Source organism: Methylobacterium mesophilicum (genome assembly GCF_022179445.1).
GTDB lineage: Bacteria > Pseudomonadota > Alphaproteobacteria > Rhizobiales > Beijerinckiaceae > Methylobacterium > Methylobacterium mesophilicum.
Genome location: NZ_BPQU01000021.1, coordinates 1 through 54587 on the forward strand (window position 1 = coordinate 1; position 54587 = coordinate 54587).

Annotated in this window: 52 protein-coding genes and 1 pseudogene; 28 read left to right on the forward strand and 25 right to left on the reverse strand. The window is 70.2% G+C overall.

Translation table 11 applies throughout. From position 1 onward, the window contains the following. Positions 1–218: 218 nt before the first annotated feature. From MFF40_RS19025 to MFF40_RS19035, 3 genes are all read right to left on the reverse strand, one after another. Positions 219–1193 carry an ABC transporter substrate-binding protein gene (locus MFF40_RS19025; RefSeq protein ID WP_147856248.1) on the reverse strand — a complete coding sequence of 325 codons (975 nt, stop codon included), beginning with the start codon at positions 1191–1193 and terminating at the stop codon, positions 219–221. Between the two features lie 287 nt (positions 1194–1480). Then, positions 1481–2185, reverse strand: a complete 705-nt coding sequence (locus MFF40_RS19030) for an NUDIX hydrolase (RefSeq protein ID WP_238261788.1) — start codon at positions 2183–2185, stop codon at positions 1481–1483. Then, positions 2178–3062: a PhzF family phenazine biosynthesis protein gene (locus MFF40_RS19035; RefSeq protein WP_238261790.1), complete on the reverse strand. Its 885-nt coding sequence runs from the start codon at positions 3060–3062 to the stop codon at positions 2178–2180. Before MFF40_RS19035 ends, MFF40_RS19030 begins: the two co-directional genes overlap by 8 nt. A gap of 182 nt (positions 3063–3244) precedes the next feature. On the opposite strand from MFF40_RS19035, the gene MFF40_RS19040 reads away from it, so the two are divergent. Beyond that, the gene (locus tag MFF40_RS19040; protein ID WP_238261792.1) at positions 3245–3724 is read left to right on the forward strand and encodes an OsmC family protein; all 480 of its coding nucleotides are present in this window, start codon (positions 3245–3247) and stop codon (positions 3722–3724) included. Positions 3725–3739: 15 nt separating this feature from the next. Here MFF40_RS19040 and pdxY read toward each other — a convergent pair whose 3' ends face one another. The 3 genes and pseudogenes from pdxY to MFF40_RS19055 all read right to left on the reverse strand — a co-directional run. After that, positions 3740–4588, reverse strand: a complete 849-nt coding sequence (pdxY, locus tag MFF40_RS19045; protein WP_238261794.1) for a pyridoxal kinase PdxY — start codon at positions 4586–4588, stop codon at positions 3740–3742. A gap of 183 nt (positions 4589–4771) precedes the next feature. Further along, positions 4772–5371, reverse strand: coding sequence for a phospholipase A2 family protein (locus MFF40_RS19050; protein ID WP_238261796.1), 600 nt, complete (start codon positions 5369–5371; stop codon positions 4772–4774). Between the two features lie 196 nt (positions 5372–5567). Further along, positions 5568–5725: pseudogene (locus MFF40_RS19055) on the reverse strand (pyridoxal kinase); the annotation flags it as partial. 330 nt (positions 5726–6055) lie between these two features. Between MFF40_RS19055 and MFF40_RS19060 the strand changes: the two are divergent. Next, positions 6056–6364 (forward strand): hypothetical protein, encoded by a 309-nt coding sequence (locus MFF40_RS19060; RefSeq protein WP_238261799.1) that lies wholly within the window; start codon positions 6056–6058, stop codon positions 6362–6364. 2 nt (positions 6365–6366) lie between these two features. Next, entirely contained in the window at positions 6367–7443 is a 1077-nt protein-coding gene (locus tag MFF40_RS19065; RefSeq protein ID WP_238261801.1) for a hypothetical protein, read from the forward strand. 98 nt (positions 7444–7541) lie between these two features. On the opposite strand, the gene MFF40_RS19070 is transcribed toward MFF40_RS19065, so the two are convergent. Together MFF40_RS19070 and MFF40_RS19075 are read right to left on the reverse strand one after the other, a co-directional pair. Continuing rightward, positions 7542–7820 (reverse strand): helix-turn-helix domain-containing protein, encoded by a 279-nt coding sequence (locus MFF40_RS19070; RefSeq protein WP_238261803.1) that lies wholly within the window; start codon positions 7818–7820, stop codon positions 7542–7544. A gap of 41 nt (positions 7821–7861) precedes the next feature. Continuing rightward, the gene (locus MFF40_RS19075) at positions 7862–8206 is read right to left on the reverse strand and encodes a type II toxin-antitoxin system RelE/ParE family toxin (protein ID WP_238261805.1); all 345 of its coding nucleotides are present in this window, start codon (positions 8204–8206) and stop codon (positions 7862–7864) included. 151 nt (positions 8207–8357) lie between these two features. On the opposite strand from MFF40_RS19075, the gene MFF40_RS19080 reads away from it, so the two are divergent. From MFF40_RS19080 to MFF40_RS19105, 6 genes are all read left to right on the forward strand, one after another. Beyond that, positions 8358–8879, forward strand: coding sequence for a DedA family protein (locus tag MFF40_RS19080; protein ID WP_147855531.1), 522 nt, complete (start codon positions 8358–8360; stop codon positions 8877–8879). Between the two features lie 16 nt (positions 8880–8895). Then, entirely contained in the window at positions 8896–9672 is a 777-nt protein-coding gene (locus tag MFF40_RS19085) for a cobalamin-binding protein (protein ID WP_238261807.1), read from the forward strand. Positions 9673–9792: 120 nt separating this feature from the next. Next, on the forward strand, positions 9793–10299 hold the full coding sequence (locus MFF40_RS19090; protein ID WP_147855529.1) for an MmcB family DNA repair protein: 507 nt from the start codon (positions 9793–9795) through the stop codon (positions 10297–10299). 40 nt (positions 10300–10339) lie between these two features. Next, positions 10340–10756 carry a putative toxin-antitoxin system toxin component, PIN family gene (locus tag MFF40_RS19095; RefSeq protein ID WP_147855528.1) on the forward strand — a complete coding sequence of 139 codons (417 nt, stop codon included), beginning with the start codon at positions 10340–10342 and terminating at the stop codon, positions 10754–10756. 3 nt (positions 10757–10759) lie between these two features. Then, on the forward strand, positions 10760–11005 hold the full coding sequence (locus MFF40_RS19100) for a YlcI/YnfO family protein (RefSeq protein WP_147855527.1): 246 nt from the start codon (positions 10760–10762) through the stop codon (positions 11003–11005). A 178-nt stretch (positions 11006–11183) separates the two neighbouring features. After that, on the forward strand, positions 11184–12794 hold the full coding sequence (locus MFF40_RS19105; RefSeq protein WP_147899462.1) for a Na+/H+ antiporter: 1611 nt from the start codon (positions 11184–11186) through the stop codon (positions 12792–12794). Between the two features lie 144 nt (positions 12795–12938). On the opposite strand, the gene MFF40_RS19110 is transcribed toward MFF40_RS19105, so the two are convergent. Next, positions 12939–13214, reverse strand: a complete 276-nt coding sequence (locus tag MFF40_RS19110) for a hypothetical protein (protein WP_147855525.1) — start codon at positions 13212–13214, stop codon at positions 12939–12941. Between the two features lie 153 nt (positions 13215–13367). Further along, positions 13368–13826, reverse strand: a complete 459-nt coding sequence (locus MFF40_RS19115) for a GNAT family N-acetyltransferase (RefSeq protein WP_238261809.1) — start codon at positions 13824–13826, stop codon at positions 13368–13370. Positions 13827–13985: 159 nt separating this feature from the next. On the opposite strand from MFF40_RS19115, the gene MFF40_RS19120 reads away from it, so the two are divergent. The 3 genes from MFF40_RS19120 (at position 13986) to glyS (ending at position 17657) form a co-directional block, all read left to right on the forward strand. Beyond that, positions 13986–14897, forward strand: a complete 912-nt coding sequence (locus MFF40_RS19120) for a glycine--tRNA ligase subunit alpha (RefSeq protein ID WP_147855523.1) — start codon at positions 13986–13988, stop codon at positions 14895–14897. A gap of 68 nt (positions 14898–14965) precedes the next feature. Beyond that, on the forward strand, positions 14966–15409 hold the full coding sequence (locus MFF40_RS19125) for a nuclear transport factor 2 family protein (protein WP_147855522.1): 444 nt from the start codon (positions 14966–14968) through the stop codon (positions 15407–15409). Positions 15410–15467: 58 nt separating this feature from the next. Beyond that, entirely contained in the window at positions 15468–17657 is a 2190-nt protein-coding gene (gene glyS, locus MFF40_RS19130) for a glycine--tRNA ligase subunit beta (RefSeq protein WP_238261811.1), read from the forward strand. Between the two features lie 302 nt (positions 17658–17959). Here glyS and otnC read toward each other — a convergent pair whose 3' ends face one another. Continuing rightward, entirely contained in the window at positions 17960–18640 is a 681-nt protein-coding gene (otnC, locus tag MFF40_RS19135) for a 3-oxo-tetronate 4-phosphate decarboxylase (RefSeq protein ID WP_147857452.1), read from the reverse strand. Beyond that, positions 18637–19644, reverse strand: a complete 1008-nt coding sequence (locus MFF40_RS19140) for a LacI family DNA-binding transcriptional regulator (protein WP_238261813.1) — start codon at positions 19642–19644, stop codon at positions 18637–18639. Before MFF40_RS19140 ends, otnC begins: the two co-directional genes overlap by 4 nt. Positions 19645–19987: 343 nt before the next feature. Between MFF40_RS19140 and MFF40_RS19145 the strand changes: the two genes are divergently transcribed. The 5 genes from MFF40_RS19145 to denD all read left to right on the forward strand — a co-directional run bounded on the left by MFF40_RS19145 (position 19988) and on the right by denD (position 25512). Then, complete coding sequence (locus MFF40_RS19145) at positions 19988–21307, forward strand: MFS transporter (RefSeq protein ID WP_238261815.1); 1320 nt, start codon at positions 19988–19990, stop codon at positions 21305–21307. Positions 21308–21493: 186 nt separating this feature from the next. Beyond that, entirely contained in the window at positions 21494–22408 is a 915-nt protein-coding gene (gene ltnD / locus MFF40_RS19150) for an L-threonate dehydrogenase (RefSeq protein WP_238261817.1), read from the forward strand. A gap of 29 nt (positions 22409–22437) precedes the next feature. Continuing rightward, positions 22438–23220 (forward strand): 2-oxo-tetronate isomerase, encoded by a 783-nt coding sequence (otnI, locus tag MFF40_RS19155; RefSeq protein ID WP_238261819.1) that lies wholly within the window; start codon positions 22438–22440, stop codon positions 23218–23220. Continuing rightward, positions 23217–24503, forward strand: coding sequence for a 3-oxo-tetronate kinase (otnK, locus tag MFF40_RS19160; protein ID WP_238261822.1), 1287 nt, complete (start codon positions 23217–23219; stop codon positions 24501–24503). The genes otnI and otnK overlap by 4 nt, the downstream gene beginning before the upstream one ends. Before the next feature lie 31 nt (positions 24504–24534). After that, complete coding sequence (gene denD, locus MFF40_RS19165; protein ID WP_238261824.1) at positions 24535–25512, forward strand: D-erythronate dehydrogenase; 978 nt, start codon at positions 24535–24537, stop codon at positions 25510–25512. A gap of 3 nt (positions 25513–25515) precedes the next feature. Here the strand turns inward: denD and MFF40_RS19170 are convergent, their stop codons facing one another. Next, on the reverse strand, positions 25516–25917 hold the full coding sequence (locus MFF40_RS19170) for a type II toxin-antitoxin system VapC family toxin (RefSeq protein ID WP_238261826.1): 402 nt from the start codon (positions 25915–25917) through the stop codon (positions 25516–25518). Next, a complete protein-coding gene (locus MFF40_RS19175) occupies positions 25917–26153 on the reverse strand; it encodes a type II toxin-antitoxin system VapB family antitoxin (RefSeq protein WP_147856465.1) in 237 nt (78 codons plus the stop codon). The genes MFF40_RS19170 and MFF40_RS19175 overlap by 1 nt, the downstream gene beginning before the upstream one ends. Positions 26154–26240: 87 nt before the next feature. Between MFF40_RS19175 and recQ the strand changes: the two genes are divergently transcribed. The 7 genes from recQ to rlmN all read left to right on the forward strand — a co-directional run bounded on the left by recQ (position 26241) and on the right by rlmN (position 34771). Further along, positions 26241–28082 carry a DNA helicase RecQ gene (gene recQ / locus MFF40_RS19180; protein ID WP_147856464.1) on the forward strand — a complete coding sequence of 614 codons (1842 nt, stop codon included), beginning with the start codon at positions 26241–26243 and terminating at the stop codon, positions 28080–28082. Between the two features lie 211 nt (positions 28083–28293). After that, entirely contained in the window at positions 28294–29448 is a 1155-nt protein-coding gene (locus tag MFF40_RS19185) for a hydrolase (RefSeq protein ID WP_147897005.1), read from the forward strand. A gap of 138 nt (positions 29449–29586) precedes the next feature. Then, positions 29587–31812, forward strand: a complete 2226-nt coding sequence (gene purL / locus MFF40_RS19190) for a phosphoribosylformylglycinamidine synthase subunit PurL (RefSeq protein WP_147855271.1) — start codon at positions 29587–29589, stop codon at positions 31810–31812. 30 nt (positions 31813–31842) lie between these two features. Beyond that, positions 31843–32079 carry a BolA family protein gene (locus tag MFF40_RS19195; RefSeq protein WP_007568343.1) on the forward strand — a complete coding sequence of 79 codons (237 nt, stop codon included), beginning with the start codon at positions 31843–31845 and terminating at the stop codon, positions 32077–32079. A 22-nt stretch (positions 32080–32101) separates the two neighbouring features. Beyond that, positions 32102–32983, forward strand: a complete 882-nt coding sequence (locus tag MFF40_RS19200; protein ID WP_238261828.1) for a DUF29 family protein — start codon at positions 32102–32104, stop codon at positions 32981–32983. Between the two features lie 8 nt (positions 32984–32991). Then, on the forward strand, positions 32992–33330 hold the full coding sequence (gene grxD / locus MFF40_RS19205) for a Grx4 family monothiol glutaredoxin (protein WP_147855269.1): 339 nt from the start codon (positions 32992–32994) through the stop codon (positions 33328–33330). Between the two features lie 166 nt (positions 33331–33496). Next, complete coding sequence (rlmN, locus tag MFF40_RS19210) at positions 33497–34771, forward strand: dual-specificity RNA methyltransferase RlmN (protein ID WP_238261854.1); 1275 nt, start codon at positions 33497–33499, stop codon at positions 34769–34771. 130 nt (positions 34772–34901) lie between these two features. Here the strand turns inward: rlmN and MFF40_RS19215 are convergent, their stop codons facing one another. The 4 genes from MFF40_RS19215 to kdoO form a co-directional block, all read right to left on the reverse strand. Beyond that, a complete protein-coding gene (locus MFF40_RS19215; RefSeq protein ID WP_147896996.1) occupies positions 34902–36026 on the reverse strand; it encodes a mechanosensitive ion channel family protein in 1125 nt (374 codons plus the stop codon). A gap of 200 nt (positions 36027–36226) precedes the next feature. Further along, a complete protein-coding gene (locus tag MFF40_RS19220) occupies positions 36227–41512 on the reverse strand; it encodes an alpha-2-macroglobulin family protein (RefSeq protein WP_238261830.1) in 5286 nt (1761 codons plus the stop codon). A gap of 692 nt (positions 41513–42204) precedes the next feature. Next, on the reverse strand, positions 42205–42504 hold the full coding sequence (locus MFF40_RS19225; RefSeq protein ID WP_007568328.1) for an antibiotic biosynthesis monooxygenase family protein: 300 nt from the start codon (positions 42502–42504) through the stop codon (positions 42205–42207). 18 nt (positions 42505–42522) lie between these two features. Further along, complete coding sequence (kdoO, locus tag MFF40_RS19230) at positions 42523–43383, reverse strand: Kdo hydroxylase KdoO (RefSeq protein WP_147855906.1); 861 nt, start codon at positions 43381–43383, stop codon at positions 42523–42525. A 220-nt stretch (positions 43384–43603) separates the two neighbouring features. Here kdoO and MFF40_RS19235 point away from each other — a divergent pair, with 220 nt between their 5' ends. Then, positions 43604–44053, forward strand: coding sequence for an RNA polymerase subunit sigma-70 (locus tag MFF40_RS19235; protein ID WP_147855907.1), 450 nt, complete (start codon positions 43604–43606; stop codon positions 44051–44053). 150 nt (positions 44054–44203) lie between these two features. On the opposite strand, the gene olsB is transcribed toward MFF40_RS19235, so the two are convergent. Continuing rightward, positions 44204–45196 (reverse strand): l-ornithine N(alpha)-acyltransferase, encoded by a 993-nt coding sequence (gene olsB, locus MFF40_RS19240; RefSeq protein ID WP_147855908.1) that lies wholly within the window; start codon positions 45194–45196, stop codon positions 44204–44206. 151 nt (positions 45197–45347) lie between these two features. Beyond that, positions 45348–45830, reverse strand: coding sequence for an Hsp20 family protein (locus tag MFF40_RS19245; protein ID WP_147855909.1), 483 nt, complete (start codon positions 45828–45830; stop codon positions 45348–45350). Positions 45831–46036: 206 nt separating this feature from the next. Here MFF40_RS19245 and MFF40_RS19250 point away from each other — a divergent pair, with 206 nt between their 5' ends. Next, the gene (locus MFF40_RS19250) at positions 46037–47068 is read left to right on the forward strand and encodes an alpha/beta fold hydrolase (RefSeq protein WP_147896993.1); all 1032 of its coding nucleotides are present in this window, start codon (positions 46037–46039) and stop codon (positions 47066–47068) included. A gap of 160 nt (positions 47069–47228) precedes the next feature. On the opposite strand, the gene MFF40_RS19255 is transcribed toward MFF40_RS19250, so the two are convergent. Beyond that, positions 47229–47753: a SixA phosphatase family protein gene (locus MFF40_RS19255; protein ID WP_147896992.1), complete on the reverse strand. Its 525-nt coding sequence runs from the start codon at positions 47751–47753 to the stop codon at positions 47229–47231. Between the two features lie 173 nt (positions 47754–47926). On the opposite strand from MFF40_RS19255, the gene MFF40_RS19260 reads away from it, so the two are divergent. Continuing rightward, entirely contained in the window at positions 47927–48856 is a 930-nt protein-coding gene (locus tag MFF40_RS19260) for a class I fructose-bisphosphate aldolase (RefSeq protein ID WP_238261832.1), read from the forward strand. 3 nt (positions 48857–48859) lie between these two features. On the opposite strand, the gene MFF40_RS19265 is transcribed toward MFF40_RS19260, so the two are convergent. The 3 genes from MFF40_RS19265 to MFF40_RS19275 form a co-directional block, all read right to left on the reverse strand. Then, entirely contained in the window at positions 48860–49711 is an 852-nt protein-coding gene (locus MFF40_RS19265) for an AAA family ATPase (RefSeq protein ID WP_147854877.1), read from the reverse strand. Between the two features lie 71 nt (positions 49712–49782). Next, a complete protein-coding gene (locus tag MFF40_RS19270) occupies positions 49783–50430 on the reverse strand; it encodes a hypothetical protein (RefSeq protein WP_147896990.1) in 648 nt (215 codons plus the stop codon). Further along, complete coding sequence (locus MFF40_RS19275; RefSeq protein ID WP_147854875.1) at positions 50427–51689, reverse strand: ATPase; 1263 nt, start codon at positions 51687–51689, stop codon at positions 50427–50429. The genes MFF40_RS19270 and MFF40_RS19275 overlap by 4 nt, the downstream gene beginning before the upstream one ends. A 319-nt stretch (positions 51690–52008) precedes the next feature. Between MFF40_RS19275 and MFF40_RS19280 the strand changes: the two genes are divergently transcribed. After that, on the forward strand, positions 52009–53856 hold the full coding sequence (locus MFF40_RS19280; protein WP_147854874.1) for a cation:proton antiporter domain-containing protein: 1848 nt from the start codon (positions 52009–52011) through the stop codon (positions 53854–53856). A gap of 15 nt (positions 53857–53871) precedes the next feature. Here the strand turns inward: MFF40_RS19280 and MFF40_RS19285 are convergent, their stop codons facing one another. Beyond that, entirely contained in the window at positions 53872–54279 is a 408-nt protein-coding gene (locus tag MFF40_RS19285; RefSeq protein WP_147854873.1) for a hypothetical protein, read from the reverse strand. Positions 54280–54587: the final 308 nt, after the last annotated feature.

A 54587-nucleotide genomic window follows, 5' to 3' on the forward strand; every position in this document is an offset into this window, starting at 1 on the left:
ACCTCAGAGCCATCGTCACTCAGACCGCCTGATCCCCTTCAAGCGATCGCCCTGCCCCGACGGGCGCAGAGTCTTCCCGGAGCAGAGGGATGGCAACCCGGCTTCAAAGTCATGGAAAGCCACGGGTGACGGCATCCCGCCGACACGTCCGGACGCGCATCGCGCGTGCCACGTCGGCTCGCGTCCGACGGATCCGCCCAGGCCGAAAGCATGCCACCTCAATTCGACGCCGCAGCCGTAAAACTCCGATCGACGGCTTGGCTCACGTCGAGCCGCTTGCCCAGGATGCCGTAGCGGGTGGCGCGATCGGACGCCTCCTGGACCTCCGCGACCACGCCGTCGTCGATCCCGATCGGGCTGGTCCGCTGCGCCGCATAGGCCGCGAGCAGCACATCCTCCGGCAGGCGGGTCAGGGCGGCGGTGCTCTTGGCGTATGCGGGGAGATGGTCGAGCGACCAGAGCCGGGCCTTGTTCAGGCGGTCCAGCAGGTCCTGCACGGCCGCCCGCTTGGTGGCGATGGCGCTGTCGGAGGCGACGACGAACGTGATGGTCGGCGTCAGGCCCGCGCCGTCGGCGATCACCCGGGCCTTGTCCTTCAGGGTCGCGAAGGAGACGTAGGGCTCCCACACCGCCCAGGCATCGACCGAGCCGGCGACCAGGGCGACCTTGGCGTCCACGGGGTTGAGGGCTGCGAAGGTGGCGCCCTCCAGGGTGATCCCGGCCTTCTCCAGGGTCGCGTCGATCAGGAACTGGCCCCAGCCGCCCCGGGTGCCGGCCAGGCGCTTGCCCGTGAGGTCGGCCGCCGACCGGATCGGGGAATCCTGGCGCACCAGGATCGCCTGGCTCCGCGGGTCGGACCTGGTGCCGCCGACCGCCTTGATCGGGGCGCCGGCCGCGTAGGCCGTGAGCAGCGACAGGTCGCCGGTATAGCCGACATCGAGGGCGCCGGCATTGAGCGCCTCCAGGATCGGCGCGGCGGCGGGGAATTCCGACCAGACGATGGTGTAGGGCAGGTCTTTTCCGTAGCCGGAGATCTCCAGCAGCGAGCGGTTGCCCCCCTTCTGGTCGCCGACCCGCAGCACCACCGGCTCGGCCGCGCGGGACGGGACGGCCGCCGACAGCATCAGGGCCGCGGCGAGCCAGGCGGCCGCGCGCCGGCGAGTCATTCTTTGGGCGTCAGGGAGGATGCGCATGCGGCCCATTTCATTGCCCGGCGCAGCGTGCGCGAGGGGTTCAGCGGAGCGGCCAAGTCTATGGAAGCGCCCGCGGCGAACAAGGAAACGGTTATCTGTATTGCTGGCGGACCGAGCGATCGTGTTTCGCGCGATCGGCACCGGCGAGAAGATCGGCATCGTTGCGGCAGGGCGCCCATATCCCTAGGAGGCCGTTCAACTCACAGCCTCTCAGGATGAGGGGGTGGGTGGGAGAGACACGCGTCCTGCAACCCGCCCAGCCTTCGCTGCCGCGGGCCTCCGACAGCCTAATCCCCAAAAGCATCCGCCAGATACGCGCGCACGAAGCCCGGCATCCGGGCCGCCTCGGGGCCGCCTGCGCCCCGCGCCACGTGGATCCCGGCGAGTTCCGGCTCCGCCTCCCGGCGGCGGTGGGCCTCGATGCGGGCGCACAGGGCGTCGGCCGTCTCCGGGAACCGCACCGGGCGCAGGAAGGCGAGCTGCCCCTCCCCGGCCAGCAGCACCCAGTCGGTCGCGGCATCCGCCGGCAGCGCCAGGCCGGTCTCCTCGGCGAGTTCCCGGGCGGCGCTGCCGGCGAGGTCGACGGTCTCGCCCCGCACGTCGTCGAGGTCGGGCGTGCCGCACGGGAAGTAGAGCTGGCCGGCATTGGCCGTGTGGGCGCCCATCGCGCCGAGCAGCACCGCGCCGTCCCGGCTCCAGGGCACGATCGCCGCGAAGGCGTTGACCACGCCGGCTTCCGGGCGGCCCCGGTCCCGGTAGGCGATGAAGCTGGAATAGCGGGCGGCAAACAGCTCCACCCGGGCGATCCCGGCCTCGACCGACCAGGCGCGGGCGAGCAGCACGGTGCCGTCGAACATCCCGGGGCTGCGGGCGCGCCGCGCCCGCCAGTGTTCGGCGATCGCGGCGGCGTGGTCCCGGGCGAACGGCCAGTCATGCGCGACGAGTCGCGCCGTGACCCCGGCGAGCCGGGTGATCCGGAAGCCGTCAGACACGCAAGGTCCCGTCCGACACGATCACGGCCGAGCCGCCGATCTCCACCGAGCGCAGGGCGCCGGCCGCGATCGTGAGCTGGAGCGCGATGGCGCTCGGCCGGCCCATGGCCTCGCCCTGGCGGATCGCCACGTCGTGGGTGCCCTCGCCCAGGGTCTCGAACTGCATCAGCACCCCCGCGAAGGCGGCGGCCGCCGAGCCGGTGGCGGGATCCTCCGCGATGCCGAGATGCGGCGCGAACATCCGCACCCGCCAGCTCTGGCCCGTCCCCTCGGGGTCCGGGGCGTAGAGGTAGAGCCCGTCCTGCGCCTCCGGGGCCGGGGCGGACCGGGCGGCGTCCAGCGCCGCCACCGTGGCCACCGGCACGCAGGTGAAGGACGGCCCGACCCCGTGGCGGCTCGGGACGTGCCGGCCGGTGCCGAGATCGCCGGGCTCGAGCCCGAGGAGCGGCGCCAGCACCGCCGGGTCCGGGCCGGCGCCCAGGAATTCCGGCAGGGCCGGCAGCTTGAACCGCGCCCGGCCGCCGCTGCCGTCGGACAACGTCTCGACCACGCAGGGCACGATCCCGATCCGCTCCTCCAGGCCGAAGGCCCGGGCATCGCCCTGGGACGGGTCCTCCAGGGCGAGCAGCACGGCGCTCCCCACGGTCGGGTGGCCGGCGAACGGCAGCTCGTGCCGCGGCGTGAAGATCCGCAGCCGCGCCCGCTGCCGTGCGTCGGTGGGCGGCAGCACGAACACCGTCTCGGACAGGTTGAACTCCGCCGCGATCGCCTGCATCGCGGCCGTGTCGAGCCCCTCGGCGTCGCGCACCACGGCCAGCGGGTTGCCGGCGAGTTTTTGGTCGGTGAACACGTCGAGGGTGACGAAGCGGCGCGCCATCGGTTCGATTCCCTTCGGTTCGAGCCCGCACGGATTCCGGCTGGCGGCCGTGATCCCGGCTCGGATAAGCTTGAGCCCGCCCCGACTCGCCGGGGCGGGCAGGATCGCGAGCGTAGCCGAGCGCGGACCGAAGTCCCAGCGCATCGGGATGAGGACGCGGACCGCACCACCGGGAGGGAGCCATGCCCGACACGGAGCACGCCTACGCGGTCACGGTGACCTGGACCGGCAACAAAGGGGCCGGCACCCGGACCCATCGCGGCTACGACCGCGCCTTCGAGGCCGCGGCCCCTGGCAAGCCCACGATCGCCGGCTCGTCCGACCCGGCCTTCCGGGGCGACCCGGCCCGCTGGAACCCGGAGGATCTGCTGGTGGCCTCGCTCTGCGCCTGCCACAAGCTCTGGTACCTCGGCCTGTGCGCGCAGGCCGGGATCGTGGTGACGGCCTACGCCGACACCGCCGAGGGCCGCATGACCGAGGAGCCCGGCGGCGGCGGCCAGTTCACCGCGGTCATCCTGCGCCCCCGGGTGACCGTCACGGCGGAGTCGGACGCCGAGGCCGCCCTGGCGCTGCACCACCGGGCGCACGCGCAGTGCTTCATCGCCCGCTCGGTGAACTTTGCGGTGACGCACGAACCGACCATCGTGCGGGAGGGGGATTGAGGGGGGCGCCGCCCCTCACACCGCCTCGACCGAAAAGGTCTCGCTCGGGCTCATATACTCGTCCTGCGCGGCCACGGTGAGGATCTCCCGGGAGCCCGCCGCCGCGGTGCGCTTCAGGAGGCCGTAGACCGAGGCGGCGGCCGCGCCCAAAGCCGTGGCGGCCGAGCCGGTGCGGGCGTAGTGGACCAGGAACAGGGCCGCGATGCAGTCGCCCGCCCCGTTCACCGCGATGGCGAGCCGCGGGGTGCGGACCCGGAACACCCGGCCCTCCGCCCCGGCCAGCAGGTCGATGCGGTCGGACGGCGTGTCGGCGCAGAGCGCCGAGGTGACCAGCACCACCCGGGGGCCCCTGGCCTGGAGCGCCGCGATCGCGGCCGCCGCCTCCGGCAGGGTCCGGCTCGGCAGGCCGGTGAGCCGGTCGAGCTCGAACTGGTTGGGGGTGAGGATGTCGGCCGCCGGGACCGCGCGCTCGCGCAGGAACGCCTCGATCCCCGGCCGCACGTAGACGCCCTCCGCGACGTCGCCGATCACCGGGTCGCAGCAATAGAGCGCCTGCGGGTTCGCAGCCCGCACGGAGGCCACCGCCTCCAGGATCGCCTCCCCGATCGCGGCCGAGCCCATGTAGCCCGACAGCACCGCGTCGCAGCTCGGAAACACCCCGCGCTCGCCGATGCCCCGCACCACGTCGCGGATCATGTCCGCCTCGAAGATCGGGCCGCGCCACGCCCCGTAGCCGGTGTGGTTGGAGAACTGCACCGTGTGGACCGGCCAGACCTCGACCCCGAGCCGCTGCATCGGAAAAACCGCCGACGCGTTGCCGACATGCCCGTAGGCGACGTGGGACTGGATCGACAGGACGTTCAACGCGGGTGATTCCCGGTGCCGTGGGGAGAGCCGAAGCTGTCGGCGATCCGGGGCGCGGGCGCAAGCGATGGGAGGCAAGCCCGGGGGCGCGCGGTCCGGACGGCCGGCCCGCATCGGGTTTGGCCCCCACAGCCGGCAGGCGGGCCGGACCGCGTCCCCCCTCGGCGGGACGCCGTGACCGGATCAGGGCGCGCGGCAGCGCATGGCCACCGTCGCCTGCGTGACGCTGAGCGCCCGGCGCCGCGTCTCCAGCGAGGCGCCCGGCGCGTCCGAGACGGACGCGGCCTCCCGCTTCAGCGTCGCGTCGCAGGCGCAGGAGCTGTAGCCGGCGGCGTCGTAGCAGGCGTCGTGGCGCATGCAGGCGGCGTCGAGGGCGTCGACCGGGGGCAGGCCTGCGCCGCGCTGGCCCTTGCCGCAGTAATTGCCGTGGAACAGGTCCTGGCCGGCCGCGACCTTGCCGAGATCGCCCTTGGGCGGCGCCGGCGCCTCCGCCTGCCCGCTCGGGTTGAGGTCGTTGGCCGGACCGCCCGCCTTGGAGCCGGACGCACGCAGCGTCTTGGGGATGCCGGAGCGCTCGCCGGGCTCGTTGAGGGCCTCGCCCGCCCGCCCGTTCGGATCCGACAGGTCCGGCAGCGGCGGCGGCGGCCCCGGACGGGGCTCGTCCGCCTCCAGGGTGGTATACGCCTCACCGGCGACGGCCTGCGCCCGGAGGGGCTGCGGGACGGCCAGGAGCGGGACGGCCAGGAGCGACAGCCCGAGAAGGACGCGGCGGATGGGTCTCACGGCAGGCTCCCGCATGTGGCGCCAGCAATGCGAAACCCGCCCGTTCCGTTCCGAAGTTGTTACGCTCAGTGGTGATGGGCTGGGGCCGCTACACGGGGTCGGGGCTGAGACCCAGGAGCCGGACATCGACCTGTTGCGGTTGCCGAAGACTTTGCCTCCGACGACGGCCCGTGCCGCCGGGTGCCCCCTGCGCCGCGAAGACCGGGCTGGGCCATGCCTCGGAGCCGGTGTGGTCGGAGACCTGCACCGTGTGGACCGGCCAGGCCTCGACCCCGAGCCGCCGCATCAGGAACACCTTGGCCGCCTTGCCGATAGGCCGTCGGCGACGTGGGACTGGATCGACAGGGCGTCCAACGCGGGTGATCCCCGATTCCGGGGGAGAGCCGAAGCTGTCGGCGATCCGGGGTGCGGGCGCAAACGCGGGGGTGGGTGGTTCGAGTTGGGCGGTCTGTGCTTGCTCAAACTGTCTGCGACGGGTGGTTGGGCGATAATCCGTCTACAGAGGGCGAGCCCGTGAAGCAGCCGTCAACGCTCCAGACGTTCACCACGTCATGGTATGCGATCACCAACAGAGTAGCCAATGCAAACGGGTTTCAGCGGCTCATGCCGGGTCCAGCATTAAATTAACAGATCCATACATCACGCGGCGTGTTGCATTTGCGCCCAGGATGGCGATGATGCCTTATGACTATCAGCCTGCCTTCCCGGTACGAAGATCTGGACGTCGCTTTTCGTGGCCGACTGAAGCCAAACCAGCCTTTGCTAGCAGCTGTGAAGGCTGCCTTCGCTGCGATGGAAATCAGCGGAGGTATTAGGTTTCTGCCTGTATTTGGTAGGAGCGGAAGCGGAAAATCGTCAGCTTCTTTAGAGATCGGAACGCACCTGCCAGATCTTTATGTGGAGCAGCTTCCTCGCCAGGCAATTGAAAATCCGCAAGCTCTTGACGATGCACTCGGAGAAATGCGGCGACGAGCCAAGAAAAAAAGCTCGTAGCGGTGATTGATCAATACGAAGAGGTTGCAACTCAGCGCACTAACGTGCCGTCCGCATTTGTTGAGTCTTTGAGTCTTCTCGACCGTTCCAATCCGAAGCCAGAGCCGACGCTGTTCATTTGGTTGACAACTGATCACGAGTTTCAGAGTTCATTGGAAGCCGCTACTTCTAGAAATCGACGGATACTCGCGACGAAAGGTTTTGAAGTCGAAGGTCTTCCAAGGGAAAACTGGCCGAGCATTATCGAAGAAAATTTCCGATTTCATAATCAAGATCGATTGTTGTCAGATTACGAAATACTTGATATTGATCTAAAAAGTATCTCTGATGAAGAGACTACGCTTGGCGATACAATAGAAGTAACCGGGCAACGACTTGCCCGATATGCTACGACGTTGCATGATTTATCTACATATCAGGTGATCATGCTTTGGCCTGTAACTGATGGCCTACGAATTTCGAGAATACAGCAATTTTCTGACCCCCGATCTGGATATAAACTTAACTGGGATGCCTGGTATCGACAACTTAACAGCGACGATCAAAATCAGCTTCCATTGCGCGAATTTAACAGAGCGCGGCTATATTTCGACGTAAGGCTGGTCCCAATAGCGGCAGCGGACTTGCATCCACTATGTAGAGAAATTGAAAAGGCAGAAGTTGAGCTTGGGGGCAGCTATCTCGCTCAGCTAAAGACAACGCATCTATATTCGATTGTGTCGGGAAACTGGTCGCCTGAGAAATACGCCCCGCTACGAGAGCGCGCATCCAAGCGTGCGACCGAGGCTCGCGACTGGTATGCTGAAGTCACGTCCAAACCCACTCAGCTGGGGCGACGCATAGCTCTATGCCTTAGCCAATTGGGCCTTTCAGCTAGCTATGAGCAAACGATCAACTCCGCTCATGGGAAAGTTAGGGCTGATATCCTTGTCGATCGGTCTCCGATTGCCCCAGCCAACGTGATACTGGAGATGAAGGCGTTTAGCCCTGAAAACACGATGCCCTCCACCATTGCTGCCCAAGTCCAGACAACGCTAAAGCGACACGCCCAATTCGCAGGATTTTTACAGCGGCAGTGATCGGACTGCCAACGAGTTGACGGATCCTGTCCGCTTTCCAGTGGTGGAAAATTTGTCGCGAACGGAAACCTCAAGTCGAAATCGGACCGTACCACCCTTCAGCCTTCACCCACCAGCAGCTCCTTCACCACAAGCGGATTCCGGTCCAAGAGCGCCAGCAGCACCCGGGCCGGCCCCTCCGGGCGGCGGCGGCCCTGCTCCCAGTTGCGCAGGGTCGAGACCGCGATCCCGATGCTCTGCGCGAAGCGAGCCTGCGAGGCGCCGGTGCGCCGCCGGATGGCGGCCACGTCGAGATCGGCGACGCGTGGCGCGTGCACCACAAGGCCCGGGACCGCCTCGCCGCGGGCATGGGCGAGCGCGTCCTGCAGGCCCGCCATGACGGTTTCAAACGCTTCGTTCTTCATCGATCCCTCGCCGATCACCGATCCCGGGCCGCTTTCCGGGCCTGCTTGATGGCCTTCGTCAGGCTGTGCATGGCGTTGATCTCGGCATCCGTGAAAGTTGCGCGTGCGGTCTTGCTCAGCACACCCAAGAGATAAGCGGGACTCTCGGCGCCGAGATAGGCCACCATCACGCGGTAGCCGCCCGAACCGGCGAAACGGATCTTGCGGACCCCACCCGAGCCCTGGACCAGATCGCCATCCTGGGGCGCGGCGGCAACCTGGTTCACGATCGCCGCGCGCTCGTCGTCCGACAGGCCGATCCGCCTGGCCGTGGTCAGGAAGGCGTTCGTCTCGACGACCGTATGGAGCGGCTTCTCCATGCCGGGAAGAATAAGCCCATGGCGCAGGCCCGTCCATGGCGACGCGTCCTTCCTGCACCTCCAGCGAAGCCCAAGTTCCCAAAAAGAACCCTTGTCCCCCGCCCTCCCCCACCTCAGATGGGTCCGATCCCCCCGCCGCCCCCCGAGCCCGATGGACATCGAAGCCCTGCGGACCTCCACCCTCGCCTTCGTCGAGGCGCACAAGGTCTGGACGCCGCTGATCGCCGGGGGGCTCGCCTTCTGCGAGTCGATCGCGATCCTGTCGCTGTTCGTGCCGGCCACCGTGATCCTGATCGGCATCGGCGCCCTGGTCGGGGGGGCCGACATCCCGCTCTGGCCGGTGATCGGCGCCGCCGCCCTGGGGGCCGCCCTGGGGGATTGGCTCTCCTACGAGGCCGGGCGCTGGGTCGGGCCGGGCGCCCGCACCAAGTGGCCCCTGCGGCGCTACCCCGACCTCGTTGCCAAGGCGGAACGCTTCATCGGCCGCTGGGGCATCGCCGCGGTGGCGCTGGGGCGCTTCTTCGGGCCGGCCCGGGCCCTGGTGCCGCTGCTCGCCGGCACCCTCGGGCTGGCCCGGCTGCCGTTCCAGCTGGCCAACGTCGCCTCGGCGCTGGTCTGGGCCTTCGTGCTGCTCGCCCCCGGGGCCGGGCTGCTCGCCTGGCTCGACCGGTGATCCGGCCGGCCCGCTGATGCGCCGCTTCCCGCCGGAGCGCATCGTCTGCCTCACCGAGGAGACCGTCGAGACCCTGTACCTCCTGGGTGAGGAGGACCGGATCGTCGGCGTCTCGGGCTACGCGGTGCGCCCGCCCCGGGTCCGGCGGGAGAAGCCCCGGGTCTCGGCCTTCACCAGCGCCGACCTCCCAAAAATCCTGGCGCTGGCGCCGGACCTCGTCCTGGCGTTCTCCGACCTCCAGGCCGACATCGTCGCCGATCTCGCCCGCGCGGGTATCGCCGTCCACCTGTTCAACCAGAGGGATGTGGCGGGCTGCCTGGCCATGGTCCGCACTTTGGGGGCCCTGGTCGGGGTTCCGGAGCGGGCCGACGCGCTCGCGCGGTTCTTCGAAGAATCCCTGCATTCCGCCGCCGCACAGGCCCCGACCCGGCCCAGACTTCGCGTTTACTTCGAAGAGTGGGACGCGCCGATGATCTCCGGAATCGGCTGGATCTCCGAATTAATCGGTTTCGCCGGCGGCCAGGACGTGTTCCCCGAGCTCAGCCGACAGCCGGCCGCGAAGGACCGGATCGTCACCGCCGACCAGGTGATCGCCGCCGCCCCCGACGTGATCCTGGCCTCCTGGTGCGGCAAGAAGGTCAACGTCGACCGCATCCGCGCCCGCCCCGGCTGGGACGCGATCCCGGCGGTGCGGACCGGCCGGATCCACGAGATCAAGGCCCCGCTGATCCTCCAGCCGGGCCCCGCCGCGCTCACCGACGGGTTTGCCGCGATCCGGTCGTTCCTGGCTTAAGTCTCTGCATTCACAGGGATGTTTTGCCGATGGGCCGGGGGCGATGCCGCGCCGCAGGTGACGAATCGGCCGCGTTTCGGCAGGATGTCCCGATTCGACACAGGCGCATCCCGCAACCGCATGTCCGCTTCCCTCGGCCTCCCCGCGCTCCCGGCGGGCGCCACGATCCTGCCCCCCGACCGGCGGCAATCGCCCACCGCCCTGCGGATCCAGCGCGGCGTGCGCCGCCTGTTCTCCGAGATGGGCTGCGTCACCCTGCCGGAATTCTCCCTGGTCAACGGCCGCCGCGCCGACGTGATCGCCCTGTGCGGCGCCGGCCGGCTCACCATCGTGGAGATCAAGTCGAGCGTCGCGGATTTCCGCGCCGACAGAAAGTGGCCTGATTACAGGGACTTCTGCGACCGGTTCTTCTTCGCCATCCCCGAGGACGTGCCCGAATCCCTGATCCCGGAAGAGTGCGGCCTGATCGTCGCCGACGGCTACGGCGCCGGCATCCTGCGGGAGGCGCCGGAGCACCCGCTCAGCGGCCCCCGCCGCAAGGCCGTCACCCTCCGCTTCGCCCACAGCGCCGCCCGCATCCTCCACGCGCTGGCCGACCCGGGCGCGGTGCGGGAGGGGGCGCTGTAGGGTACTGTACGGGGCCGCTCACACCGACTCGATCCCATGCATGCGTCTGGTCCTCGACACCAACATCCTCGTGGCCGCGCTGCGAAGCCCGGCGGGCGGTTCGGCTGCGCTGCTGCGCCGGATCAGGGCAGGCGAGTTCCGGATGCTTTTGAGCGTCCCGCTGTTCCTCGAATATGAGGCCGTCGCCCTGCGGCCGGAGCATCTGCGGGCAGCCCGGATCTCCGCGGCGGATGTCGGCAATGTCCTCAACGTGCTGGCCCTGTTCGCGGAGCCCGTCGTGATCCATTATCTCTGGTGGCCGCGGCTGCGGGATCCTGCGGACGAGATGGTGCTCGAAGTGGCGGTCAACGGACGGGCCGACGCGATCGTCACGTTCAACAGGGCGGATTTCGGGGCCGCCCCGTTGGGCTTCGGGATCGCCGTCGCCAGTCCGAGCGACGTCCTGCAAAGAGGCTGAAGGATGGATCGCGACGTTACGGTGCGCCTGCCCCATGGGCTGACCGATGCGGCCGAGCGGATCGCCCGCGAAGGCGGGACCACGCTCGATCAATTCGTCGCAACGGCCGTGGCCAAGAAGCTTTCGGCCATCACGTCGGCGGCGTTCCTCGCCGAACGCGGGGCGCGAGCGGATCTCGCCGCCTTCGATCGCCTCATGACCCGGCAGGGCGGTCTCCCGCCGGCGCTGGAGGATCGTCTTCGGGACTGATCCCCTGCCGGCTGTCGCGCGTCCGGGCTCCTCGATCGCTCGCTGATGCGGCGGTGATCTGGCGGCATAGCGGCGATCACCCGCTTCATCGGCAGGATTCGGCGAAAACGTTCGGCAGCCCGGCGAAACCTGCTTAGAATGGCCGAGCTTGCCGAAACTTCAGCGCCGAAACTAATCGATGACGCCCGTTGCCCTGTTCGAATTGATCCTCGCGCTCCTCGGGGCGGCCTTGCTGCTGTCTCTGATCGCCGGGCGGCTGGGGTTTCCCCCGGCCGCCGCCCTGGTGCTGGGCGGCATGGCGCTGGCGGTGGCGCCGGGCCTGCCGGCCTTCGATCTCGATCCGGACCTGATCATGGTCCTGTTCCTGCCGCCGCTGCTGCTCGAATCGGCCTACTTCACCGTCTGGCGCGACTTCCGCGCAAGCCTCGGCGCGATCCTGTCGCTCTCGCTCGGCGCGGTGCTGTTCACCACCCTGGTGGTCGGCCTCGTCGCCCACGCGGTGGTGCCGGCCCTGCCCTGGGCCGCCTGCTTCGCGCTCGGCGCCATCGTGTCGCCTCCGGACGCGGTCGCCGCCAAGGCGGTGCTGGCCCGGGTCGCCCTGCCCCGCCGGATGGTCACGGTCCTGGAGGGCGAGAGTCTCGTCAACGACGCCTCCGGCCTCGTGCTCTACCGGTTCGCCGTTGCGGCGGCGCTGACCGGCAGCTTCAGCGCCTGGGCGGCGGGGGGCAGCTTCGCCTGGCTGGCTGTGGCGGGCGTCGCGGTCGGGCTCGCCTGCGGCCTAGCGGTGAACGCGCTGGTGCGGCGCCTGCACGACGCCAACGCCGTGGCGGTGCTGAGTTTTCTGGCCTCCTACGCCGCCTACCTCGCCGCCGAGGAGATCCACGCCTCCGGGGTGCTCGCCGTGGTCGCCTGCGGGCTGATGATGGGCGGGCGCGAGCACGAGACCTTCGATGCCCATGTCCGGCGTCACGCCGTTTCGGTGTGGGAATTCGTGGTCTTCGTGCTGGAGGCCCTGGTCTTCGTGCTGATCGGGCTGGCCCTGCGCGGCGTGCTGGCCCGGTCCGGGGGCGACCTCGGCGCACTCGCCACGGGCCTGCCCCTGGCGGTCACCGTCACGGTGGCATGCGTGACCGCGCGGCTGCTCTGGGTGTTCCCCGCCGTCTACCTGCGGCGGACCCTGTCGGCCCGGGTTCGCGCCCAGGAGCCCCGCCCGGACCCGCGGGTGCCGCTGATCATCGGCTGGGCCGGCATGCGCGGGGTGGTGACCCTCGCCGCCGCCCTGGCACTGCCGGTGGACTTCCCGGGCCGCGACGCGATCCTGGTGGCGGCCTTCGCGGTGATCCTGTTCACCGTCCTGATCCAGGGTACGTCGCTCGGACCACTGATCCGGTGGCTGCGCCTCGACCCGCGCCAGAGCCTCCCCGAGGGCCATCTCGACGCCGCGATGGCCCGGGTGGTGATGAACGAGGCCGGGCTCGGTGCCCTTCAGCGGCTGGTGGCGCCCGGGTCCGGCGCCCTGCAGCATCCGCGTCTGGTGGAGGAATACCGTCGGCGGGTGCGGGCATCCTCCCGGGATCGCGACGAGCGCGGGGCCCTGGCCGCCGAGAAGACCGAGCATTTCGCAGCCGCGCTGCTGGCGGTGCGGTCCGGGCGCTCGGCGCTGATCGCCCTGCACCGGGAGAACCGCATCCACAGCTCGGTGCTGCGGGCCCTGGAAGGGGAGATCGACCTGGAGGAGCTTCACCTGAAGCGCCTGGCCGGCGAGGCTCCGACGCACGGCGCTGCCTAAGACCGAGCCCCGACCGGAGCGTCGGGGTCCTTAAGGCTGCGCTTTCGCGCCTCGTGCCGGATGTCGGAACCGGCATGATGCGCTGGCATCTTGATTGACATCGTCTGTTTCCGAAGGCCGGCGGCCACCGTTCGGAACGATGCTCTAGCGAGTGGTGCAGGCATCGGCCGGGTTGCTGTAGCCGCTGTAGACGACCCGCACCTTGCGCAGGCAGGGGGCCGCCTCCTTGGGCGCCGCCACGGGGGAGATCTCCACCGGCTCGATCCGCAGGCTCGCCGTGACGGTCGGCTCCTCCGGGGTCGCCAGCGCGCGGCTGGCGCTCATCACGAACGGGGTGGCGACCATCGCCGAGACGGCGAGCGCGGCCAGGACGGCGATGTTCTTGCGGCCGAAATCGTGACGCGTGCGAGCCTGATGCATGACCGGTGGTCCGTCGTGTTCGGCAGCGCTGAGGTGCCGAAATCCCCTGTTTGCGGCGATAACTTGGCCGCGAACTTGACGGTTCCCGCTATGCCGAGAAAACGGCCTCGCTTGCGTGCTTCGCCACACAAGCGAGGCGCAGGCGCGAAGGATTCAGACGATCTTCCGGTACTGCACGAAACCCGACCGCTCCGCGATCCGGTCGTAGAGCAGCATTGCGTCGGTATTGGTCTCGTGGGTCAACCAATGGACACGGGAGCAGCCCGCGGCTTTTGCGGCCTCGTAGACATGCGCAATCAGCCGACGGCCGATTCCCGCGCCACGGACTGTGTCCGCCACGAACAGGTCCTGCAGGTAGCAGTAATCGCCGATCGTCCAGGCCGAGCGGTGGCGGATGTGGTGGACCAGTCCGACCGCCTCGGCCCCCCGCCAGGCCAGGGCGCCGTCGACCGGTTCGGCCGGGTCGTTGAGGCGGGCCCAGGTGCAATCCGTGACCACCTCGGCGATCTCGACCTTGTAGAAGGCCTGGTAGCCCCGCCACAGCGGCAGCCACGCCGCCCGATCCTCCGGGCCGATCGGGCGGATCGCGATGGTCTCCGGTTCGATGGTCATGGTCCGCCTCTCCCGCATGGCACAGGGCGGAAGCTGACCACTCGCCGGACCCCGGACGCAAGCGCAACCGTGCGCGCGCTGCTGGCCCTCCGTCTTGCACCCCCCGCCGCCCGCACCTAAACCGACCCCCAGACCCGCATCGCCGAGCCGTCCCTGCCCATGTCCCACAAGAAATCGTTCCAGGGGCTGATCCTGACGCTGCAGGAGTTCTGGGCGGCGCAGGGCTGCGTGATCCTCCAGCCCTACGACATGGAGGTCGGCGCCGGCACGTTCCATCCGGCGACCACGCTGCGCGCCCTCGGGCCGAAGCCCTGGAAGGCGGCCTATGTCCAGCCGTCGCGCCGGCCCAAGGACGGCCGCTACGGCGAGAACCCCAACCGGCTCCAGCACTATTACCAGTTCCAGGTGATCCTGAAGCCGAACCCGCCGAACCTGCAGGAACTCTACCTCGCCTCCCTGGACGCGATCGGGGTCGACCTGAAGCTCCACGACATCCGCTTCGTCGAGGACGACTGGGAGAGCCCGACGCTCGGCGCCTGGGGCCTCGGCTGGGAATGCTGGTGCGACGGGATGGAGGTCAGCCAGTTCACCTACTTCCAACAGGTGGCCGGCTTCGAATGCGCCCCCGTGGCCGGCGAGCTGACCTACGGGCTCGAGCGGCTCGCCATGTACGTCCAGGGTGTCGAGAACGTCTACGACCTCGACTTCAACGGCGCCGAGGGCGCGGACCGGATCACCTACGGCGACGTGTTCCTGCAGGCCGAGCAGGAATATTCCCGGCACAACTTCGAGGCGGCCGACACGGCGATGCTGTTCCGCCAGTTCACCGACGCGGAGGCCGCCTGCCGGTCCTATCTCGACGCCGGCGCGCCCGCCGCCGAGACCGAGCGCCACCGCATGGCGCAGCCGGCCTACGACCAGTGCATCAAGGCAAGCCACGTCTTCAACCTGCTCGACGCCCGCGGGGTAATCTCGGTCACGGAGCGCCAGAGCTACATCCTGCGGGTGCGGGAACTCGCCAAGGCCTGCGGCGCGGCGTGGCTCAAGACGGCGGCCGGTGGAGCCCCTTGAGCCCTCGCGCGTTGCAACCCCCGCCAATCGGCGCGCTTCGGCGCGTCCGCAGACGCGGGAATCCCATGATGAAAAAGACCCTCCTCGCCCTCGGCGTCCTCGCGTTCGGTCTCGCCCCGGCGCACGCGGCCGACCCCGGCCCGGAGGCGGTGGTCAAGAAGCTTTATGCCGAACCGCGCCCGAATCACTCGGCCGTCTACACCAAGCGCCTCCAGGGCCTGTTCGACGCCGACGCCAAGCAGGCCAACGGCGCCACCGGCAGCCTCGACTTCGATTACCGCCTCAACGGCGAGCCCCTGAAGCCCGACACCGTGAAGGCCCTGACCTTCAAGGAGGCCACGGAGGGTAAGGACCAGGCGAAGGTCACGGTGGAGCGCAAGGGCGGGGACGGCTCGAAATCCATCGTCTTCGACCTCGTGCGCGAGGACGGAGCCTGGCGGGTGTCGGACGCCCACGCGATCGGCGATCGCAAATGGCAGCTCACCACCATCCTGAAGGGCGAGGCGCAATAAGGCCGGCCCCGGGCGTTCGACCCTCGACAGGCCAGCGGCGCGGCGATATGGCCGCGCCATGCCCGACCTCCTGCTCGAACTCCGCTCGGAAGAGATCCCCGCCCGCATGCAGCGGCGCGCGGCGGAGGATCTGAAGAAACTCGTCACCGACGCGCTGGTCGAGCGCGGCTTCCTGTACGAGGGCGCTAAGGCCTTCTCGACGCCGCGCCGCCTCGCCCTGCACATCGCCGGCCTGCCGGCTCGCGGCGAGGCCGTGCGCGAGGAGCGCCGCGGCCCGCGGGTCGGTGCCCCCGAGGCCGCCATCCAGGGGTTCTTGAAGGGCGCCGGCTTGGCGAGCCTGGATGAGGCCCAAAGAATCACTGATCCGAAGAAGGGCGAGTTCTATCTTGCGGTGATCGAGCGGCCCGGCCGCGAAACCCTGGATGTGCTGGCCGAACTCCTGCCCGAAATCATCAAAGGTTTTCCCTGGCCGAAGGCGATGCGCTGGGGCGCGGCCTCGGCCCAGCCCGGCGCCCTGCGCTGGGTGCGGCCGCTGCAAACGATCGTCGCGACCTTCGGGCCGGAGACCGAGACCCCCGAGGTGGTGCCATTCGCGGTCGGCGGCATCGCGGCCGGGACCGTCACCTACGGCCACCGCTTCCTGGCGCCGGGCCCGATCGAGGTCCGCCGGTTCGACGACTACATCCAGGTCCTGGAGCGCGCGAAGGTCATCCTCGACGCCGACCGGCGCAAGGACGTGATCCTGCACGACGCCCGCGACCTCGCCTTCGCGCGCGGCCTCGACCTCGTGGAGGACGAGGGCCTGCTGGAGGAGGTGGCCGGCTTGGTGGAATGGCCGGTGGTGCTCATGGGCTCCTTCGACGCGGCCTTCCTCGACATCCCGGCCGAGGCGATCCGGGCGACCATCCGGGCGAACCAGAAGTGCTTCGTCCTGCGCAAGGGGCACGCGGCGGGCGGCTCGGAGGATCTGGCCCCCGCCTTCATCCTGGTCTCGAATCTTGTGGCGTCTGACGGCGGCCAGGCGATCACCGCCGGCAACGAGCGGGTGGTGCGGGCGCGCCTGTCGGACGCGAAGTTCTTCTGGGAGACCGACAAGGCGATCCGCCTGGAAAACCGTCTGCCCAAGCTCGACAGCATCGTCTTCCACGAAAAACTCGGCACCCAGGGTGAGCGGATCGCCCGCATCGCCGCCCTGGCGCAGGAGCTGGCGCCCCTGGTCGGGGCCGATCCGGCCCTGGCCGAACGCGCGGCGCGCCTCGCCAAGGCCGATCTCGTCACCGAGATGGTCGGCGAGTTCCCGGAGTTGCAGGGGCTGATGGGGCGCAAATACGCGGCGCTCCAGGGCGAGCACGGAAGCGTCTGCGCGGCCATCGAGGAACATTACAAGCCGGTCGGCCCCTCCGACCGGGTGCCGAGCGACCCGGTCTCGATCGCGGTGGCGCTGGCCGACAAGCTCGACACGCTAGTGGGCTTCTGGGCGATCGACGAGAAGCCGACCGGGAGCAAGGACCCGTATGCGCTGCGGCGAGCGGCGCTGGGGGTGATTCGGTTGCTGCTCGCCAACGAGATGCGCCTCGATCTACGGGCTCAGGCCGCCGAGCAGACGGCTCATGTCCAGGCCCTGACTGATACGCCGGAGGCCTATGATGAAGTCCGGGATCCGACGTCAGGACGTACGACGCGAACGGTAAAGAAGAGCGTCTGCGAGCGTAACGCGAAAGATCTTCTCGTCTTCTTCGCAGACCGCCTCAAAGTCTACCTACGCGACCAGGGCGCCCGGCACGACCTGATCGACGCGGTCTTCGCGCTGCCCGGCCAGGACGACCTGCTGATGGTGGTGCGCCGGGTTGAGGCGCTCCAAAAATTCCTCGACACGGACGATGGAAAAAACCTGCTCGCCGGGGTCAAGCGCGCCTCGAACATCCTGCGGATCGAGGAGAAGAAGGACGGCCGCGCCTACGATGCCGCGCCCGATTCCGCGCTTGCGGCGTCCGGCGAGCCGGCCGAGCGGGCGCTCGCCGAGGCCCTGGCGGGCGCCGCCGCGACGGCATCGCAAGCCATCGCGACCGAGGACTTTGCCGGGGCGATGCGCGCACTCTCGACGCTGCGCGCGCCGGTCGACGCCTTCTTCCAGGACGTGACCGTCAACGCCCCCGCCCCGAAGCTCCGCGAGAACCGCCTGCTGCTGCTCAACGCGCTCCGCGCCGCGACCCGCGCCGTGGCGGATTTCTCGAAGATCGAGGGATAGCGGCTGCAGTCCCTCCCGCCCCCTCATTCTGAGGCGCGAGCGCAGCGAGCCTCGAAGGAGGGCTCCAGGGATCGCGCGGCCGGCTGGAGGGCTCCTTCGAGGCAGCTGCGCAGCACCTCAGGATGAGGGGGATTGGTTGGAGGCCGCGCGGTTTTCACGCGATCGCCAAGCGTTTTCCCCGTCATTGCGAGCGCAGCGAAGCAACCCAGCGTGGCGCCACGCTCGGCGATGGCGCGCTGCCCTGGGTCACTGCGCTAAGCGCGTGATGATTGTGAGGTCGAACCCTTCAACCGGAAGTGGCCTCACCCGTGATCGTGCCCGGCATGATCCTCCACTTCCGGCAGGGTCAGCCCGAAATGGCTGACGAGATCCGCCACCTGCCCGGGGCTCAGCTGCCGCGGGTTGAGGTTGCGAAGCAGCAAGTAAAGCTTGGCGGTCTCCTCCAGCTCCTCGGTGGCGAAGACTGCGGCCTCCAGGCTGTCGCCGGCCACCACCGGGCCGTGATTGGCGAGCAGCACCGAACTGTACCGGCCGGCGAGCCCCCGGATCGCGTCCGCCACGGCCGGGTCGCCCGGGCGGTAATACGGCACCAGCGCGGTGCCGCCGGTGCGCATCAGGTAATAGGGCGTCAGCGGCGGCAGCACCTGGCGCGGGTCGATCTCCGGCAGCATCGAGACAGCCACCGCGTGGGTCGAGTGCAGGTGCACGATCGCCTTGGCCCCGCCCCGGCTCTCGTAGAGTGCCGTGTGCAGCGGGATTTCCTTCGTCGGCTTGTCGCCCGAGACCAGCCGGCCGTCCGCGTCCAGCCGCGAGATCCGGGCCGGGTCGAGGAAGCCCAGCGACGCGTTGGTCGGCGTCACCAGCCAGCCGCCGTCGGGCAGGCGCAGCGAGATGTTGCCCGACGAGCCCGGGGTCAGGCCGCGCTCGAACAGCGAGCGGCCGTAGCGGCAGATGTCTTCGCGCAGCCGGCTCTCGTCGCTCATGCGGTCGCTCCCTCGATCAGCTCGAATCCGAGATCAATGCGCTTGGGACCTTCGCCGATCAGGCAGGCGGCCGCCTGCCGGCCGATCTCCAGGCGCGGCGTGCGCACCGTCGACAGGGGCTGGGGCATCGCCGCCGCGAAGTCGAGCCCGTTGAAGCCGAACAGGGCAATCCGCCCCGGCACGCTCAAGCCCGCCGCCAGGCAGGCGAAATAGCCGCCGAGCGCCATGTCGTCGTTGGAGAAATACACCGCGTCGAGATCCGGATGGTGCGCCAGCAGCGCCTCCAGCCCGGCTCGGCCGGAACCGGGCGAAGACGGCCCGGGTCTGATTTCTCTGCCGTGGAGCGACAAGCCGGCCTCGCCCAAGGCGGCCTCGAACCCGGCGAGGCGCTTGGCGGCCCGCAGGTCCACCTGCAAATCGTGGCCGAGATAGGCGATGCGCCGATAGCCGCGCTCCACGAGGTGCCGGGCGCTCGCCGCCCCCACCGCCCGGTTGGAGAAGCCGACCACGGCGTCGATCCCCACGCCATCCGTGTCGATCATCTCGACCACGCGCACGCCCCCGGCCTTCGCCAGGGCCACGGTCCCGGGATTGTGCTCCAACCCGGTCAGCAGCAGCGCGGCCGGGCGCCACGACAGGAGCGCGGCGGCGAGCGCCTCCTCCCGGTCCGGGTCGTAGTCGCTCACCCCGATCACGCAGCGAATACCCGCGGCGTCCAGCGCACCGGTCAGCCCGCGCAGCAGGTCGGGAAAGACCACGTTGGCGAGCGACGGCACGATCACCCCGGCCAGCTGCGCGCTCGCCCCCGGTCCCGCGAGGCTGCCGGCCAGCCGGTTCGGCACGTAGCCGAGCCGGGCCACGGCCTCGGCCACCCGCTCCCGGGCGCGCTTCGAAGAGGAACCGTGGTTGCGTAGGACCCGCGACACCGTGCTCTCGCCAACCCCCGCCTCACGGGCGACGTCGGTGAGCGTCACGAGCCGCCCCGGCGGCTGGAATCCGTCCATCTCCCGGCCTTTTTTTGCGACTCCTCCTTCACCTCCCACCCGTGCCCTCATCCTGCGGTGCCCGCGCCAGCGGGCCTCGAAGAAGCCTTCCAGAGGTCGGCGTGGTCCCTGGAGGGCTCCTTCGAGGCGGCTTCGCCGCACCTCATGATGAGGGGGTTAAATCGGAGGCAGGGCTCGCCTTCGGCGGCGCCTTACACCCCGACATAGCGTCCTGCATTATTCCGCACAACCGGATTGGCAGCGCTGCCAAAAACAGTTACAGCCGCCGCCAGCGCCGCCGAAACGAGTGGCGAAGACCATTCTCCGCCCGCCTCTTACGGCGTGCGGACCAGGGAGAACGCCGATGTCGGTTCAAGCCGCCCCGCTGCGGGGCGCTCCCCTCGCGGAGAAAAAAACCTTCGTCGACCGGACCTACGCGAAGGTGTTCTGGCGCCTCGTGCCGTTCCTGATGCTCTGCTACGTGGTGGCGTATCTGGACCGGGTGAATGTGGGCTTCGCCAAGCTCCAGATGTCCCAGGAGCTGAAGTTCTCCGAGACGGTCTACGGCCTCGGCGCCGGCATTTTCTTTCTGGGCTACTTCCTGTTCGAGGTGCCGTCGAACGTGATCCTGCACCGGGTCGGCGCCCGGGTCTGGATCGCCCGGATCATGATCACCTGGGGGGTGATCTCCGGCGCCTTCGTGTTCGTGAACTCGGAATGGACCTTCTACGGGATGCGCTTCCTGCTCGGCCTGGCCGAGGCGGGCTTCTACCCGGGCGTGATCCTGTACACGACGCAGTGGTTTCCGGCCCACCGCCGGGCCAAGGTCATCGCGGTGTTCATGGCGGCGATCCCGATCTCGGGCATCTTCGGCAACCCGCTCTCCGGCTGGATCATGGACGCGTTCAACGGCGCCTACGGCCTGTCCGGCTGGCAGTGGATGTTCTTGGTCGAGGCGGTGCCGGCGGTGCTGATCGGCGTCGCGGTGTTCCTCTACCTCGACAACCGTCCGTCGGAGGCCAAGTGGCTGACCGACGCCGAGAAGCAGGTGCTGGCGCGCGACATCGCCGCCGACAACCATGGTAAGGAATCGAGCCCGCACTCCATCGCCACCGTGTTCCGCAACGGCCGCGTCTGGTTCATGAGCCTGATCTACTTCGCCTTCGTCACCGGCCAGTACGGCCTGACCTTCTGGCTGCCGACGATCGTCAAGGCGTCCGGCGTGCAGGGCAACCTCAATATCGGCCTGATCAGCGCGATCCCGTTCCTGTGCGCGGCCGTCGTGATGGTCCTATTGGGCCTCAGCGCCGACCGGATGCGCGAGCGCCGCTGGCACCTCATCATCCCAGCGCTCATCGGCGCCGTCGGCTTCGTGGTCTCGGCGAGCGCGGGCTCGACCACGGTCGCCGTGGCCGCACTCTCGGTGGCGGCGGCGGGCGTGCTGACCTGCTCGCCCCTGTTCTGGTCCCTGCCCACCGCCTTCCTGAGCGGCGCGGGGGCTGCGGCCGGCATCGCGCTGATCAACTCGGTGGGGAACCTCGCGGGCTTCGTCAGCCCCTACGTCATCGGGGCGCTGCGCGACGCCACCGGCAGCACCGCGGCCGGGATGTACGCGCTCGCGGTGATGCTGGTGGTCGGCTCGGTCTGCGTGTTCGTGACGCCGGCCAAGATGGTCAACCGCTGAGGCTCTGATCCTCATCCGCGACTGGCTCCCTCTCCCGTGCGGGAGAGGGTTGGGGTGAGGGACCAGGTTTTTCCGGACAGGTCGCACCCCTCACCCTGTCCCTCTCCCGCACGGGAGAGGGGACCTGCGCCTCTCTCGGGGGATCCCGAGCCGGCGGCCTCAATCTCAAGAGCAGGACCCAACCCGATGGCCACCACCACGCAGACAGGCCGCGCCGCGGTGATCGGCCTCGGCTCCATGGGTTCCGGCATGGCGGGCTCGCTCCTGCGGGCCGGTTTCTCCGTCGCCGCCTGCGACGTGAACCCGGAGGCCGTCGCCCGCTTCCGGGAGGCGGGCGGGACCGCAGCGGCCCATCCCGCAGAGGCTGCCGACGGCGCCGACGTGGTGGTGAGTGTGGTCGTCAACGCCGCCCAGACCGAGGCGGTGCTGTTCGGCGAGCATGGCGCCGCCGCGGCGATGCCGGAGGGCGCCGTGTTCGTCTCCTCGGCCACCATGGATCCGGCTGTTGCCCGCGCTCTGGCGGCGCGGCTGGAGGCCACCGGACGCCACTATCTCGACGCCCCGATGAGCGGCGGCGCCGCCCGTGCGGCCGATGGCGGCCTGACCTTCCTGGCCTCGGGTTCGCCCGCCGCCTTCGCCAAGGCCCGCCCCGCCCTCGATGCCATGGCGGGCACGCTCTATGAGCTCGGCGACGCGGCCGGCCAGGGCGCGGCCTTCAAGATGATCAACCAGCTGCTGGCCGGGGTCCACATCGCCGCCGCCTGCGAGGCGATGAGCTTCGCCGCCAAGCAGGGCCTCGACCTGGCCCGCGTCTACGAGGTGATCACCAAGTCGGCCGGCAATTCCTGGATGTTCGAGAACCGGGTGCCCCACATCCTGGACGCCGACTACGCGCCGAAGAGCGCCGTCGACATCTTCGTCAAGGACCTCGGCATCGTGCAGGACATGGCCCGGGCCGAGAAATACCCGGTCCCGGTGGCCGCGGCGGCGCTCCAGATGTTCTTGATGGCGTCCGGCGCCGGCATGGGCCGGGACGACGACGCGTCCGTGGCGCGACTCTACGCGCAGGTCTCGGGCGCCAAGCTGCCGGGGCAGAAGTAACCGGATCGAGCGCAGGGAGTCCGAAAAAAATGCCGCGCTTTGCCGCCAATCTCAGCCTGATGTTCAACGAGGTGCCGTTCCTCGACCGCTTCGAGGCGGCGGCCCGGGCCGGCTTCGACGCCGTCGAGTTCCTGTTCCCCTACGAGTACCCGCCCGAGGCCATCGCCGAGCGGCTCCGAGCGAACGGCCTGACCCAGGCGCTGTTCAACCTGCCCCCGGGGGATTTCGCCAAAGGCGAGCGCGGCTTGGCGGCGTTGCCTGAACGGTTGGATGAGCTGAAGGCGGGGGTCGATACGGCGCTGCGCTACGCCGAGGCGACCTGCGTCGCCCGGCTGCACCTGATGGCGGGCCTCGCCCCGCACGATGACGCCAAAGCCGCCGAGGCCTATAGGCGGGCGGTGGCCTGGACGGCGGAGCGCCTGGGTGCGGCCGGCCTCGACCTCGTGCTCGAGCCGATCAACGGCCGCAACATGCCGGGCTACTTTTTGAACGATTTCGGTCGGGCCGCCGATCTCATCCATGAGCTGGCGCTGCCGAACCTGAAGCTGCAGTTCGACCTCTACCATTGCCAGATCCTGCACGGTGACGTGACCATGCGGCTGCGCGCGCTGATGCCGATCGTCGGCCATGTCCAGACCGCGAGCGTGCCCGAACGGCACGAGCCCGGCACCGGCGAGATGAACGACGCGTTCCTGTTCGACGAACTGGACCGGCTCGGCTACGCCGGGTTCGTCGGCTGCGAGTACATCCCGGCCGCCGACACCGTGGCCGGCCTCGGCTGGCTCGCCGCCTACAAGGGGAGTGCCCGATGAGCCTCGCGCTGGGATGCGTCGCCGACGACTACACGGGCGCCTCGGACCTCGCCAACACCCTGACCAAGGCGGGCCTGCGCACGATCCAGACCATCGGCGTGCCGGCGGATGACCGCGCCCTGCCGGATGCCGACGCGGTGGTGGTGGCTTTGAAGAGCCGCTCGATCCCGGCCGAGGAGGCCGTGACGCGCTCCCGCGAGGCGGAGGGCTGGCTGCGCGCCCGAGGCGCCGCCCACGTGATGTTCAAGGTCTGCTCGACCTTCGATTCGACCGACGCCGGCAATATCGGCCCGGTCATGGACGCCCTGCGGGAAGCGGCCGGCGAACCGATCGCGCTGGTCACTCCGGCCTTCCCGGAGACGGGCCGCAGCGTCTACCAGGGCAACCTGTTCGTCGGCGCGGTGCCGCTGAACGAGAGCCCGCTGAAGGACCACCCGCTCAACCCCATGCGCGACGCCAACCTGGTGCGCGTCCTGGCGCGCCAGAGCGCCGGCCCGGTCGGCCTCGTGGATACCGCCACGGTTGCCCGCGGCGCCGAGGCCGTGGCGGCCCGGCTCGACGCCCTGGCGGCAGAGGGCAAGCGGGCGGCCATCGCGGACGCGATCTTCGACAGCGATCTTGAAGTGCTCGGTCGGGCGATCCTCACGAAGCGCTTCTCGGTGGGGGCCTCGGGGCTCGGGCTCGGGCTCGCCCGCGCCCTCGTGGCCGACGGGCGCGGCACACCGGATGCGGCCGGCGGCGCCCTCGGCGAACCGGTGGGCGGCGCCGCGGCCTGCCTCGCCGGCAGCTGCTCGCAGGCGACCCTCCAGCAGATCGCCGCCGCGGAGGCGCTGATGCCGGTGCTGCGCCTCGACACGGCGGCCCTGCTCGGCGGCGCCGATGCGGTGGCGCGCGTGGTCGGAGAGGTCCTGGCCTTCGCTGAAGAACGTCTGGCCGCCGGCCCGGTGCTGATCGCCTCCTCGGCGACCCCCGAGGCGGTGCGCGCCCTCCAGGCGGAGCACGGGATCGACGCGACCGGCCACGCCATCGAGGCGGCGCTGGCCGCCATCGCCGAGGGGCTGGTCGCCCGCGGCGTGCGCCGGCTCGTGGTGGCCGGGGGCGAGACCTCGGGCGCCGTGGTCGACCGGCTGGGGCTCCGGGCGTTCCTGGTCGGCCCCGAGATCGCCGCGGGCGTGCCGATCCTGCGCACCGCCGGCCGGCCGGAGCCGATGCTGCTCGCGCTGAAATCCGGCAATTTCGGCGGCCCGGATTTTTTCGGGCGCGCCCTGGACATGATGGCCTGACGCGGCAAACCATCGGACGAAGAGGTTACCCATGCACGCCTTGATTCTCGGCGCCGCCGGTATGATCGGCCGCCGCCTCGTCGATGCCCTGGTCGCGGACGGCACGGTCGGCGGCGCGCCGCTCACCGCCCTCACCCTGCTCGACGTGGTGCCGCCCACGGCACCCGCCGGCTTCTCCGGACCGGTGAAGGCCGAGGCCGCGGATCTCACCGCCCCCGGCGCCGCCGATTCCGCCATCGCCGATCGCCCGGGGGTGATCTTCCACCTCGCCGCGGTGGTCTCGGGCGAGGCCGAGGCGAACCTGGAACTGGGCTACCGGGTCAACCTCGACGGCACGCGGCTGCTGCTCGACGCGATCCGCCGGGCCAACGCCGCCGACGGCTACCGGCCGAAGCTGGTCTTCACCTCGTCGCTGGCGGTGTTCGGGCCGCCCTTCCCGAAGGTGATCCCGGATGATTACATCCTGCGTCCGGCCTCCTCGTACGGGGTCCAGAAGGCCATGGGCGAGTTGATGCTCGCCGACTACGCCCGGCGCGGATTCCTGGACGGGATCGGCCTGCGGCTGCCGACCATCTGCGTGCGCCCGGGCAAGCCCAACAAGGCGGCTTCGGGTTTCTTCTCCGGGATCATCCGCGAACCGCTGGCCGGCCAGGAGGCGGTGCTGCCGGTTCCCGAAACGGTGCGGCACTGGTTCGCCAGCCCCGCCGCCGCGGTCGGCTTCCTGGTCCACGCGGCCGGGCTCGACCTCGCGGCGATCGGCCCGCGTATCAGCCTGACCATGCCGGGCGTCTCCGCCACCGTGGCCGAGGAGATCGAGGCCCTCCGGCGCGTGGCCGGCGACAAGGCCGTGGCGCTGATCCGGCGCGCGCCGGACGCCGCCATCGCGCGGATCGTCGGCTCCTGGCCGGAGGCGTTCGAGCCGGAGGCGGCCCTCGCGCTCGGCTTCCGGGCGGACGCCTCCTTCGACGCGATCGTGGCGCAGCACGTGGCGGAGTTCCACGGCGGCTGAGATTTAGCCGCGGGCGGAGCGGATGTCCGTCCGCGGGAAATCGTCGCCGATATAGAGCAGGGGCACGCCGTGGACCTGCGCGCAGGCATAGGCGAAGCAGTCGCCGAGGTTCAGGCGGGCGGGGTGGCGGCCCTTACCAAAACGGGCATGGGCGGTGAGGGCGAGGGCGGATTCCGCCGCCGAAATCGGCACGATTCGCAGACCAGCGATGCGGATGAACGCGTCGACCTCCGTCTCGGCGTCTGCCACGGAGATCGCCTTCTTGCGCGCCACCGCGACCACCGTCTCGAAGACGGCGATGCCCGATGTGAGCGGCGTCATCGCGCCATCGAGGCAGTCCAGCAGGACGGAACGCTCCGGCTCGGCCGTCAGGATCGCCACGAGAGCCGAGGCGTCGACGAACATCACTCGTCGTTCAGGCTGTCGTAGAACGCCTTGTCGGCCTCCAGGCCCGTGCGCGGTACGGCATCCATCTTGTCGAGCAAGGGTTTCAGGCGCTCCGCGAGCGGCACCCGCGGCTCCTGCCGCGCCAGCTCGTTCGTGAGCGCGATCCGCACCGCCTCGGTCTTGCTCACGCCGGCCCGCGAGGCCAGTGTCTCGGCGAGCCGGTTCACCTCTTCGCTGCGGATGTTGAGCGGCATGACCGTCCCCGTGTAGAGATCCGAAAGGCTAGTGTGTCGCCACGGGTGCCGCAAGCCGCACAACACGTCCCGAAACCAAGGATCCCGATGACCCGCCTCGACGAGGCCCGCGCCGCGCTGAAGAAGACCTTCGGGTACGAGGATTTCCGGCCCGGTCAGGACGAGGTGATCGGCGCGGTGCTGGACGGCGACGACGTGTTCGCCGTGATGCCCACGGGCTCGGGCAAGTCGATGACCTACCAGCTGCCGGCGCTGATCGATGCCGGGTTGACCGTGGTGGTCTCGCCCCTGATCGCCCTGATGCACGACCAGGTGCAGCAGATGCGCAGCGTCGGCGTCGAGGCCGCCACCCTCAATTCGTCCGTGTCGGAGGTCGAATCGCGCGAGACCTGGCGCAGCCTGCGCTCCGGGGAGCTGCGCCTGCTGTTCGTATCCCCCGAACGCCTGCTGATGGAGGGCTGCATCGAGGCCCTGCGCGGCGTCGGGGTCCGGCGGCTCGCGGTGGACGAGGCCCATTGCGTCTCGCAATGGGGGCACGATTTCCGCCCGGAATATCGGGAGATCGCCCGGGCCCGGCAGGCGCTGGGCAACGTCCAGACCCTGGCGCTGACCGCCACCGCCGATGCCGCCACCCGGGCCGAGATCGCCGAGCGGCTGTTCCCGCAGGGGCGCGGCCCGAAAATCTTCGTTCACTCCTTCGACCGGCCGAACATTCGGCTGACGTTCCAGCCCAAGGACAACCCGGCCCGTCAGATTGAGCGCTTCCTCAAGCACCGAAGGGCGGAGAGCGGGATCATCTACTGCTCCTCGCGCAAGCGCGTCGAACAGCTCGCCGAGACCCTCAAGAAGGACGGGTTCGACGCCCTGCCCTATCATGCCGGCCTCGACCAGGGGACGCGGATGCGCAACCAGGACCGGTTCCTCCAGGAGGACGGCGTGGTGATGACCGCTACGATCGCCTTCGGCATGGGCATCAACAAGCCCGACGTGCGCTTCGTCTGCCACGCCGACATGCCCAACAACGTCGAGGGCTACTATCAGGAGATCGGCCGCGCCGGCCGCGACGGGTTGCCGGCCGACACGCTGACCCTCTACGGCCTCGACGACATGGCGTTGCGCCGCCGCCAGATCGACGAGAAGGAGATCTCCGACGAGCGCCGCCGGGTCGAGCGGCGCAAGCTCGAGGCGATGATCAGCCTGTGCGAGGGCGCCACCTGCCGGCGCCAGTCGCTGCTCGGCTATTTCGGCGAGGCGAGCGAGCCCTGCGGCCGCTGCGACCTCTGCCGCGGTGGCGTCACCCTGGTGGACGGGACCGTGGCGGCGCAGAAGATCCTGTCGGCGATCGTGCGCACCGGCCAGCGCTTCGGCGCGGCCTATATCTGCGACGTGGTCCACGGCAAGGAGAGCGAGCAGGTCCGCCGCAACGGCCACACAAGCCTCAAGACTTTCGGGGTCGGGGCGGACAAGCCTGTGGCCGCCTGGCGAGCGATCCTGCGCCAGCTCTTCGCCGCCGGGGCGATCGCCGAGAATGCCGACGGCTTTGGCGGCCTGTCCATGACCGAGAAGGGCGAGGCGATCCTGTTCGGGCGGGAGCCGGTCAAGCTGCGCCCCGATCCGGAACCGAAGTCCGAATCCCGCGAACGCCGCCGCACCGCGCCGCGCGAGGATGGCGAGATCGCCCTCTCCGAGACAGACGAGGCGCTGTTCCAGCACCTGCGGGGCCTGCGCGCCACCCTGGCGCGGGCCGAGGGTATCGCCGCCTTCATGGTCTTCCCGGACCGGACCCTGATCGAGATGGCCCGTCAGAAGCCCGTCGACCTGTGGGCGCTGCGCGCGGTCCACGGCGTCGGCGAGCGCAAGCGCGATGCCTATGGCGAGAAGTTCGTGGCGGCGATCGGCGAGTTCCTGGCCCAGCCGCCGGCGGCGTGAGCCTGCCGCCTCGGCGACCGGTCCGGCGCAAGCCCCACGCAGTTTCACTCTCGGCGCGCCCGGCCGCTTCCTGTAGGCAAGCGGCCAACTCGAATCGATCGGACCCATCATTTCGACGCTTACGCCCGACGCCGACGCACCGGCCCAGCACAGCTCCGGGAAGCCGGACGGCACCGCATCGCGGACGCTGACCTCCCGCATCGTGTTCTACATGCCGGGCTTCGATCCGCGCGATCCGGAGACCTACTGGGGCCTGTTCCGGCGCGAGGCGCGGTTCACCGCAGCCCGCCGGGGCGCCGCGATCACGGTCGGCGATCCGGTCCGCTCGGCGGACGGGATCGAGCTCGCCTGGGCGGCGGAATCGCGCGGCGTTTCCACCCGCTACGTCCTGCTGCGCTGGGAGGACATCGTCCGCGCCCGGTTCCCGCAATCCGACTGGACGCGGCTCCGGGGCGTGCCGGCGCTGCTCTGGCGCCTGTGGCGGTCGGGCTACATGGCCAACCTGCGCCGGGAGGGCTGGCGCTTCTCCACGGTGATCTTCTGCGTCCACTACATCTACATCGCGCTGGCGCTCCTCAGCGTCGCCGCGGCCGCCGGGCTCGCCGGGCTGGCACCGGCGGCGGCCCGGCCCTGGAGCCTGCTGGCGGTGCCGCCCCTCGCCTACGCGATCCTGGCCGGATTGATCCGGGCGACCCGCGGCAAGCCGCTCTACGTGCCCCACCTCGTGGACGACACCGCCTTCACGCATGCCTACGCGGCCGGCGAGGCACCCGAGATGGGGCCCCGCCTCGATGCCTTCGCGGCGCGCATCCACGCCGCCGAGGGCGACGCCGACGAGGTGGTGGTGGTCGGCCATTCCTCGTCGAGCTTCCTCGGCATCGAGGTGCTGGACCGGGTGCTCGCCCGCGATCCCGGATTCGGCGCGCGCGGCACGCCGGTCTCGTTCGTGAGCATCGGCAGCGTCATTCCCTGGCTCGGCCTAGACCCGGCCGCGCAGGGCTTCCGCGACAGCCTCCTGCGGTTCGGGCGGGCCGCGCAGATCCGCTGGCTCGACGTGCGCGCCACCTGGGACTGGCTGTCGATCCACAAGAACAACCCGATCGCCGCCTGCGGCCTGACCCCGCCCGATCCCGGCCGGCCCGCCGTCCTCTGGGTGGCGATCCACGAGCTGATCACCAGCGCCGATGTCGGCCGGCGGCAGTGGAACCTGTTCCAGATGCACTTCCAGCTGCTCATGGCGAGCCAGCGCGACAGCGGCTTCGACTATCTCGACGTAGTCACCGGGCCGGAGCCGGTGCACAGGCTCGTATCCCGCTGCCAGGAGGATGGGCCGCCCCCGGAGCGCGTCGGCGAAGCCGGGATCTGACCCCCGCCCCGCGCCCACGGATGTTGCCAGCGCGGGCGCTTCCGCTCTAGAGCCGGGTCAGCTTGAGATCTCAGCCCGGTTCGGGTTCGCCGCGGTACGCGTCCTTCGGGACGGGCCGCTCTCTGCCGAGACCTTCGCATGTTCCGCAACGACGTTCCGATCACCCCCGAGCTCGTGGCCCAGCACGGCCTCACGCCGGAGGAGTACGAGCGCTTCCGCGGCCTGATCGGGCGCGACCCGACGCTGACCGAGCTCGGCATCGTCTCGGCGATGTGGAACGAGCACTGCTCGTACAAGTCCTCGCGCAAGCACCTGCGTGGCTTGCCGACCTCGGGTCCGCACGTGATCCAGGGCCCGGGCGAGAATGCCGGCGTCATCGACATCGGCGACGGGCTGGCCTGCGTCTTCAAGATGGAGAGCCACAACCACCCGAGCTACATCGAGCCCTACCAGGGCGCGGCGACCGGCGTCGGCGGCATCCTGCGGGATGTGTTCACCATGGGCGCGCGGCCGATCGCGGCGCTCAATGCCCTGCGCTTCGGCTCCCCCGACCATCCGCGCACCCGCGCCCTCGTCTCCGGCGTGGTGGCGGGCGTGGGCGGCTACGGCAATTCCTTCGGGGTGCCGACGGTGGGCGGGCTGACCGGCTTCCACCGGCGCTACGACGGCAACATCCTGGTCAACGCCATGGCGGTGGGGCTCGCCCGCACCGACGCGATCTTCTACGCCGCCGCCACCGGGGTCGGGAACCCGATCGTCTATCTCGGCTCCAAGACCGGCCGCGACGGCATCCACGGCGCCACCATGGCGTCCGCGGAGTTCGACGAGGCCACGGAATCGAAGCGCCCGACCGTGCAGGTCGGCGACCCCTTCGCGGAGAAGCTGCTGCTGGAGGCCTGCCTGGAGCTGATGGCCTCGGGCGCGGTGATCGCCATCCAGGACATGGGCGCGGCGGGGCTGACCTGCTCGGCGGTGGAAATGGGCGCCAAGGGCGACCTCGGCGTCGAGCTCGACATCGAGAAGGTGCCGGCCCGCGAGGCCGGCATGACCCCCTACGAGATGATGCTGTCCGAGAGCCAGGAGCGCATGCTCATGGTGCTCAAGCCCGGCATGGAGGCCGAGGCGGAAGGCATCTTCGTCAAGTGGGGCCTCGACTTCGCGGTGATCGGCCGGACCACCGACACGCTGCGCTTCGTGGTCAAGTGGCACGGCGAGACCGTCGCCGACCTGCCGATCAAGGAGCTGGGCGACGAGGCGCCGCTCTACGACCGGCCGCATCTCGCCAACACCCATCAGCCGGTGATCGCCGCATCCACGGTGCCGGCGCCGGCCTCGCTCACCGAGGCGCTCAAGCGCCTCGTCGGCTCGCCCGACCTTGCCTCGAAGCGCTGGGTCTACGAGCAGTACGACCACTTCATCCTCGGCAACACCGTGCAGAAGCCCGGCGGCGACGCCGCGATCGTGCGGGTCGAGGACGGCCCGAAGGGCCTGGCGCTGACCTGCGACGTCACCCCGCGCTACTGCGAGGCCGACCCGGTCGAGGGCGGCCGGCAGGCGGTGGCCGAGGCCTGGCGCAACATCACCGCGGTGGGGGCCAAGCCGCTCGCCATCACCGACAACCTGAACTTCGGCAATCCCGAGAAGCCCGAGGTGATGGGCCAACTGGTCGGCTGCCTCCAGGGCATCGGCGAGGCCTGCCGGGCGCTCGACTTCCCCGTCGTGTCCGGCAACGTCTCCCTCTACAACGAGACCAACGGCGTCGGCATCCTGCCGACCCCCACCATCGGCGGCGTCGGCGTGCTCGACGACGTGGAGCGCCACGCCACCATCGCGCTCAAGCGCGAGGGCGACGTGCTGGTGCTGGTCGGTGCCGGCGAGGGCTGGCTCGGCCAGTCGTCCTATCTCGCGGTGATCGAGGGCCGGGAAGAGGGTGCGCCGCCCCCGGTCGACCTCGCGCTCGAGCGCCGCAACGGCGACTTCGTGCGCGGGCTGATCGTCTCCGGCACGGTCGACACCGTCCACGACCTGTCCGACGGCGGGCTCGCCGTGGCGCTCGCCGAGATGGCCATGGCCGGCGGCATCGGCGCGGCCCTGCCGGAGGTGCCGGTGGATCTGCCGGCCCACGCCTACCTGTTCGGCGAGGACCAGGCCCGCTACCTGCTGGCGGTCGATCCGGAGGCGGCCACCGACCTGCTCTACAGCGCCTCGGCCCAGGGCATCGACGCGGCCGTCGTCGGGGTGACCGGATCCGACCGTTTGACCCTGCCGGGCGGCGAGACCATATCCCTGTCCGAGCTGATCGCGGCCCATGAAGGCTGGCTGCCCACCTACATGGCGAGCCAGCCGGCCGCGCCGGCCGCCTGACCCCCTCAACGACGCCCCAGGAGTTTCCCGATGCCGATGGATGCGGGCGAGATCGAGCGCATGATCCGCGAGGCCCTGCCCGACGCGCAGGTCGAGATCCGCGACCTTGCCGGCGACGGCGACCATTACGCCGCCACCGTCCTGTCCGCGGCCTTTAAGGGCAAGACCCGGGTGGCCCAGCACCAGATGGTCTACGGCGCCCTGCAGGGCCGGATGGGCGGCGTGCTCCACGCCCTTGCGCTGACCACCGGCGTCCCTCAAGATTGACGGGAGACGTTTAGGCCTCGGGATGAGTCTAAAACCCTCCGTCTTCGTCGAACGCGTACAGCCGGCGGCCTGGGGCGAAGCCCTCGCTTGGGAACGTCAACTGCTTGGCGCCGTGCTGGGCGACCCATCCCTCCATGATGACCTTCGCGATCTCGTCGCGCCCGAAGATTTCTCGACAGGCATCCATGAGCGCCTGTTCGAGGCCGTACCGCGAATCACGGGTTCGGATGGGTCCATCGAGCGGGACGCGATCCCGGCCGCATTAGGGGCTTATGCCTGGGATGCGGAAGGCGGTGTCGAAGCCTGGCTCGACCGGTTGCTGGCTGAGCGTGCCGCTGCCCCCGATGTGCTGCGGTGCGCGCGCGACATTCACGCAAACGCTGAACGACGGCGCGATCGGCCCGAACTGATCGATGAGGACACCGTCGCGTGGTGCCATCAACAGGTCGCCTTGCTCACGCGGCTGGCCGAGCGGTCCGACCCCTTATCTCAACAGATTGATTGGCAAAACATCGTTGGGGAGCTTCTGTACGTGGGCCGCTCGCAGACCAGCGGCGTGGTCCGCAAGATGGAGCTGGTTTTCGAACATCTCGTCAAACTCCTGTCAGACCCGGACGCGCCCAGCCGCAATCGGTGGCGGATCGAAATCGACGCGTTTCTGCTTCGGATCGCGCATGAGGCGAAGCCCTCCATGCGTCGACTGATCGACTTGGACGCTGCCTGGCGTCGTGGCGTTGCGGATGCCGCTGCCGGCCTTGCCGAATATGCGGTCCGCGTCCCTCGCGACCTGCCGCAGAAATGCCCGTTTACCTACGAGGATTTGACCGGCGGCACGTTGCCGGTCACCGCCCTCCTTGAGAAGCTGGCCGCGACCGGCAATATGAACGCACGTCAACAGCCGTGAGATTCCCGATGACCGACGCCAACGCAACCATCCAGAACGAGATCGCCTCCCAGGACGTGGTGGTGTTCATGAAGGGCACCCCGCAGATGCCGCAATGCGGCTTCTCGGGCCAGGTGGTGCAGATCCTCAATTACCTCGAAGTGCCGTTCAAGGGCGTGAACGTGCTGGCCGACCAGGGCATCCGCGAGGGCATCAAGGCCTTCTCGAACTGGCCGACCATCCCGCAGATCTACGTGAAGGGCGAGTTCGTCGGCGGCTGCGACATCACCCGCGAGATGTTCCAGTCGGGCGAGTTGCAGACCTTCCTGGCCGAGAAGGGCATCCCGGTGAAGTCCGCCGCCGCCTGATTTCTTTGGGACCCGGCCGGATGGATCAGGGCGCCTGCGGGCGCCCTTTTTCGTGGCCGACTGCCATAGCGCCCGGTCGGGTCACCCGTGGGCGGGAAGCATTCGCGTTCGCCGGCACGATCGCCTATATCAGAACCGTTCCACAGCTATGGATAGACCGATCATCATGGCGACGCCGTCGCTCGACAGCGCCCGCGCGGCCGAACCCGCGATCGAGAAGGCGCCCGATTTCCAGCCCATGCCGCTCCCCGGCCGGCGCCCCTCGCTGGTCGGGCTGACCCGCGAGGCGCTCAAGGCGCAACTCGTGGCGATGGGCGTGCCCGAGCGCGAGAGCCGGATGCGGGCCGGCCAGCTCTGGCACTGGGTCAACTTCCGCGGGGCGAACGACTTCGCCGAGATGACCAATGTCGGCAAGGCCCTGAAGGCCGAGCTGGCGCAGCACTTCACCCTGGAGCGTCCCGAGGTCGCGAGCCGCCAGGTCTCCCGCGACGGCACCCGCAAGTGGCTGCTGCGCATGGCGCCGACCAACCCGCAGGAGCACAATCGCGGCGCCGAGATCGAGTGCGTGTACATCCCGGGTCCGGACCGGGGCACGCTCTGCGTCTCCTCGCAGGTCGGCTGCACCCTCACCTGCTCGTTCTGCCACACCGGCACGCAGCGCCTCGTGCGCAACCTCTCGGCCGCCGAGATCGTGCAGCAGTTGGTGACCGCCCGGGACGAGCTCGGCGATTGGCCCGGCCAGATGCCGAGCCGCGACGCCTCCGGGGCCGGCGACGTCGGACGCCTGGTGACCAACATCGTGTTCATGGGCATGGGCGAGCCCCTGTACAATCTCGACGCGGTGATCGACGCCGTGGGGGTGATGTCCGACCAGGAGGGGCTCGCCCTGTCCCGGCGGCGCATCACGGTCTCGACCTCTGGGGTCGTGCCGCAGATCCCCCGGCTCGGTGAGGCGGCCAACTCCATGCTGGCGATCTCGCTCCACGCGGTGCGCGACGATCTCCGCAACGAGCTGGTGCCGCTCAACCGCAAATACCCGATCGCGCAGCTGCTCGAAGCCTGCCGGACCTATCCGGGCGTGAGCAACGCCCGCCGCATCACCTTCGAGTACGTGATGCTGAAGGGCGTCAACGATTCCGACGCCGATGCGCGCGAACTGGTCCGCCTGCTCAAGGGCATCCCGGCCAAGATCAACCTGATCCCGTTCAATCCCTGGCCCGGCAGTCTTTACGAATGCTCGGATTGGGACCGGATCGAGCGCTTCTCCGAGATCGTGTTCAACGCCGGCTACGCCTCGCCGGTGCGCACCCCCCGGGGCCGGGACATCCTGGCCGCCTGCGGCCAGCTCAAGAGCGAGACCGAGAAGCTGCGCGCCCGGGCCCGGCTGATGCAAGAGGAAGGTATCGGCGCCGAGGGGTTCTACGCTGGGCTGGACGACTGACGCAGGTCCGGTTTCGAAAGGTCCGAGACCTTTCGTGGGTGCAGGGCAAAGCCCTGTTGCCGGCTCCGCCCGGTGTCGGGCTCTGCCCTGACAACCCGCCAAAGGGCCGTGCCCGTTGGAATCCTGGGTATCACGCCGCGATCCGCTGCCCGTCCGCCCGGCGCAAGGGGGGCTCCTCGGCGCCGACCCATTCCGTGCGGTGCCGCGGCAGGGCCTCGGGGTGCTCGGCCTGGAGCCAGGTGATCATCGCCTCGCGGATCACGCAGCGCAGGTCCCAGGCCTGGGGCGCATTGCGGGCGCTCACCAGCATCCGCACCTCGATGGTCGTTTCCCTGGCGTCCGAGACTTGGAGGTTGACGACCTTGCCGTCCCACAGGGGCGTGGCGGCGGCGATCTCGGACAGCTTCTCGCGCATCCGGGCCACCGGGGCGCGGTGGTCGACATGCAGGAACACGCTGCCGATCAGCGAGGCGCCGTCCCGGGTCCAGTTCTGGAACGGCTTCTGGATGAAGTAGGTGAGCGGCAGCACCAGGCGCCGCCAGTCCCACAGGCGCACCACCACGTAGGTGGAGGTGATCTCTTCGACCCAGCCCCATTCGTTCTCGACGATGATCGCGTCCTCGATCCGGATCGGCTGGGTGATGGCGATCTGGATGCCGGCCACGAGGTTCGACAGGACCGGCTGCATGGCAAGCCCCAGGATCAGGCCGGCGGCCCCCGCCGAGGCCAGCAGGCTCACCCCGTACTGGCGCACCGGCTCGAAGGTCATGAGCGCCACCGAGACGGTGATCAGGCCGACCAGGGTGACGGCGGCGCGCTCCAGGATGCGCATCTGGGTGAAGTGCTTGCGCGCCAGCAGGTTGTCCTCGGCGTCGAGCTTGAACCGGCGTAGGTAGATCACCGTGGCGATGTGGAGCGCGGTGGCGCAGCACCAGCCGGTGAGCGTCACGAAGGCGACGAGCAGGATCTGGTTGAGGGCGATCCGCACCTCCCAGGACAGGTGTACCGTCGTCGAGGCGAGGCTGATCGCCACGACGATCAGGCCCAGGCGGCTCGGTCCGCGGCTGCGCGAGACCAGGGAGCGCCAGAACAGGCTCTTGCTCGCCACCGCCCGCTTCATCGCCCGGTACGCGACCCCGTGCAGCGGCATCACCACGGCGCAGCAGGTGACGATCAGGATCAGGCTCTCGGCCCACCACGGCAGATAGGCCAGCACGGAGGCGGCGCGGCCGGTCAGGGCATTAAGGTCCGGCATCGGGCATGACCTCCACGGGTTCCGAACGGGACCTGGAGGAATGGGCGGCACCGGTCAGGGTTCCGCAGCGCACCATGCCGGCGCTGCAACGCAGCGGCATGGTCAGGACGCGGCCGGACGGTTGCGTTTCGGTGCCCGGCCGGGCAGCCGCGCGCGTTCGCCGGCGACCCGTCCCGATGGGCGAGCCGATCCCGTGCCCCTTACCGCGCCGCCCCGATCTCCACGCTGCCGGTCGCTGTGCGGCCGAAGCGCGCCGGCCGGTACATGTCCTCCACCGAGGCGCCCGGATGCACGTAGGTCCCGGGCGAGACCGCCCGGACCGTGTAGGCCACGGTGAAGAACGCCGACTGGCTCGGGTCGCGGTCGTAGGCGGCCACGAAACGGTCGTCGCGGAACTCGGTGTGGACCGGCTGCACCTCCGACTTCGCGAAGGCGAGGCCCTGGAGGGCGTCGGCGTCGAGCAGCTTCGGGTTGTCGATCTCCAGCCCCGCCGGCAAAGGATCGACCAGTAGGATCCGCCCGGCCTGGGCCTTGTCCTCGGTCACCTTGAGCACCACCACGAGCCGGTCGTTCTGGCGCAGGCCGTGGGCCGGATCGACCACGCTGCCGTCGAGCCGGTGGATGCTGCGCTCGATCCTGTAGCCCTGGGCGGCAGCGGGCTCGGGCACCAGCGGGCTGCCGTTCACCCCCAGCACCACCTGCACCGGCGCCCGGCCGGTGTTGACCAGCGCGACGCTGCGCCCGTCCAGGGCCGGCCCCCGGTAGATCCGGGCGAGCGGCCCGGCCTGCGCCGCGCCGTCGAGGCTGAACGACAGGGCGTCGGCCTCCTTGGACAGGCCCTCGGCCGCGAGCACCAGCCAGGCATTCTCCTGCGTGCTGGTCGTCCGCGTGTCCTGGGATTCCTCGCCGATCACCGCGGCCACCGGGGCCAGCGCGACCTGGGTCAGCCCGCTCTCGGCCGCCAGCGCGATCAGGCCGGCCCCGTCGCGCAGGCGGGAGCCGTAATCGGCCCGGTACACGCCCGTATCCCGCTGGGCTCGCAGCGTGGCGAGCGCCGCGTCCATCGCCTTGGCGGCACGACCCCGGTCGCCCAGGAGCGCCAGGGAGGCGGCGAGCTGTGCCCGGCCGAGCCCGGTCGCGAAGGCGTCGAGCTTGGTGTCCACAAGGTAGCGCAGGTCGCCCATCACCGGCCGGCCGTTGCGGGCCAGCACGTAGGCGGCGTAGGCGAGGTCGGCGCCGCCGTCCCGCACCTCCGTGGCGTTCGCGACGGTGTTGCGCAGGCGATCCAGCGCCTGGGTGAAGGCCCCCTGGGGCACCGCGAAGCCGCGCTCCCGGGCGCGGGTGAGGAAGTCGGTCACGTAGGCGTCGAGCCAGACGTCGCCCGACCCTTGCGCCGACCACAGGCCGAAATCCCCGCTTGCATCCTGGCGGGCGAGCAGCCGCTCGATCGACTCGCGCACCCGGTCGTCGACGTTCGCGTCGAGGGCCAGCTTGTCGAGCCCGGCCAGGCGGTTGACGTAGAGCAGCGGCATCGCCCGGCTGACGATCTGCTCGGAACAGCCGTAGGGATAGCGGTCGAGCGCCTGGAGCAGCGCCGGCACGTCGAGGCCCGGGAGCGCCGAGGCCGAGAGCGTGACGCTGCCGGTTCCGGGCAGCAGGTCGGCCAGCAGGTCGGCGCTCACCGTCAGGCCGGCCCCCGGCGCCAGGTTGCGCACCGACCGGCGCAGCAGCGCCCCGGTCCCCGGCAGCACGCCGAGCGCGAAGCTCTGGCCGAGAGGGCCGTCGAGGCCGGGCCCCGACAAAGCGAGGTCGAGCCGCGCCGTGCCCGGGCCCGCGGCGGTGATCGGGACCACGACCTGGCCCCTGCCCCCGGCCTCCAGCCGGATCGTCTGGCGCAGGGCCCCGGCGCCGATCAGGATCGGGCCGGACGGGGCGATGTCGACCGTGTAGTCGCCCGCCCGGCCCTCGACGTTGTCGAGCGCCATGAACAGGCGCGAGCGGTCGCCGGTATCGAGGAAGCGCGGCAGCGTGGCGGCGAGCACCACGGGGTCGCGGATGATCACGTCCGCCTGCGTCTGCCCGACCCGGTCGCCGCTCCAGGCGGTGACCATCACGCGGCCGGTGCCGTTGAACGCCGGCAGCGGGAAGGTGACGCTGGCGGCCCCGTCCGGCCCCACGGTCACGACGCCCGAGAACAGCGCGAGCGGCGCCTGGGTCGGCGGCGCGTCGGCGAGCTCGCCGCCCCCCGCGTCGCCCCCGGAGCGGATCGCCCCGGCCGAGCCCTGCATGCCGTCGATCAGGTAGCCGTAGAGGTCGCGGAACTCCGGACCCAGCGCCTTCTGGCCAAGGAAGTACTGGGTCGGGTTCGGCGCCTCGTAGCGGGTCAGGTTGAGGATGCCGACATCGACCAGCGCAACGGTGATCCGCGCCGGCTCGCCGGCCTTCAGACCGGTGAGCTGCACCGGGATCGTCAGGTCCTGGCGCGGGCGGGTGCGCTCCGGGGCCTTCACGGCGACGCCGAGGCTGCGCCGCTCGCGGTCCACCGAGAACCAGGCGAGCCCGAGCGCCCGCCCCGGCAGCCGCTTGGCCGCCTGGTCGAGGGGCCGGTAGGCGGTGGCCACCAGGTAGGCGCCCGCGCCCCACTCGGCCTTGACCGGCAGGCTCACCGTGGTGCCGCCCGACGGGACGCTGACCTCGACGGTCTCGTGCACCCGGTCGCCGACCACCATGAGGCTCGCCTGCCCCTTGAACGACGGGCTGAGCTTGGCCCGCAGGGTGTCGCCGGCCGCGTAGGCGGCCTTGTCGAGGGTGAGGTCGAGCAGGTCCGGCGCCTCCGCGGTCTCCGAGCCGCCCCAGCCGACGGTGAAGCCGAGGCTCGCGGTGGCGTCCGGGGCACCCGGGGCCGAGACCTCCAGCCGGTAGCGCCCGAGGCCGACCGGCGCCTCGATCCGGCCCGACCCGCCGGCCGCGAGGTCGAGGCCGCCCTCGGCGACGCGGCGGCTGGTCTTGACCGGCTCGAACGACCAGCGGCCGCCGGCGCGGTACCATTGGTAGCTCTGGTCGATCTGCGAGAGCGTCCAGGTCACGCCCGGCCGGGCCAGCAGCGTGCCGTCCGGGGCGGCGAAGACCACCGCGAAGGTCGCGCGTCCGCCCTCTTTCAGCTCGGAGAAGCCCTTCCGGATCGCCAGCACCGGGGCGGCCGGCAGGATCGGCAGGGTGAGGCTCCGCGACAGCGCCCGCCCGCCGGGCTCGCCGACCGCGAGGGTGATCTTCGCCTCCAGGGGCCGCGGCGCCGCGAGGTCCGGGATCGGCACCGGGACCGTGGCCAGGCCCCGCGCGTCCGTGGTCGCCCCGCCGGAGATCTCCTGGGTGACCGGCTCCACCGCCTCGTCGTCGAGGCCGACGGCGTAGCCCTCGAGGCCCTTGATGCCGGAGCCGGAGGCGGCCTGCTGCACGACGACGCTGCCCGAGACGTCGAGCCCGGCGCCCGGGGCGCCGTAGAGGTAACGCGCGGTCACGGCGACCTGCGCGGCCTCGCCCCGGCGCAGGCCAGCCTGCGCCGGCTTGAGAGTCACCTCCAGACGCTCGGGGACGTAATCCTCCAGCAGGAAGCTGGTCTCGCCCAGGGCCGGCGCCTTCGGGTCGCTGTAGGCGGCGATCCGCCAGGTGCCCCGCATGGCCCCCGACAGCAGCGGCAGCGGCAGCGCCCGGCCGCCGAGCCCCTGGTCCGGCACCGAGACCCGGCGATACTCGACCCCGTCCGGGCGCTTCACCACCACGGTCAGCGGCAGGTTCGGCACCGCGGCGCCCCTCGGGTCGCGGAGCAGGGCGGTGATCTGCACGGTCTCGCCCGAGCGGTAGACCCCCCGCTCGGTGAACAGGTAGGCGTCGAGGCCGCCGCTCTCGGGCCTACCCTTCACGCCCCGGTCGGTCAGGTCGAAGGCGCCGAGGTTGAGGTCGAGGAAGCCGTAATCGTCCCCAGCCTGGGCGACCACGAGGCTCGGCGCGGTGCCGCCCTCCCCGCGGGCGAGGCCCGGACCGAACACGGCCCGGCCCTGGGCATCGGTCCTGGCGGTGCCCAGCACTTCGTTGTTGCGGGCGACCAGCCGGATCTCGGCCCCCGGCAGGACCTGCGCGGAGGCGAGCGAGCGCAGGACCACGTTGACCCCGTCCCGCCCCTTGGTGGCGGTGAGGCCGAGATCCGAGACCACGAACCACTGGGTCGCCTGGGTCTCGTATCCGTCCTCGTCCCCGGCGACCGTGCCGGAGGGCCGGGCCACCATCACGTAGATCCCGGGTTCCAGCTTGCCCACCGCCTGCAGGACCGGGAAGGCGGTCACGGCCTCCTGGTTCAGCTCGGCCTTGGCGGTGTCGAGGGTGCCCTTCCAGACGCGCTGGCCCTTCTCGGCCGCAAGCGTCGCAGCATTCGTGCCGCTGAGCTGCCCCAGGAAATCTTCGGAGCGCAGGGTCGGCAGCAGGCTGCGGTCGCCGATGCGCAGGACCTCGACGTCGAGCTTGGCGGCGTTCACCGAGACCAGGGGCACGCCCGCCTGCCCGGTGCGGGGCAGGACGTAGTTACGCCCGGTGAACCGGACCTGCGGGGCGCGGTCGCGGACGTAGATCTCGTAATCCGCGGACTTGAGCAGGCTCTCGCCCACCGCGGACGGCAGCCCCTGGCGCAGGACCACCGCATACCGGCCGCCATGCTTCAGCCCGTCGACGCAGACCTGCGCGTTCTCGGCGGTCACGGCGGCGCTGCTGCTGCCCGAGACCGCCACGTAGGGGGCGTAGTCGGTCTTGGGGACCACGGGCTCCGAGAGGGTGAAGCACAGGCGTGGCGCGGCGGCATCCGAATCGACCTTGTAGTCGAGGATGCGGAAGCCGTGCTCGGCCCGCAAGGCCTCGTAGGTCCGGTGCATCGCGGGCAGATCGTCGAGGGCCAGGCTGGCCGCGTAGGCGTTCAGGGCCGGCCGCCAGTTGGATTGCCCGGCCTCCACGGCGCCGAGCTGCGCCAGGGAGGCCGCCGCGTCGGCGGGCGAGCCGGCGCGCTCGTAGGCCCGGTAGGCCGCCGCGGCGGCCCGGTCCCGCAGGCGGGCCCGGCCTTGGTAATCGTTCTCCTCCAGGGCTTCGGCCGCCGCCGCGGCGGCCCGGGACAACGCCTGCCAGCTCCGGATGTCGGCCGGGTCGGTCGCGACCGCGGCGGTGAGCGGGACCAGCGACTCGTCCGGCTTGCCGGCGGCCAGCAGCGCCTGTCCCGCGGCCCGGGACTGGCCGGCCGGCCTGAGCGGGCCTCCGGCCTCGGCCTTGAGCGCAGCCTCGAGCCGCACGGCGGCGCTGGCGAGATCGGTCCGGACGAAGGTCTTCTCGAAGGCTGCAGCCGGACGGGGCGCGGTGCGCGAGGCCGGCGCCGTCTGGGCGAGGGCCGGCCCGCAGGCGAGACCTGCCAGAAGCGCCAGAGCACCCGCCAGCCGGTTCCGCCACGCCATACGCCTGCCCTCGTCGGCCTCGGATCCCGGACGATTCGTCCCGGGATCGGCCCGCCGGGAGCCTAGCACCGATCGATCCCGCCGCAACGCTCTGGGTGCGTGTTGGGAGCCGCTCCGCGGTCCCTTTCCGAAGGGCTATGGCCGCGACAGGATCGAGGCGCGAGGGGCTTTTGCAGGCTGCGACGCACCCCCGCGCCCGTATGGGCTGGCGGCTGCACAGAGTGCCCTCCGGATGGTCCTCGGCCGCAAGAGAGGTCTCCACGAGGCAGGCACGCACTATCCCTTTGCGGGCTACAGGTTGCTCAGCTTGGACAATTCACTGCCTGAGGATCGATACCCCATACCGGATAACCCGCGCCGTCATACCGGGGGCGCCGCAGGCGAGCCCGGACCCGAAGGGGCCGCCGGGGGCGCCAACCCAGAAACGCTGTCCGTCCAGGAGCTTCACACAGCGATCGTTCTCGATCCCGGGCTCCGCTGCGCGGCCCGGGACGACCGCCCGTGGCGGCATCGATCCAGCCACCGCTCGAAGAAAGAGACGGAGCTTTCCGCTCGCTGAAACGATGACCATTCCAACTGCGACGTGTGAACGACCGAGCCCGCACGGGACAGGCAACCCGCGCGTGTCCCGGGTCACGGGTGGTCGATCGTCCCGCGCCCCAACCTTGAGCGCAGCGCACGATCCCAAACAATCAGAACGCCTTGAGCACCTGCTCGGTGTGCTCGACCGAGACCGGGCCCGCGAAGCAGTGCGAGACCAGGGCGCGGTAATCCTGCCAGGGCTGCGAGCCGGTGAAGTCCTTGGTGTGGGCCTCCAGCGTGTCCCAGTGGATCATAAGACGGTAGCGCTGCGGGTGCTCGATCGAGCGGCGGACCTCGAAGGCGCGGCAGCCCTTGGCGGCCTTGAAGATTGCCGAGGCCTCGGTGATGCCGGCCTCGAACGCCGCCTCCATCCCGGGCTTGATCTCGATCTGTGCGATTTCGAGGATCATGGTGTCGAATCCTTATCCTTACGCGTGGAGGGGGCGGCCGAGCTTGGCCGCCAGGATGCGCTGCGGGCTCAAGCCGGGATCGGCCTGGGCGGCGACCGGCAGGTAGGCGGTCTGCTCCAGCATGTAGCGGCCGCCCATCGCCCCGTGCATCACGAGGTCGGAGAAGGTCACCCAGGTCTCGCCGGGCCGGAACGCGACGTCGGCCTGGGGGGCGCTGGCCTGGTAAGCCTCGTCCTGCTTCAGGGCGTCGTGCAAGTGCAGCATCAGGTGGTCGTATTCGGAGCGCCGGGCCTTGGTGATCCGAAGGACCGCGAGCAGCCGCGCCGTGAGCGGCGCGTAGCGCGGCAGCCGGGGCAGGAACTTCTCCGCCATCGACCCGAAATCCTCGCCGACCCGCCAGCGGCGGGGCTCGCCGGACGGGTTGATGTTGCGGAACACCCGCAGGATCCGCTTCTCGCCGATCGGGTTCGACGGGAACGCGTCGACATGCAGCCGGGTGTCGTCGCGCCGCCAGCTCAGCTTGCGCCGGTCCACGTCGAACGGGCGGTAGGAGGTGCCGGCGAGCGCCACCCGGTCGGCGTAATCCGGCAGGTAGGTGCCGATCAGGTCCCGGGCGAAGGCGCGGTAGCGGATCAGGAGCTGGCGCAGGGCCTCCTGCTCCTCCGGGGTGCCGGCGGCGCCGCGCAACTCGGCGGCCTCGCCCCGGATGTTGACGTTCTTGGCCTTGCCGTCCGCGAAGGGGCGCTCGGTGAACCGGCGCTCGTACGCGCTGAACGGGAACGGCAGGTCCGGGAACAGCAGCACCGCCCCGGCTTCCAGCTCCCGGGCCAGGGAGTCGGCGGTCTCACCGGGGGCGACTGTGCGGATCGGGCTGATCATCGTGTGCGGGCTGGATCTGCCGGGCCGAAGGGGGGCATGACGGGGCGCAATCCTGTAGCCGAGCCGCCCGCGGGAGGCTAGGGCCCGCATTTCCGGTGGATGACATCGCCCGTCCACTGGCACCGTCCGGGGGGGCCGCCCCGGGCGCTTGCGCAACCGCCGCGTTCCCGGCACGTTCCCGTCGCATACCGGCCCACGAGCCCGGCGGAGGATGGCGCCGATGGCGACCCTGAAGGAATTCGAGGAAGCCCTGCGCGAGCATGGCATGAACATGGCGCTGGCGCTGCTGGAGCGTCTGCGCGAACGCGACCGCGCCACCCGCACGGTCAAGCCGGCCCGCCGTCTCACGGGCCAGAAGATGACGCCCGAACTCGCCCGGGCGATTCTCGACCTGCACGCCTCCACGGGCATGACCCAGCAGGAGATCGCGTTCAAGGTCGGGGTCAATCAGGGCCGGGTCAACGAGGTGATCAAGCGCGGCAAGTGGCTGTCGGACGACCCCCAGGCCCCCGAGGCCGTGGCCCGCGACAAGGCGCTGGCCCGCATGCGCGGCGACCCCAAGCCGAAGAAGCCGCCCCTGGCCGCTCGTTCCAAGGAGCGCAAGGCTGCCCCCGCCAAAGCGCCCGCCAAGGCGCGCAACCAGGGTCAGCTGGCTTTGGGGGATCTGTAGGAACGAACGGGATCCCAAAGGGCTTGCAGCCCTTTGGCGGGGTTCGGGGCGCGCAGCCCAGAGGCCATAGGCCGCTCCGGGACCTTCTTAGGGCTCCACCCTACACCCGCAAAAGGTCCGAGACCTTTTTGAATCCAGGAGTTTTTGGGTTCAGTTCGTCGGCGCGAAATGCCCCCGGTAGCGCGCGCCGATCGCTTCGACCGGGAGCGCCACGAACACGTCGGTGGTGCCGAACTGGCGGTCGATCACCGCGCCCTCCCCGAAGGTCGCGCCGAGCCGGAGATAGCCCTTGATCAGCGGCGGCAGCGCCTGCAGCGCCGCCTTGGGATCGACCGCCTCGCGGGGCATCCGGTCCATGGACACCGCGCGCTCCGGCAGGGCCCGGGCCCGCCACGCCTCGGGTGCGCGGGCGTGGTGGTGCAGGAACGACAGCGGCAGGGCCAGCCGGTCCGGATCGGTCCCCTCCAGGCTGGCGCAGCCGATCAGCGCGTCGATCCGGTGGTGCAGCACGTAGGCGTAGATCCCCTGCCAGAGCAGCTCGACGGTGCGCTTGCTGCGGTACGGCTTGAGCACGCAGGAGCGTCCGAGTTCCAGCAGGCGCCGGTGCCCCTGCGCCGCCAGGATCGGCTCCAGGTCGTACTCGCCCTCGGAGTAGAAGCCGGCATGGCGCTCGGCCACCTCGCCGCGCAGCAATCTGTAGGTGCCGACCACCTTGGGCCGGTGCTCGACGAACGGTTTCTTCCGCCGGGGCGCGGCATGGTCGAGGACGAGGAGATGGTCGCAGAGCGCGTCGTAGGCGTCGGCGTCACGTCGCGACAAGGCCGAAAGACCCGTCGGGATCGCCGCCATTTCTTCGTAGAACACCTTGAACCGGAGGCGCTGCGCGCGCCGGATTTCGGATTTCTTCGAAGCTAGCCGGACCTCGAGGTTGCCGATCCGGCCGAGGCTGCGCCCCTCGAACGGCTCCGGCAGGCGGATCGCCCGCTCGCCCGACAGGATGTCGGCGATGGCCGCCGGCTCCGCCTGGACGAGCGCGTGGCGCCGACGCAGCTTCGCGATCGGCGCGCCGACCCCCCATTGCACGCCCTTGTGCCAGCCGGCTCCGAGCGCGCTGTAGGCTCCGCGGGCGAGATTGGCGACCATGGTCGGGTTCACTCCGGGCGCACGACCGTGCACCGTCGGGATGGACAGAGAGCACGAACCGCACACGCCATTATGACAGCCCCGATACGAAAGCGCCCCGGCCGGGGCCGGGGCGCTCCATCAGCGTAGCGGGTTCCGAGCCGCGACCGGATCAGGCTGCCTGCGGGACAGCGTCCTTGCGCACGTCACCCTCGATCACCGGCGCGGACGGGGTCCCGGCCGTGGCGATCTGGATGCGGCGCGGCTTCTTCGCCTCCGGGACCTCGCGGACGAGGTCGATGTGGAGGAGGCCGTTCTCCAGAGCCGCCCCGGTCACCTGGACGTGGTCGGCGAGCTGGAATCGGCGCTCGAAGGCGCGGGCCGCGATGCCCTGGTGCAGGAACTCCGCCTTGGGCTCGGCCTTGCGCTCGCCCTTCAGGGTCAGCGCATTCTCCCGCACCTCGATCGACAGGTCGGATTCGGTGAAGCCGGCGACCGCGACGGTGATGCGGTAGGCGTTCTCGCCGGTCCGCTCGATGTTGTAGGGCGGGTAGGTCGGCGCCGCCTCGGCGGTGGCGAACTGATCGAGGGCGGAGAACAGTCGGTCGAAGCCGACGGTGGAACGATACAGGGGAGCGAGATCGAACTGACGCATGACATATCCTCGTATGAGCAACATGCAGAATCGGTCCGCCCGATGGGCCGGACCCGTCTTTCGTGCCGCCTGACGGCCGGCACAGACGGGATATCGGGGGGCAAAAAACGGGGTTCAAGACCTCCGGACGGGCCCGGATGCGAGTTTTTTCCGCTACGGTGACGCTTGCATGCGGACCCGGCATGCGGACGGACTGAGGTTGGCCCGTGAGACGGTTGGACGGCGATATCGGACGGGAGCCGCCGCTCCTGACCTTGCGCGGCACGCCGGACAATCCGGTGCCGCCGGGCGGCACCCTGATCGCGGTCGGCACCCGCGACGACTGCACCCTGCGGGCCGCCTACTGGCAGGCCACGACCCGGACCTGCCGGGGCACGGTCTGCCTGCTCCAGGGACGGGCCGAATTCATCGAGAAGTACTACGAGACCATCCGCGACCTGCGGGCGCGGGGCTTCGCCGTGGTTGCGTTCGACTGGCGTGGCCAGGGCGAGTCGGACCGGCGGGTCGACGACCCGCACAAGGGCCATGTCGGCCGCTTCGACGATTACCGTCTCGACCTGCGGGCGGTGGCCGAAACGGTGCTGGTGCCGCTGATGCCGGAGCCGCATGTCGGCCTGGCGCATTCGATGGGCGGCTGCGTCGCCCTGATCGGAGCGCTCGACGGCTGGCTGCCGTTCCGGCGCCTGGTGACGGTGGCGCCGATGCTGTCGGTCCGGATGGTGCGCTGGCCCGCCGGGGCGGCGTTCCTGTCGCGGGCCCTGCACCGGATCGGGCTGGGCGACCGCTACATCCCGCTGGGCAAGCCGGTCTCGATCGCCACCAAGCCCTATGCCGGCAACCGGCTGTCGCGGGATCCCGCGCGCTACGCCCGCAACGCGGCGGCGGCCCGGCAGGTCGGCGCGGGCGCGGTCGGGGACCCGACGATCGCGTGGCTCGCGGAGGCCTTCCGGGCGATGGCGCGCCTGCGCGACCCGCGCGCCGCCCCGCGCATCACCCTGCCGACCCTGATCGTCGCGGCCGGCGCCGACCCGGTCTGCGGGACCCTGGACACCGAGCGGTTCGCGGCGCGGCTGAAGGCCGGCCACATCCTGGTCCTGCCTGATTCCCGGCACGAGATCCTGAGCGAGCGCGACGCCATCCGGCAGGATTTCTGGGCGGCCTTCGACGCCTTCGTGCCGGGCTCGCCCCTGCCCTCGCACAATGAGGTGGAGGCGCACCAGGCTGTGCCAGTGGCCTGAGCGGTTGCGGCCTCCGCGTCATAGCTGGATCCCAAAGGGCTCAGCCCTTTGGCGGGGTATCGGGGCGGAGCCCCGATGCGCCAGGGCTCTGCCCTGGACCCGCAAAAGGTCCAATACCTTTTGAAACCGGGACTTTTGCGGAGCGGACTGGGGGTGGGCCTCAGCCTCCCAACGCAGGGTCGATGTCCCGCGGTCGCACGAACCTCTCCAGCCGCCCCTGCCCCGGGGCGATCGCCGACCAGGCCGCGGCGTCGAACGCGATCACCGCGTAGGCGGCGGTCGGGAATTCCGTGGCGAGGCGCGTGCGTTCCTTGCGGGGCCCCTCCCCGGCCAGGGTCGCGGCGAGGTCGCCCAGGCCGGGATTGTGGCCGACGACGATCACGGTTTCCGCGCTGTCCGGCGCCCCCCGGATCAGCCCTAGGATCCGCTCGGCCGGCGCTTCGTAGATCTCGCGGTGATACCGCGTCTCGGGCGCGCCGAGGGCGGCCGAGACCGCATCCCAGGTCTCGCGGGTGCGGGTCGCCGTCGAGACGAGGGCCAGGTCCGGCCGGAGGCCCTCCTGGGCGATGTGGCCGCCGACTGCCGGCCCGGCCCGGCGGCCACGGTCGTTGAGCGGCCGTTCGTGGTCGGCGACGCCCGCCGGACGGTCCGACTTGGCGTGCCGCAACAGGATCAGCCTGCGCATGGAGCGGGCCCTTCTCGGGATGGAATGACCGAAGCGCGCCGAACGCGCGCCGGGGCCCGGTTAGCGCAAAGCGCGGCCCCCGGGAACCTCGGCGGTCCTGCCCGGTTCGAAAAGCTGGGCCGCCGATGCGGGACGCGCACGGGGTGGCGGTCTCTGTCGAAGGAGGTCGCGCCATGGATCGCTCGCCCCGCGTTTCGGAGATCCTGTCCTGGTATGGGGCCGACAGCCCCGGCACGCTCACCAACCTCGCCCGGATGCTGGAGCACGGCCGGCTCGGCGGCACCGGCAAGATGCTGATCCTGCCGGTGGATCAGGGCTTCGAGCACGGCCCGGCCCGCAGCTTCGGCCCGAACCCGCCGGCCTACGATCCGCACTACCATTTCGAGCTGGCCCTGGCGGCGGGCTGCAACGCCTACGCCGCGCCGCTCGGCTTCCTCGAGGCGGGCGCCCGGGACTATGCCGGACGGATCCCGCTGATCCTCAAGCTCAACGACCACGACCTCCTCGCCGACGAGGAGGATCCCGAGCAGGCGATCACCGGCTCCGTGGCGGACGCGCTGCGGCTCGGCGCTTGCGCCATCGGCTTCACGATCTATCCGGGCTCGGCCCACCGCAACGCCATGTACGGCCAGATCCGCGCGATCGCCGAGGAGGCCAAGAGAGCCGGGCTCGCCGTGGTGATGTGGTCCTATGCAAGGGGCTCGGCGCTGTCGAAGGACGGCGAGACCGCCATCGACGTGATCGGCTACGCGGCGCAGATCGCCGCGCAGCTCGGGGCCCACATCATCAAGGTCAAGCTGCCCACCACCCATATCGAGCAGCCGGCGGCGAAGAAGGTTTACGAGTCGACCGGCATTCCGATCGGCACCGCGGCCGAGCGGGTCCGCCACGTGGTGCAATGCGCCTTCAACGGGCGGCGGATCGTGATCTTCTCGGGCGGCGCCCAGGCCGAAGACGACACGTTCCTCGACGAGATCCGGGCCATCCAGGCGGGCGGCGGCTTCGGTTCCATCGTCGGCCGCAATGCCTTCCAGCGCGCGAGGACGGATGCCCTGACGCTTCTGGGGCGGATCACCGACATCTATGCCGGCAAGGCAGGCTGAGGCTCAGCCGCCGCGCTGCTCCCGGCGCATCATGAAGGCGAGCTTCTCGAACAGGCTGACATCCTGCTCGTTCTTCAGCAACGCGCCGTGCAGCGGCGGAATCAGCTTGCGGCCGTCGCGCTCGCGCAGGGTCTCGGGCGAAATATCCTCGGAGACGAGCAGCTTGAGCCAGTCCAGCAGCTCCGAGGTCGAGGGTTTTTTCTTCAGGCCCGGCACCTCGCGGGTCTCGAGAAAGACCCGCAGGGCCTCCTCGACCAGGCGGTGCTTGATGCCCGGATAGTGGACGTCGACGATGCGCATCAGCGTCTCGGCGTCCGGGAACTTGATGTAGTGGAAGAAGCAGCGGCGCAGGAACGCGTCCGGCAGCTCCTTCTCGTTGTTCGACGTGATGATCATGATCGGCCGGCGCACGGCCTTCACGGTCTCGCCGGTCTCGTAGACGTGGAACTCCATCCGGTCGAGTTCGGTCAGGAGGTCGTTGGGGAACTCGATGTCGGCCTTGTCGATCTCGTCGATCAGCAGCACCGGCCGCTCGGGCGCGGTGAATGCCTCCCAGAGCTTGCCCCGGCGGATATAGTTGCCGATGTCCGAGACGCGCGGGTCGCCCAGCTGCGAGTCCCGCAGCCGCGAGACGGCGTCGTACTCGTAGAGGCCCTGCTGGGCCTTGGTGGTCGACTTGATGTTCCAGACGATGAGCGGCGCGCCCAGGCCCCGGGCGATCTCCTCGGCCAGCACGGTCTTGCCGGTGCCGGGCTCGCCCTTGACCAGGAGCGGGCGCTCCAGGACCACGGCAGCGTTGACCGCGGCGGTCAGGTCGGGTGTCGCGACGTAGGTCTCGGTTCCGGAAAATCGCATCGTGCTCTCGGAGAAGCTGGCCTGGAGGCAACCGGTAGCGCGTGCCGACGTCGCCCCGCAAGCGAGACCGGCTAACCCTTCTCGTGCCAGACGCAGTTCCGGGCCAGGATCTCCAGGTTCACGTCGGATTTCTGCGGCTGCGGCAGGGTCTTGGTGTCCATGGCGAGGTCGATCTTGATCTCGACCTGACCCTTCGACTCGTTGGAGCGGCGGGAGAAGTAGCAGTACTGCTGATAGGGCTGGTCGGAATTGTCCTTGAAGTTCCAGCCGGTGACGATCTGGCCGTCGAGATAGGGTACCTGCTTGAACACCGTGAAGGTGGTGTTCACCGCCGCCTTCGAGGCGGGGGCGGCGTCGCTGCCGAGCTGCGCCTTGGTGGGCGTCGGCGTGCCGCCGCCGCCCATCTTGGGAAGACCTTCGAGCTTGAGCGTGTTGTCGGTCAGCGTGACCTCGCCCTTGGTCTTCAGGGTCACGTCCGAAAGCGCGGTCTGCATGGCCGCGGCGATCTTCTCGGCGGCCGTGTCGAATTGGTTGAGGGTGGCCCAGCCATAGGCCGCCGCCCCGACGCCGATGCCGGCCAGGCACGCGAAGGCGCCGAAGCCCAGCGCGCGGAACAGGAAGGCCCGCGCGGCCACGTAGCTCGAATCCGCTCGGAGGCGGGAGTTCACCTGCTGGGCGAGGGCGACGTTCTCAGGGGTGCCGCCGGCGACGTAGTTCATGCGCCGGCTCCCGCGGCTGGGAGGGTCTGCTGGCCCGGAAGGTTCTGGCCGGGCAGGCTCTGCTGGCCCTGGGCCGGGCGGTTCATCGGGATCACCGCGCCGGTGGCGTTGGCCGCCCGGGGCAGGATCGGCTCGGGGTTCGAGCGCAGCGCGTCGGCGATCGCGTCCAGCATGTAGGGCGCGGCCTCCGGGTTCACGGCGGCGCCGAGGTCGTCCTCATCCATGAAGGTCCGGCGGGTCGAGACCGCGCAGAGCGCCAGGATGGTCGACGCGAAGGCGGCGCAGACGGCGGGCAGGAACACGAAGATCCGCAGGAAGGCGTGTACCTGTTGCTCGGTCACGTCGATCGGATCGACGCCGTAGACCATCGCGGTGAAGGAGTGGAGCTGCGAGCGGTTGACCGCGTTGCGGTAGCCCTGCTCGGCATCGGCCACGCGCCGGTCGGCGGCGCCGGGGTCGAGGGTCGCGCGCGCCTTGCGGGCCTCCTCCAGCTCCTTGATCAGCACGGCGCGGTCGGCCGACGCCTTGGTCACGCCCGCCGACAGGGCGGCCACGCGCGGGTCGGCCACGCATTTCAGGTTCTGGTACTTCCGGCCCTTGCTGTTGGTGCCGAACACCCGCTCGCAGCGCTGGGCCGGCAGGCCGGCGAGCTGCTGGGCGTTGTCGGAGGACCGCTTCTCGATCTGGTCGAGCTCGGTCGTGTACTGCGCCACGCGCTCGTCCGCCGCCTTGATCCGGTCGCCGATCGTGGCGCGGTCGGCCTGGGCGTCCTTGAGGGCGGTCTTGGTCCGGGCGGCCTCCATCAAGCGGGGATGGAACATCATCTCGCCGAGCTGCGACACCGACTTGGTGGTGACGCCGGCCGCGAAGATGATGCCGAGCACCGCCAGCCCGCGCACGAAATGCGAGCGCTGGGTGCGGGCTAGGATGCCGAGCGGCACCCGGCACAGCTCCACGGCGGCGTAGACCAGGGGCGCCAGCAGCATAAAGTAGAAGGCGTGCCAGTCGCCGTCGCTGTAGACGCCCGCGAACAGCCACGCGCCCCAGAGCGAGGCGCCGATCACCATGAACTCGACGAGATACGCGATCGCCACGTAGCCCCACTTGATGCGGTAGCCGCGGTCGACGTGGCGCTGGTGCACCCACCTGTCCGACTCGAGCCTCCATTCGCGGCGCTCGCGCTGGAGATCGCGACTCGGGGGGGCCGTCGGACCGGAGAATATCGACTTGATGGAGATCATCGGCCTCGTCACATCCATCGGGTCCAGTCGCAGGCGCCGTGTTACAGCACGGGCGCGGTCCTGGCCGAACTTAACGCCCAGTTAACCGCCGCGTGTATGCGGGCATTGTGCCGATTTTGGGCCGCCCTGCACGCAATTCGCCGGTGGATCGCCAGCAAGCCGCATCCGGGTGGCTCAAATGTCTCACCCGAACCGTGTATCCGGCTTGTGTCCGAGCGCACCTCGCCGGCCTTGCCTTGGCCGAAAGCGGTTGCCGGATGCACGGGGCCGACCCATGATCGCGCATCCGTGATCGGCCCCCGCACCGGTCGGAAACAGGAGGTTCGATCCGCCGCCGATGCCTGAAGTCCACGCCGGCTCCTACAAGGAAGCGATCCTGTTCCTCGTCACCGCGGGTATCGTGGTGCCGTTGTTCCACCGCTTGCGGATCTCCCCGGTGCTCGGCTTCATCGGCGCCGGCGCCCTGCTCGGACCGTTCGGCCTCGGTCGGCTCGCCGACACCCATCCCTACGTCCACCTCTTCACCATCGGCAACCGCACCGAGATCTCGCACCTAGCCGAGTTCGGGGTGATCTTCCTGATGTTCATGATCGGGGTCGAGCTGTCGTGGGAGCGGCTGCGCACCCTGCGGCGGCTCGTGTTCGGCCTCGGCTCTCTGCAGGTCGGCTGCTCGACGCTGATCCTCGGGGCGATCCTGTACGGGCTGCAGGTGCCGCTTGCGGGCGCGGTGATCGTCGGCATCGGGCTGGCCCTGTCGTCCACCGCGGTGGTGCTGCCGGTCCTGGCCGAGCAGAAGCGGCTCAACGCGCCCTCCGGCCGCGCCAGCTTCGCGGTCCTGCTGTTCCAGGACCTCGCTGTCGCTCCCGTGCTGTTCGCGATCGCGGTGCTGGGCCGCGGCGACGAGGGCGACAAGGGCTGGGCGCTGGCCATGGCGCTGGGCCAGGCCGCCATCGCGCTAGTGCTGATCGTGGTCGCCGGCCGCCTCGCCCTGCGCCCGCTGTTCCAGCTGGTGGCGCGGACGCGCTCGACCGAGCTGTTCATGGCGGCCTGCCTGCTGGTCATCGTCGGCACCGCGCTGACGGCGGCGGCGAGCGGCCTGTCGATGACGCTGGGCGCCTTCGTGGCCGGGCTGCTGCTGGCTGAGACCGAGTATCGCCGGGCGATCGAGGCCACCATCGACCCGTTCAAGGGCCTGCTGCTCGGCGTATTCTTCGTCTCGGTCGGCATGAACCTGGATCCCGCGCAGCTCATGGCGGCGCCGGGGGCGATCCTCGGCCTGTCGCTGGCGCTGGTGCTGATCAAGGCCGCCGTGGTGATGATGGCCGCCCCCGCCCTCAAGATCTCGCGCCCGGTGGCCCTGGAGGCGGCGTTGCTGCTCGGGCCGGGCGGCGAATTCGCCTTCGTGCTGATCGGGGGCGCGGCCGCCACCGGACTGGTGCCGGAGGATGTCGGCGCCGCCGCATTGATCGTGACCACGGTCACGATGATCATGATCCCGGCGCTGGCGGCCCTGGGCCGCAGGCTGAGCCGTGGTGCGGCCAGCGCCGCCCAGGCCGCCATGAAGGCGGAGCCGCTGCCGGAGCGGGTGGAGAACCGGGTGGTGATCGCGGGCTTCGGCCGCGTCGGCCGCCAGGTCGCCGAGATGCTGGACCGGCACGGGATCCCCTACCTCGCCCTCGACTCCGACGCGGCCCGGGTCGCCGAACAGCGCCGCGCCGGCGCGCCGGTCTATTTCGGGGATTCGGGCAACACCGAGATCCTGCGCCGCTGCGACATCGCGACGGCGCGTGCCCTGGTGGTCACCCTCGACAACCCGCGGGCGGTCGAGCAGGCGGTGGCGGCGGCCCGGGCGGAGCGACCGGACCTGACGATCGTCGCCCGCGCCCGCGACGCCCGGCACGCCTCGGCACTCTACGAACTGGGCGTCGACGACGCCGTGCCGGAGACCATCGAGGCGTCCCTGCAATTGTCGGAGGCCGTCTTAGTCGATGTCGGCGTGCCGATGGGGCTCGTCATCGCGTCGATCCACGAGCGGCGGGACGAGTACCGCGCGCTGCTCAAGAAGCGCGAGAACGAGGCCAAGCCGATCTTCCGTGCCCGGCGCACCGTCGGGAAGGCCCTCGGGAAGCCGCCGGCCAAGAAGGAGGCGGCGCCGCGTCAGGAGGCCGGGCGCCAGGAGGCGTGAGCCGGGTTCGGCTCATCACGCCGAGGCGAGATGCGCCTCGGCGTGCTTGGGCTGACGCGTCACGCGGTTGCGCGGCGCCGGCTCGAACCCGTCGGCGAAGCTGCACCGGTAGACGATCTCGTCCGCCGGTCCGAGGCCGGTGACCAAGGGGACCGTCACGGTGTCCCCCGCGAAGCGCCAGCCGCGTGCTCCCTTGTCCCAGTACAGCCACACGGTCCCGGGGAACCCCCGCAGGGTGAACACCGCGGCCTTGCGCGACAGGGCTTGCACGGCGCGCGGCGCGTACATGCCCTTGGCGCGGTAGGCCTCACGGGTCGTCTCGGGCTGGCGATCCATGAAGGTGTTGCGCACCAATTGAATCGTCGCGCCCGGCTTCCCGAGAAACCGCTTGAAATCCGTCAGATTCCGCAGGATGACCGCCATTGCTGGTCTCCTCGCTTCGGTTGGTGCGGCACGCGTCCTCGCGGCTGAACACACCTGAGATGCCGAGTTGAGCGATTCCCATGACCGTTTCAGTGACTGCGCGAGGCTTGGACCCGCACATATCAACAGATTCGGTGAGTTATGCCCAGCTTATGACTCTCCGAGGCTTCTGGAGACTCTCCGGGAGACTCTGGATAAGCACTTCGCATGCCGATGAATCTTGTCGACCATCTGAAACGACTCTGAGATCAGCGCCGGATGTGCGGGCCGCCGGATCCTGAACTTGGCTGATTCGCCTGGGCTTGACC

Excerpts from the sequence above, each read along its gene's own strand:
- ltnD (WP_238261817.1), top strand. The coding sequence starts at position 21,494 with ATGGCCACCACCACGCAGACAGGCCGCGCCGCGGTGATCGGCCTCGGC.
- MFF40_RS19235 (WP_147855907.1), top strand. The coding sequence starts at position 43,604 with ATGGCGACCCTGAAGGAATTCGAGGAAGCCCTGCGCGAGCATGGCATG.
- MFF40_RS19170 (WP_238261826.1), bottom strand. The coding sequence starts at position 25,917 with ATGTTCGTCGACGCCTCGGCTCTCGTGGCGATCCTGACGGCCGAGCCG.
- MFF40_RS19110 (WP_147855525.1), bottom strand. The coding sequence starts at position 13,214 with ATGCATCAGGCTCGCACGCGTCACGATTTCGGCCGCAAGAACATCGCC.
- MFF40_RS19090 (WP_147855529.1), top strand. The coding sequence starts at position 9,793 with ATGTCCGCTTCCCTCGGCCTCCCCGCGCTCCCGGCGGGCGCCACGATC.
- MFF40_RS19175 (WP_147856465.1), bottom strand. The coding sequence starts at position 26,153 with ATGCCGCTCAACATCCGCAGCGAAGAGGTGAACCGGCTCGCCGAGACA.
- MFF40_RS19195 (WP_007568343.1), top strand. The coding sequence starts at position 31,843 with ATGCCGATGGATGCGGGCGAGATCGAGCGCATGATCCGCGAGGCCCTG.
- MFF40_RS19080 (WP_147855531.1), top strand. The coding sequence starts at position 8,358 with ATGGACATCGAAGCCCTGCGGACCTCCACCCTCGCCTTCGTCGAGGCG.
- MFF40_RS19125 (WP_147855522.1), top strand. The coding sequence starts at position 14,966 with ATGAAAAAGACCCTCCTCGCCCTCGGCGTCCTCGCGTTCGGTCTCGCC.
- MFF40_RS19035 (WP_238261790.1), bottom strand. The coding sequence starts at position 3,062 with ATGGCGCGCCGCTTCGTCACCCTCGACGTGTTCACCGACCAAAAACTC.
- MFF40_RS19070 (WP_238261803.1), bottom strand. The coding sequence starts at position 7,820 with ATGGCGGGCCTGCAGGACGCGCTCGCCCATGCCCGCGGCGAGGCGGTC.
- otnI (WP_238261819.1), top strand. The coding sequence starts at position 22,438 with ATGCCGCGCTTTGCCGCCAATCTCAGCCTGATGTTCAACGAGGTGCCG.
- MFF40_RS19200 (WP_238261828.1), top strand. The coding sequence starts at position 32,102 with ATGAGTCTAAAACCCTCCGTCTTCGTCGAACGCGTACAGCCGGCGGCC.
- MFF40_RS19115 (WP_238261809.1), bottom strand. The coding sequence starts at position 13,826 with ATGACCATCGAACCGGAGACCATCGCGATCCGCCCGATCGGCCCGGAG.
- MFF40_RS19025 (WP_147856248.1), bottom strand. The coding sequence starts at position 1,193 with ATGCGCATCCTCCCTGACGCCCAAAGAATGACTCGCCGGCGCGCGGCC.
- otnC (WP_147857452.1), bottom strand. The coding sequence starts at position 18,640 with ATGAGCGACGAGAGCCGGCTGCGCGAAGACATCTGCCGCTACGGCCGC.
- MFF40_RS19145 (WP_238261815.1), top strand. The coding sequence starts at position 19,988 with ATGTCGGTTCAAGCCGCCCCGCTGCGGGGCGCTCCCCTCGCGGAGAAA.
- MFF40_RS19285 (WP_147854873.1), bottom strand. The coding sequence starts at position 54,279 with ATGGCGGTCATCCTGCGGAATCTGACGGATTTCAAGCGGTTTCTCGGG.
- recQ (WP_147856464.1), top strand. The coding sequence starts at position 26,241 with ATGACCCGCCTCGACGAGGCCCGCGCCGCGCTGAAGAAGACCTTCGGG.
- MFF40_RS19100 (WP_147855527.1), top strand. The coding sequence starts at position 10,760 with ATGGATCGCGACGTTACGGTGCGCCTGCCCCATGGGCTGACCGATGCG.
- MFF40_RS19280 (WP_147854874.1), top strand. The coding sequence starts at position 52,009 with ATGCCTGAAGTCCACGCCGGCTCCTACAAGGAAGCGATCCTGTTCCTC.
- denD (WP_238261824.1), top strand. The coding sequence starts at position 24,535 with ATGCACGCCTTGATTCTCGGCGCCGCCGGTATGATCGGCCGCCGCCTC.
- MFF40_RS19105 (WP_147899462.1), top strand. The coding sequence starts at position 11,184 with ATGACGCCCGTTGCCCTGTTCGAATTGATCCTCGCGCTCCTCGGGGCG.
- MFF40_RS19245 (WP_147855909.1), bottom strand. The coding sequence starts at position 45,830 with ATGCGTCAGTTCGATCTCGCTCCCCTGTATCGTTCCACCGTCGGCTTC.
- MFF40_RS19095 (WP_147855528.1), top strand. The coding sequence starts at position 10,340 with ATGCGTCTGGTCCTCGACACCAACATCCTCGTGGCCGCGCTGCGAAGC.
- MFF40_RS19120 (WP_147855523.1), top strand. The coding sequence starts at position 13,986 with ATGTCCCACAAGAAATCGTTCCAGGGGCTGATCCTGACGCTGCAGGAG.
- olsB (WP_147855908.1), bottom strand. The coding sequence starts at position 45,196 with ATGGTCGCCAATCTCGCCCGCGGAGCCTACAGCGCGCTCGGAGCCGGC.
- MFF40_RS19220 (WP_238261830.1), bottom strand. The coding sequence starts at position 41,512 with ATGGCGTGGCGGAACCGGCTGGCGGGTGCTCTGGCGCTTCTGGCAGGT.
- MFF40_RS19085 (WP_238261807.1), top strand. The coding sequence starts at position 8,896 with ATGCGCCGCTTCCCGCCGGAGCGCATCGTCTGCCTCACCGAGGAGACC.
- MFF40_RS19140 (WP_238261813.1), bottom strand. The coding sequence starts at position 19,644 with ATGGACGGATTCCAGCCGCCGGGGCGGCTCGTGACGCTCACCGACGTC.
- MFF40_RS19060 (WP_238261799.1), top strand. The coding sequence starts at position 6,056 with ATGACTATCAGCCTGCCTTCCCGGTACGAAGATCTGGACGTCGCTTTT.
- grxD (WP_147855269.1), top strand. The coding sequence starts at position 32,992 with ATGACCGACGCCAACGCAACCATCCAGAACGAGATCGCCTCCCAGGAC.
- MFF40_RS19270 (WP_147896990.1), bottom strand. The coding sequence starts at position 50,430 with ATGAACTACGTCGCCGGCGGCACCCCTGAGAACGTCGCCCTCGCCCAG.
- MFF40_RS19265 (WP_147854877.1), bottom strand. The coding sequence starts at position 49,711 with ATGCGATTTTCCGGAACCGAGACCTACGTCGCGACACCCGACCTGACC.
- MFF40_RS19225 (WP_007568328.1), bottom strand. The coding sequence starts at position 42,504 with ATGATCCTCGAAATCGCACAGATCGAGATCAAGCCCGGGATGGAGGCG.
- MFF40_RS19075 (WP_238261805.1), bottom strand. The coding sequence starts at position 8,206 with ATGGAGAAGCCGCTCCATACGGTCGTCGAGACGAACGCCTTCCTGACC.
- glyS (WP_238261811.1), top strand. The coding sequence starts at position 15,468 with ATGCCCGACCTCCTGCTCGAACTCCGCTCGGAAGAGATCCCCGCCCGC.
- MFF40_RS19255 (WP_147896992.1), bottom strand. The coding sequence starts at position 47,753 with ATGCGCAGGCTGATCCTGTTGCGGCACGCCAAGTCGGACCGTCCGGCG.
- MFF40_RS19040 (WP_238261792.1), top strand. The coding sequence starts at position 3,245 with ATGCCCGACACGGAGCACGCCTACGCGGTCACGGTGACCTGGACCGGC.
- MFF40_RS19260 (WP_238261832.1), top strand. The coding sequence starts at position 47,927 with ATGGATCGCTCGCCCCGCGTTTCGGAGATCCTGTCCTGGTATGGGGCC.
- MFF40_RS19215 (WP_147896996.1), bottom strand. The coding sequence starts at position 36,026 with ATGCCGGACCTTAATGCCCTGACCGGCCGCGCCGCCTCCGTGCTGGCC.
- MFF40_RS19185 (WP_147897005.1), top strand. The coding sequence starts at position 28,294 with ATGCCGGGCTTCGATCCGCGCGATCCGGAGACCTACTGGGGCCTGTTC.
- purL (WP_147855271.1), top strand. The coding sequence starts at position 29,587 with ATGTTCCGCAACGACGTTCCGATCACCCCCGAGCTCGTGGCCCAGCAC.
- otnK (WP_238261822.1), top strand. The coding sequence starts at position 23,217 with ATGAGCCTCGCGCTGGGATGCGTCGCCGACGACTACACGGGCGCCTCG.
- rlmN (WP_238261854.1), top strand. The coding sequence starts at position 33,497 with ATGGCGACGCCGTCGCTCGACAGCGCCCGCGCGGCCGAACCCGCGATC.
- kdoO (WP_147855906.1), bottom strand. The coding sequence starts at position 43,383 with ATGATCAGCCCGATCCGCACAGTCGCCCCCGGTGAGACCGCCGACTCC.
- MFF40_RS19275 (WP_147854875.1), bottom strand. The coding sequence starts at position 51,689 with ATGGATGTGACGAGGCCGATGATCTCCATCAAGTCGATATTCTCCGGT.